This is a genomic window from Nocardiopsis potens DSM 45234 (genome assembly GCF_000341105.1).
Lineage (GTDB): Bacteria > Actinomycetota > Actinomycetes > Streptosporangiales > Streptosporangiaceae > Nocardiopsis_A > Nocardiopsis_A potens.
In genome coordinates this window covers 114,991-170,455 of the sequence record NZ_ANBB01000045.1, presented here as the reverse complement: position 1 = coordinate 170,455, position 55,465 = coordinate 114,991, and the positions used below count along the sequence as shown (strand labels likewise).

Here is a 55,465-nt window from a genome sequence, read left to right as displayed (position 1 = left end):
GAGCCAGCACACCGACCAGCACCCCCAGCCCCATCACATAACCGAGGACCTCTTCACTGCGCCGGATGAATTCACCGTTCACGACCCGCACTCCGCCGTTTCCGTCACGCGCTCACACCGGACTCGTACTCCCAGTGCCAGGGCTCTTCATTGGATCCGCCCTCGCGCATCTGCTCCGGCTGGAACCAGCCGTAGTTCGCACTGTTCGCGTTGACCCAGTTGTACCGCTCGCCGCCGAAATGCATTCCGTCGATATCGACGGCCAGGCCCCAGCCGTGATTGCTCGTTCCCGGCCGCGCCGCCGCCGGATAGCCGAGGCGGGAGTGGAGCTCCACCTGCTTGGCGTAGTCCCGGTAGGCGGCGTTGAGCGGCATCGGATGGCCGAACTCCTCCTCGAAGGCGTCGTCCATCCGCAGGAAGGCCACCGCGGCGTCGGCCCGGAGGTACATTCCGGCCTGGTCCAGCTCGCACAGCACCTCGGTGGGGATGCGGCCGTTGTCGTAGCCCGCGGTCCGGTCGGCGCCGGTCGCATCGCACCCCCCGTACTGCTGCGGCCCGCTGTATCCGGTCTGCTCGACGGCGGCGCCCTCCGCGGCCCCGGGGCCCGCCATGCCGGTGGTCGCGGAGATGAGCACCGTTCCCGCGATCCCCGAGAGGGTGAGCATCCCGGCCGAGGCGGCGTACTCGGTCCGCGCCTCGCCGCGGTCGCCGCGGCGGCGCAGCCGGCGCCTCCATCCGCGCCCGATCCCGAGCATCATGCGGCGGCACCGCTCTCCGGCGCGGAGGAGGCCACGGTCCACTCTTCACCGCCTTCGAGGATGACGAGCACCTCGTGCACGCCGAGGTCGACCTCGGCGCCGCCGTCCACCGGGACTCCGGTCAGGGCGATGCTGAAGTGGACCGAGTCGGCGAGGAGGGAGGAGACGGCGCGGATCTCCGCGGCCCCCTCGGTCTCCCGGCCCTCCCGGTCCAGGCGCTCGGCGCACGCGCCGATCGACTCCAGCACCGGCCCGTCCGGCACGTCGGCGAGCGCGGCGGCCGACCGGACCCGCTCGGCGTAGCGGCCCTCCGCCTCGCCGGGGCGGAACGTGCCGTAGGCGTCCGCGTGCAGCAGGGCCGCCTCCGCGGCCTCCCGGTAGTCCTCCTCGCCGAGGGGGAGCACCTCGTCCAGGGAGGGGACGCGCTCGGCTCCCACCGCCTCCGCGGCGCCCTCCGGGGAGGCCCGGTCCAGCGCCGGCCGGCCGAAGCCGACGGCGCCGAGTACCAGCAGGCCGAAGACCGCGGCCACGATGGCGGTCGTACGCATGCGCTCTCCTTCCGGACGGGGCCGCACCCCGCGCGGGGTGCGGCCGGGGCGGGGCGGGCCTTCGCGGCGGTGCCGCGGCGCCGCCGCGGTCAGCCCGGTGTCGGCATCGCCTTCTTCCCGCGCCCGCGCAGCCCCACGGATTCGGCGCCGTACGCCTGGGCCGAGCCCTCGCCCGAGACCGCGCCGGCGATCGCGCCGAGCAGCCCGAGGGGCTGGACCGCGCCGATCGCGGAGAGTGCGCTTCCGATGCCCGAGGCGGCGAGCCCGAGCCCGCCCATGGCGACCCTCCCCAGGGCCCCGGGGGCCGCCCTGAGCAGCCCCATCGCCGCGCCTCCGAGGAACTTCAGCGCCTTTCCGCCGGCCCGCATGGCGAACCGCCCGGCGGAGCGCAGCAGCGCCCGTCCGCCGGCGCGCAGGGCGATGCCCCCGCCTATGCGCAGCACCGCCCCCGCTCCGGCCGCGATCAGAGGAGCCGCCATCGCCGATCACCGTCCTTTCTCGTTCTGCTCTTCTTCGGAGACCGCCCCCGCGTCCGCCGCCGGTGGCCGTTCACGCCTGCGTCGCCTCGGGGTACACGCGGACCGCCCCGACGAACGTGAGGGGGTACTCGGCCACCGAGACGATGGAGACGGGGGTGCTCGGGTTCGGGGCGTGGATCATCTCCCCGTTTCCGAGGTAGAGGGTGACGTGCCCCGGGTAGATGCTGCTCCCGTTGTCGTAGAAGAGGAGGTCGCCCGGCTGCAGTTCCTCGATGACGAGTCCGTCGGTCTGGAACTTGCGGGCGGGGACGCTCCACCCTCCGTGGTCCGGGTCGAACTGGCCGGTGGTGACGCGCGGAATGGTGATCCCGGCCGCCGCGTACGCCTGCATGGTGAGGCCGGAGCAGTCGAAGGAGTCCGGTCCCGTCGCGCCCCAGACGTAGGGCTTCCCCAGCTGCTCGCGGGAGTAGGTGAGCACCGCCTCCTGGTGGTCGCCGAGGCCCGGCGGCAGCCACGGCATGCCCGCCGGGGTCGCACCGGGCTCGCACTCGCGGCCGGTGGCGGCGTTGGAGACGTTCGACGCCGTCCGGATGTTCAGCGCCGGCGCCGTCTCCCAGCTGCCGTCCTCCGCGTAGACCGACGCGATGGCCTTGACCTGCTCGACGTACCAGTGCGCGAGGTTGTGCCGGTAGATCGCGCAGTCCAGCGGGTCGGTGACCGCCGGTGAGGCGTTCGCGCACGAGTCCGACGGCGAGGAGCCGTAGTCCGCCTCCGCCCGGCGCTCGATGTAGGCGAGCTTGAACGTCGCCGACATGATGTTGTCCCACGGGTCCCAGGCGTTGACGATCCCGTCGCCGTTGCCGTCGATACCGAAGTGGCTCGTGCCGAAGACGGAGGGGTCGCTAGGGACCTCCCCCACCTCGTAGGTGTGGGCGCGGTCCTCGACCCTCTCGATCGGCCGGCCGCCCCAGCCGTTGGAGGCGGCCCCGCCGGCCAGGTCCGAGGGGTCGTCCGGGTCCGCCACGCCCATCTGCATGATGCCGGCGGCGCCCCAGGCGTTCCGGGTGCCCTCCTGGACCCCCGAGGGGCTGCCGTCGCCGTGCGCCAGGAACCGGCCGTGGTGCGTCTCCTTCGCGCCGATCGCGGCGATGATCTCGAACGGGACGCCGTACGCCTCCGCCGCCTCCTGGTAGACGGGGAGCAGGTCGGAGGGGATGTCGATCGGGATCCGGACCTCCGTGCCGAAGTTCCCGTTCTCGCCGTAGGCGTCGATGACCGCCTGGTTGCCGTCCCGGTGCGGGGCGATCGACTGCTCCACGTACGACGCGTTCGACACCCCTCCGGCGGAGACCTCCGCGGCGCCCGCACCGCAGCCGTAGGTCGCGGCATAGCCCACCGACCCGGCGAGGATCAGCGCCGACGCCGCCGAGGAGGCCCGCAGCGCGGCGGCGCCGCGGTCGCCGCGCCGGGCCCGCCCCGCCTCCGCCGGCGCCCTCACGGCGCCCTGCCGTCGCCGAAGTCGCCCGCGTCCGCGAACTGGACGTCGTAGACCAGCCAGCGGTCCTCTTCGCGCGCGACCGTGGCCGCGTACTCCTGGAAGGGCTCCCCGCCGCCCGCCTCCGCCGCGGAGACCAGGAAGACCACGGACGTCTCGCCCACGCTGCGGATGCCGTGCACGGAGGCCTCCGCCCGCACCGCCCCCTCCGGTCCGCGCTCCGCGACCGGGGCGGCGAGCGTCTGCTCAAGCCTCGCCGCGAAGCCGTCGGAGAGGCCGGTCCCCAGGCGCTCCATCCGCTCCGCCGGGGACTCCTCCGGGTCGGTGGTCGCGTAGGCGGCGACGAACTCGGCGGCGACCTCCGCGCCGGCCTGGAGCTCCTCTGCCCCGTGCGGCAGGAGGGCGAGGACGTCGTCGGGGACCTCGGTGCCGCCGCCCGGGGCCGAGGGCGCGGGCGCCGGCCCCTCCGCGGACGGGTCCCGCGATCCCTGGCGCAGGGCGAGGACGGCGAAGGCCGCCAGCAGCGCCACGAGGACCGCCAGCACGCCGACGACGAAGGGCTCGGTGCGCATCGGCCCCCGGGCCGGAGCGAGAGGAGAGCGTCGCACGCTGCCTCCGATCGGCATGGGCACACGGGAAAAGGGGAACGGGGAGCCCGCGGGGGCGGGCGAATGGGAACAGGGATATCCCGGACGGCCCGCGGATCGCAATCTCCTCCGATGGCCGGCTGGACACCGAGCGTGCCGGTGGATAACGATTCGCTCAACCGCCGGATAAAACCCGGGGAACCGCACCCCGCACCCCGCCTGTCCGGGCGGAACGGGAGGTCGGCGACTGAACTCCGGCGGCCCGGCGGGGCACCACCGGAAAGTGTGGCGAGGCACCACCTTTTCCCGGGATCAATGGACCGGAAAGGCGCCCGAATTCATTCACTCTGCGCGACCGGTTTCGATTCCATAACTTGCGCGGAACCGCCGCACAGGCTAGTAATTGTGCCCCGCGGCCGCCCGGACTCCCCGGCCCCCGCGGAGCGCACCGCGGGCATTTCGCCCCGAAGACGCCCCCAGGCCCTGACCCCTGCCCGGGCGGCGCCGCGGCCCCAGCTCCACGCCCCACTCACAGAGACGAAGAGAAGCCATGCTGCAGCAACAGACGGCACCTTCCGAGGCCGTCGGGGTGCTCGATGGTCTCACCGCCGACGCGCTGCCGGACTGGACCAGTGAACCCGTCCTCCTCGGCTGCCACGGCGGCGCCGGAGCCACGACCCTCCGGGTCCTGCTGGACGCGCCCTGGGATCTGGGCGCGTTCGCCGCCGAGCGGAAGCGCATCGGCACCTACGGCCGCCCCCTGGTCCTGGTGACCCGGAACACCTCGGCGGCCTCGGCGCACACCGGGCCGGTGCTCGGCGTCCTCGAATCCAACGGGATCCGGCCGGCCGCGCTGGTCATCGTCGCCGACGGGGCCGGACCGGAGCCGGCCGAGGCCACGGCGCGGTTCCGCCTCGCCGAGGAGCGGGTGCTGCGGACCGTCCGCTTCCCCTTCGTCGCCGGCCTGCGCTTCGTCGACACCGCCGACGCCGGCCGGGTTCGGCTGCCCCGCAAGGCGCAGCAGGCCCTGGACGAGATCACCGCGGCCTGCCTCGACCACGCCGCAGCCCTGTTCCTGAACGCTGGAGACGACTGACCCATGGACGGGATCCTTCACCTGGCCGCGGACGCCCTGGCGGCGGCCGCCGCGCTCCCCGCCGACTTCGGTTGGACGAGCAACCCCGACCTCCCCGACTTCGAGGGCGAGCACGACCCCATCCAGAGCGTCATCAACTGGGGCCAGGGCATCATCGTCGTCATCGGGATCATCGGGATCCTGTTCGCGGCGGGGAAGATGGCCGTCGGCAAGTTCGGCCGCTCCGACCTCGCCGCCGACGGCGTCGGCGGCCTGGTCTGGACCGTCATGGGGATCTCGCTGATGCTCGTGGCCATCCCGATCATCAACGCCGTCGCGAACACGGCCTGACGATGTCCGGCGATCACCGCGGCCCCGGCCGCACCGCGCCCGCCGCCCCGCGAAGGGGGCGGTTCCGATGACGGTCGCACCGGCCGACGTGCTCGCCGCGGCGGAGGTCCTGCTCCAGGTGGAGACGACCTACGCGCCCGTGCCGCGGATCCCCGACTTCGGGTTCGGCGACACGCAGTCCGGCGGCGAAGGGGCGATCCAGCGCTTCCTCGGCTACGCGCAGGGGGTGGTGGTCGTCCTCGGCGTCATCGGGGTGCTCTACTCCGCCGGGAAGATGGCGGCCGGCCGGCTGGGCCGGTCGGAGGTCGCCGCCGAAGGGGTCGGCGGCCTGGTCTGGACCATCATGGGCGTCTCCCTGATGCTCCTCGCCATCCCCATCGCCACCACCCTGACCGGCGCCGAATGAGGCGCCCCCGGGCGGCCTGAAGCGCCTCGCGCGCAGTGCCGCCGAGGAGGGCGCACCGAACCGTACGCACCGCCGGGCCGGAGAGGAGGAACCGTGAACAACGGCAGCGGGGAGGGCCTCGGCTGGATCGCAGGGTCGCTCCAAGAGGTCACCGAGACGCTCTTCGACCTGATGCGGGCCAACCCGTTCTACCTGAACACGGAGACCGAGCCCTACTCCCCGGGCGACGCGGTCGGGCTCATCACGCCCCAGGTGGACCAGGGCTGGCTGCACATCCAGAACATCCTCAACCCGTTCGTCCTCTTCCTCGCGACGCTGGGCATCCTGCTGGCCGCGCTCCGGCTGCTCTGGCAGCGGCGCCTCGACCCGATGATGGACCTCATCCGCGGCCTGCTGACGGTGATCGTCACGACGTTCGCCGGCATCTTCATCGTCACCGTGCTGGTCGCCCTCAGCCGGGCGCTCACCGACATGGTGCTCCACTTCAACCTCGATCCGGACGAAGTGGACCAGGACCTCCTCGACCGCGCCGCGGAGGTCTACCCGAGCGTGCTGCGCACGGCGATGAACGAGGAGGCCGAGAGCGTCGGCTTCGCCGGGCCGGCGGCGCAGGGCGCCATCACCGAGATGGTGGGCCTGGCCGTCATCGTCGGCCTGACCGTGCAGGTCGTGGTGCTGGCGCTGCTCCAGGCCATCATCTACCTCATCGTGTGCGTGCTGCCGCTCGCCGCGGCCAGCACCATGGTGCCCAACCTGCGGATCTTCACCAAGCTCGTCGGCTGGCTGCTCGCCTGCCTGCTGTACAAGCCGCTGATCATGCTGATGTACCTGGCCGGGCTGGTCCTGCTGGGCATCAACACCGGCGACAACGCGCTCTTCCGCTACCTGCTCGGCGCGGCGGTCATGCTGCTCGCGACCGGCGCGCTCCCCGTGCTGATGAAGCTGATGAGCTCCCCCGGCGTGTGGGCGCTCGCGCTGGGGTCGACGTTCCTCGGCGGAGGGAGCGGCGGCGGCTCCGGCGCCGCGACCGGCGGTGCCTCCGGTGAGGGCGCCTCCGGCGACGCGTCGGGGGCCGGCGTGCAGAACACGTCCGCCGGCGGATCCGCCCCGGGAACGGGGGGCGGCGACGGGTCCGCCTCGGGCGCCGAGGCGGCCAACGACCGGGCGGGCAGCGTCGAGGCGGGCCTGGGCAACGCCGACTTCGGCTCCGGAGCCGCGGTGCAGACCGCCGGGTTCGCGGGCGACGGGGGCTCCCTCGCCGCGGCCGGCGACGCGGGGGGCGAGCTCGGCGGGTCCGGTGGCGCCCTGCTCACCGGGGCGACGGGCGGCACCGACGGCGGCTCGGCGGTCACCGGGGCCGCGGCCGCCGGAGGCGCGGCCGGGGCCGCGTCCACCGGCGGCACCGCCGGGGGCGCGGGCGCGCCGCAGGCCGGCTCCGCCACCGCCCTGGAGTCCGACGGCGCCGTCTCCTCCGCGGCGGAGTCCGCGGTCGCCTCCGAGGTGTCGCTCGACGGGGGCGGCGACGCCGCCTCCGGAGCCGCCGACGCCGGTTCCGCCGGCGATCCCGGCTCCGCCCTCGCCGCTCCCGGCGCCGCGGACGCCGGGTCCTTCGGCGACCCCGGCACCGCCCTCTCGGACGGGGTCGAGGCCGCCGCCCCCGGCACCGTTCCCGCCGTCCCCACCGCATCGCACGACGCGCCCACGGGCGCTACGGAGGCGTGATCATGGCCCGCACCTATGGCGGCTGGCGCCGCAGACGCAGCATCGGCCTGTTCGGCCTGGGCTTCGGCGGCACCCTGGCGCTGCTGGGGTGCCTGGTGTTCCTCATGCTGTCGGGCCTCTACGCGCCGGCGCTCGCGGTCTACGTGCTCCCGGTGATGGTGGTGGTGTTCGCGCTCGCCGCGGTCCCGGTCCAGGGTGCGTCGCTGCTGGGGTTCCTGATGACGCGGCTGCGGTGGCGCTGGGCCGCGCTGCTCGGGCACACCCGGTACCGGGCCGGGGTCATGGTGGAGCACCCGCGGGCGCTGCAGCTGCCCGGCATCCTCGCCCCGGTGACCCTGCTCTCCTGCGAGGACGGGCGCGGCGGCCGGTTCGGCATCGCCTGGAACCGCCGGCTGGGGCACATGACCGCCACCATCCGGGTCTCCTCCAACTCGGTGTGGCTCGCCGAGCCGTCCGAGGTGGACGGCTGGGTGGCGAACTGGCACCGCTGGCTCGCCTCGCTCGGCTACATGCAGTGGATCCGCTGGGTGGCGGTCACCGTCGAGTCGCGCCCCGACCCGGGCACGGCGCTCCGCGACGGGGTGCGCGCCGAGATCGACCCGAGCGCGCCGGGCGCCGCCCGCAAGATCGTCGACGACCTGGTGCGGCTGGCGCCGGCGGTGAGCGCGCAGATCGAGACGCGCGTCGCGATCACCTTCGACCCGCGCCGGTTCCCCGTCCCGCCGAAGAACCGCCTGGAGGCGGCCGCGGAGGTCGGCAGCTACCTCGGCACGCTGGAGAGCAGCCTGTCCGGCACGGGGGTGACGGTGCTCGGGCGGGCCACGCCGCAGCAGCTCGTCGGCTGCGTCCGGTCGGCCTTCGACCCGGCCGCGCTCAAGGACGTGAACACCATGGTGCAGAGCAGCCCGGACGACATCGAGACCGGCGATTGGAGCGACGCCACCCCCATCGAGGCCGAGGCGCGGCACGACCACTACACCCACGACAGCGGCACCAGCGTCGCGTGGGTCTGGCAGGAGGCGCCGCGCACGCACGTGACCAGCACCGTCCTGGCCGAGCTGCTCGCGCCGACGCGGTGGACCAAGCGGACCACGCTGCTCTTCCGCCCCTGGCCGGCGGCGGCCGCCGCGCGCGCCCTGGAGGCGCAGAACTCGGCCGCCCAGTACAAGAGCGAGCTGTCCTGGCGGATGCGCCACCGGGTGAGCGCCCGCGACAGCCAGGACCTCGCCTACGCCCGGCAGGCGGCGCGGGAGGAGACCCGCGGCGCGGGGCTGGTGCAGATGAGCCTGTACACCTGCGCCACCGTCGACGCCCCCGAGCAGCTCAAGCAGGCGGTGGCGCACACCGAGGCGGCGGCCGAGACCTCCCGGATCCGGCTGCGCCGCGCCTGGGGCAGCCAGGACGTCGTCTTCGCCACCACCCTGCCGCTGGGCGTCTGCCCGCCCTTCCTCATCCAGCGCGGGATGGGGTGAGGGCGCCGTGACGACCACCGAGTACCCGGGCCCCGGGCACCCCGCGGCCGGCGGAGGCGCGGACGGCGCGCCGCGGCGGGGGGCGGAGCGCGACCGCGAGGTCATCGCGCCGCTCTTCGGCTGGCGCCACCGCGGCGGCGGCCTCGCCCCCAACATCCCCGACGCCGTCGAGTACCAGGCCACCACGGCGCAGGCGTGCGGCCTGTTCCCCTTCGTGACCAGCAGCAAGCCGCCCGCCGTCGGCACGCCGATCGGGCGCGACCTGCTCTCCGGCGAGGTCGTGTGCATGGACCCGATGGCGTGGCTGCGCGCCGGGCTGGTCACCAACCCCGGCTGCTTCGTGCTGGGCCAGCCGGGCACGGGCAAGTCGACGTTCGTGAAGCGCCTCGTCACCGGCGCGATCGCGTTCGGCTCCCAGGCGATCATCCTCGGCGACACCAAGCCCGACTACACGGCGCTCATCGCCCACCTGGGCGGCCAGGTGGTGAAGATCGGCCGCGGCCTGGAGCGGATCAACCCCCTCGACGCCGGCCCGCTGGGCGGGGTCATGGACCGCCTCGACCGGGTGGACCGGGAGAAGCTCCGCTGGGAGGTGCGGTCGCGGCGGATCTCCCTGCTGATGGCGCTCTGCACGCTGATCCGGGAGGGGCGGATCGACAACTCCGAGGAGGTGGTGCTCGGCGCGGCGGTCGACCTGCTGGACGAGCGGCTGGCCGGAAGGCGCCAGCCGACCGTGGTCGACGTGCTGCGCGTCGTCGAGGAGGGGCCCGAGGCGCTGCGCTCGTTCGCCCGCGCCGACGGCCGGGACCGGTACGCCGAGCGCGTCGACGCGCTCGTCTTCACGCTCCGCCTGCTGTGCACGGGGTCGCTGGCCGGCGTGTTCGACGGGGAGACCACCTCCCCGCTGGACATGGAGGCGCCGGCGGTCAGCGTGGACATCTCCCGGGTCGGCGCGGCCGGCGACAAGCTGCTCACCGCGGCCATGCTGTGCACCTGGAGCTACGGGTTCGGCATGGTGGACGCGACCTCGGTCCTCGCCGAGCAGGGCCTGGCCCGGCGCCGCTCCTACATCGGCGTGATGGACGAGCTGTGGCGGGCGCTGCGCGGGGCCCCCGGGCTGGTCGAGTTCGCCGACTCCCTCACCCGGCTCAACCGGTCCAAGGGCATGGCGTCGGTGATGGTGACGCACTCCCTCAGCGACCTGGAGGCGCTGGCGACCGAGGAGGACCGGGCCAAGGCGCGCGGGTTCGTCGACCGGTCGGCGATCACCGTGCTGGCCGGCCTGCCCCCGCGCGAGCTGGCCTGGGTCAACCGGATCACGCCGATGACCGGGCCGGAGCGCGGCCTGGTCTCCTCCTGGTCCTCGCCGGACTCCTGGCAGCCCGGCGCGCGCCACCCGGGCCGCGGCAAGTACCTCATCAAGACCGGTGCGGAGCGGCTCGGCATCCCCGTGCAGATGTCGCTCACCGCCGACGAGCGCGTGCTCTACGACACCGACCAGGCGATCCGGAGGCAGTGACGATGGCGCGCCCCAAACGCCCCACCTACCAGGTCCGCGGCGGCTCGGCCGCCGCGGGCGCCCCTCCGCTGCTCGTGCTGCTCGCCCTGTGGGGCGCGGTCGGACTGTTCTACCTGGTCTGGCTCTCGGCCCGGAGCGTCGCCCGGTTCACCGGGGGCGAGGTGGCGCCGTTCGGCGCGGCCTGGGCGCTCGCGCTGGTCACCGGCGACACCGGGGCGGCGTGGCCCGGTGTCCCGTCGGCCCCGGTGTTCGCGCTCTCGGCGGTGCTCTGCCTGGGCGCCGTGCTGTCGGCGTGGTGGACGCTGGGCCGGCTGCGCGACCGGCTGTACGGTCAGCCCGACGCGGTGACCGCCCTGAACAGGAAGAACGCGGCCATCGGCGAGCTGGCCCGGCCGGAGGCCGCGGAGAAGGCGGTCCGGCTGCGCCGGCGGTCGCTGCGCCGCGCGAAGGCGAAGGCGCTCAAGGAGGCCGACGTCGGGCTGGCGATCGGCGACGTGAAGCGGCCCGGCGGGGGGCGGCCCGGGCCGCGGCTCTTCGCGTCCTGGGAGGACACGGTCCTCGCCTACATGGCGCCGCGGGCCGGCAAGACGACGGCGATGGCGATCCCCTACGTGCTCGACGCCCCCGGCCCGGCGCTCGCGACCAGCAACAAGGCCGACGTGTGGGCGGCCACCGCCGAGCTGCGCCGCCGCGCGACCGGCGAGCGGGTGTGGCTGTTCGACCCGCAGTCCATCACCCACCAGGAGCAGCGGTTCTGGTGGAACCCGCTGGCCGGGGTGCGCACCGTGGAGGACTCCTACCGGCTGGCGGGCCACTTCGTGCTCACCATCGACGACGACTCGAAGAAGGACATGTGGGGGCCGGCGGCGCGCGCCCTCATCTCGCAGCTGACGCTGGCGGCGGCGCTGTCCGGGGAGTCCCTGGCCAAGGTCGGCGAGTGGCTGCACGACACGAAGCTGCCGCAACCGGTGGACGTGCTCTTCGAGCACGGCTTCACCGCCTACGCCGAAGCGCTGCGGGAGACGCAGAACATCGTCGCCGAGACCCGGGACGGCATCTACACCACGGCCCGCACCGCGGCCCGCTGCCTCGACGACCCGCAGATCATGGCGTGGGTGACCCGGCCGGACGACCCGCTCATGGACGAGTTCGACCCGAGGTCCTTCGTGACGTCGCGCCAGACCCTCCACCTGCTCAGCAAGTCGCGGGCGGCCGCGGCCCCGCTGATCGCGGCGATGACCGACGCGGTCTTCCTCGCCGGGGAGGAGGCGTCGGAGGGGCAGGGCGGCCGGCTCGACCCGCCGCTCACCGCCGTCCTCGACGAGGCCGCGAACATCTGCAAGATCGCCGACCTGCCGGACATGTACTCCCACCTGGGGTCCCGGGGCATCGTGCCGGTCACCATCCTGCAGAGCTACAAGCAGGGCGTGCGGGTGTGGACCGAGAACGGCATGGAGGCCATGTGGTCGGCCGCGACGGTGAAGGTGTTCGGCGCGGGCCTGGACGACCACAAGATCGTCGACGCCCTGTCCAAGCTGATCGGCCAGCACGACATCTCCACCACGTCGTTCAGCTACGGCGAGGGCAAGGGCAACCACTCCGTCCAGCTGCGGCGCCAGGAGATCATGCAGGGCTCCGACATCCGCAAGATCGGCAAGGGCGAGTGCCTCATGTTCGCCACCGCGGCCCAGCCGACCCTGCTGAAGATGCTGCCCTGGTACGCGACGAAGCGGGCCGGGGCCGTCTCGGCGGCGATCAAGGACGCGGAGCGGCGCATCACCGAGGGGGCGCAGGCCCGCCATGCCGGATCGGAGCCGTAGCCGCGGCCGACGGCACCGCACCGCCGACCGCTCGTTGGAGGAGCCATGGCAGATTCCCGGAGGACCCTCAGCCCGTCGGCCGGCGGGCCCGAAGCCGAGATGGCGGAGGGCGCGGCCGACGTGGCGTCGGCGACCCTGTCCGGCCTCGGCGGTGTCCTGCGCTTCGCCTCCGGCCTCATCAGGTGGGTCGCCGGGCTCCTCCTCGGGGCCCTGTCGGCCCTCTGGAGACTGGCCCGGGGCGCGCTCCGGGTGGGGCTCAAAGGCCTGGGGGCCGCCCGGAGGTTCATGCGCAACACCCAGAGGCGGCGCATCGACCGGGCGCAACGCCTCCTGGACTGGCGCCTCCGTGGGGCGGAGCGCTGGGCCCGCGGCATGGTCCGCACCGCAGACCGGGCCGTCGCCGACGCCGAAGTGCGCGCCGCCGACCGCGTCGAGGCCGTGCGCGTGGCCGAGCAGTGGAAACTCGAAAGGGTCAAGGCCCGGGAGGACCGCGCGGTCGCCGCGGCGGAGAAGGGGCAGGGCCCCCTGGCGGAGGCGGTGCGCGAGCGGATGAGGAAGGCCGGGATCACCGAGGGCACCACGCCCGAGCTGATGGCTGCGGTCTTCATGGACGTCTCCGATGCGAAGGAGAGGCGGGAGACCGAGGTGACCGTCGCGTCGGCCTCCGGAGATGTGGCGCTGGAGGATGCACGGCAGGCCGCGGCCTCCTACGTCGCGAACGTCCGGCAGGAGGCGGAACGGTTGAAGGGGGAGGTGGGATCCTCTTTCAGCGAATACCGCGAGGCGACCGAGCAGAACGCGGCCCGGCTCGACGACCTCGGCGCGAAACGGCGCAACCCGCTCCGCTTCCGCCGCGAGATGAAGGCGGTCACCGCGGACCAGGAGAGCCTCCGCGGCGAGTTCTCCGCGTCGGTCGCGTCCGCCGGCGGGCGCCTGCAGGAGGCGTGGCGGAACGCTTCGCACGACCCGAACCGGACGTCCGCCCCCGCGCCGCAGCGGGACCGCGCCGACGGGCAGGCGCTGCGGGACCAGCCGGCCAATCGCACTTTCCGGGGACGGCTGGCGGGAGCGGTGAAGCGGACCCGGAGGGCGTCCGTCCGCCGGAGTCTGGACCGCACCGCACGCGGGCGTACCCGGTGACCCGGGCCCATGACGGCCGCCCCGCCCCCGCAGAAGGAGAACCGATGACCCGGCAGACCGGCGGACCCCCGCAGCGGTCCGGCCTCACCGGAGACGAGGCCGACGCCCGCCGCCGCACCCGCGGCGGGCTTCCCGAGGAGTACCTCACCGGGCGGGACGGCGACCGCGGCGGGGGCGGCGACGGCGCCGTCGTCGAGGCCCTCATGCACTCGGCGCTGCGCGGCGGCATCCGGAGGGGCGGACTGCAGAACTCCGGGCTGCTCGCCGCGGCGGCCCTGCGCGGGGCGCTGTACCGCCGCAGGTGGACCCCGCCCGCCCCGGACCGCCCCGGCCTCGCCCCGAAGGCCGTCCAGGCCGGCGTCCCGCTGGTGCGGCAGGGCGACGCCGGCGAGGTGGCCCGCCGGCTGGACCTGGGGCGGGACGAGGTGCAGCGGGTCCAGCGGACCGCCGGCCACGCCGAGGTGTCCGCGGTGCTCCACGACGACGCGGCCGCGTGGCGGGTGGAGCGGCAGGCCCACCGCACGCTCAAGGACGCCGGCCCGGAGCCCGGGACGCCGCTGTCGGGGCTGTGGCGCAGCGCCGCCGACGACGCCGCCCTGCTGGAGCGTGCGGCGCCCCGCGAGGCGGCGCTCATCTGGTTCAGCGCGTCCCTCTCCCACGACCCCGCGTCCTCGGCGGTGGAGAGCGCCGCGATCGACCGGATCGCCGAGCGCCATCCGGCCCTGTGGTACTCGATCGAGCGCGGCATCGCCCAGGACCCCGGGTTCGACGGCGACCTGCTCTCCGGCCGCGCCGACAAGGCCACCGCCCTCGCCGGCGCCGTGTGGAACGCCGACGGGCGCCCGCTGGAGACGATGGAGGAGTACTTCGCCAAGGCGCTCCCCTGGTTCCGCGACAAGAGGGCCGACCTCAACCTGCTGCGCGACACGGCGGAGGCGGTCGCGGCCGCGGAGGCGGACGGCCTCCTGCCCGCCGGCTCGTCCAGGGCCGTGATCGACGAGGCCCGCCGTTCCGTCCCGGGGTTCTCCGAGGCGCTCGACCGCGCCCGGGAGCGCCCCGAGGCCCGCGCCGGCGGAGCGCAGGACGACCGGCGCGCGGCGCTGTCCGCCTTCGACGAGCTGCGCGGCATGCCGCAGCAGGAGCGCGCGGAGGCCGCCGCGCCGCGCGCCGCCGGGGCCGCCGACGCCCGCACGCTGAACACGACCCGCATGGTCCAGCAGGACCACCGGCCGGTCCGGGAGGCGGTGGACGCCGCCCGCAGGCCGGCGCAGGACACCCGGGACCGGCAGGCGGCGCAGGGCGCCCGGGGGCAGCGGGCGGCGCAGGACACCCGGGAGCGCCGGTCGGCGGGCCGGCCCTCCGGCCGCCGGGCCGCGGCGGCCCCGCGGCCCGGAGAGCGCTCCGCCGCGCGCGGCGGCACCGGGCGCACCCGGCAGGCGGACTCGCACCGGTCCCGGCTGGAATCGCCGCGGGGCCTCGGCGCCGCGGCGCGGACGGGGGCGAGCCGCCGGGCCGCGGCCGAGCGCCTGACCCGGCAGACGAGGGTCCGCAACCGGACGGCCCAGATCCACAAGCGGCGCAGGGCCGCGGCCGCCGTGTGACGGCCGCCGCCCCTCCCCGACCGGACACGCACGAACCGAAGGTGAACGCCATGGACAGCGGTACCCATCCTGCAGCGGCGGAGCGCGGCGGAGCGCTCCTCGACCCGTCCGAAGACCCGTCCGCGCGCACCGCCCTGCCGGGCGGGCTCCTCGCCGAGTCGGCCGGCGTCGGCGGCGCCGTGGCGGCCGCGGGCGCGGAGGGCGGCCCCGAGCAGGACGCGCAGGCCGGCGGGGCGGACGCGGAGGACCCGCCGCCGGAGCCGGTGTTCAAGAACGTCGAGGAGTTCGTCCGGCTCCGCTTCCTCCCGGTCTACGTCCGGGCCGAGGGCGGCCAGTTCCGCTGGTGCAAGGAGTGGTGGCGGCACGCCGAGGCGGTCTCCCGCTTCCAGGCCCTCTGGCACGCCTGGGAGGTGCTGCGCTGGGAGCCCGGCACCGGCATGGCCATCTGGTACCGGGACCACCTCGACTTCCAGATGAGCATCCTGCTCGGCGACACCGGCCCGTTCCGCGAGTGCACGTCCCGCCGCCACCAGGACCCCCGCCCGCTGCCCGCCGAGCCGTCCCCGGAGGGCTGGTTCGAGGACGAGTGGTAGCGCGGGGCGCACCTCCCGCGCCACGGCGCCGCGGGCCGGGGCGGCCGGGCGCCCCGGCCCGCGGAGCGCACCTCCCGTTCACCCGGCCGCCATGCGGCGGGCCACCGCCGTGCGGGATCCGTCCTCGTTCCCCCGGTGGAATCCTCGGGGACCCGAGAGGAGCGCCGGCGGAGGAGAGGGCGGATCCGGTGACACTCGCAACGCTGCTCGCCGTCACCGGCGCGTTCGTGAGCGCGTTCGGCATCGTGATCGGGGCGACCGCGCTCGGCGCCCGCTGGCTGGGCCGCGCCGACGCCGAGCGGGAGCTCGCCGAGGCGAAGAAGTACGCGAGCGCCGTCGACCGCGATCCGCGCGTCGTCGAGTACCGGACGCTGCGCGCGACCACCGCCGCCTACCGCGGCGCGGACCGCCCGGTCGCCGAGGCGGCACGGCGCAGCTCCGAACTGGTCGACGGCGCGGCGGACGCCGCGGCGGCCCGGGCCCGGTCCGTCCAGGTCTACGGCGAGCGCCTGGACGACGCCGAGCGCGTCGCCGCCCGCCTCCCCGACCGCCTGGACCGCCCGCGCTCCCCGTTCGAAGCGGCCGCCCCGCTCCCGGCGTCGATCGGGGCGGCGGTGGAGCGCGCGCGGCGCACTCCCCCGGCCCGGCGCTCCGGACCGGAGCCGCACTCGGCCGCACCGCGGCGGCGGGAGCGGCCGGAGCCCCCCTCCGGCCCCCGGCCGCGACCGGGAGCGGCCTGATGATGGTGGCGTTCGGGGCGCTGCTCGGCGCCGTCGTCGCCGGGGGCGTCCTCCTCTTCGCCGCGGGGGTGCGGCTGGCGCGCCGGGGCGGCCGGGCCACCACGGACCACGGGCGCGCCGGTGCGGAGCGGATCCGCAAGGCCGCCGGCGACCGGCTCATCGAGGCGGTGACCGGGCTCGACGGCGCACGGGAGGAGCTGGAGCGGGCCCGCTCGGCCGGGACCGTGCGCCGCTCGGCGGCCCGCTCGCTCGCCCGGTGGGAGGGTGCGCGCTCCGGTGCGCTGCGCTCGGCCCAGTCGTTCGAGGCGTTCGCGCAGGACCGGCACGACCCGCTGCTCCGGCGGCTCCACGGCGCCGGGGTGCTGGTCTGGGATTCCGAGGGCGTGCCGCAGGTCGACCCGTCCTGGTATCCGCGGTCGGCCACCGGCGACGTGGCACGGCTGAACCGGCACCTCCGCGGCCTGGAGGAGATCCGCAGGGCGGCACTGGCCGACGGGATCGCCGGCCCGCCCGTGGGGCCGGCGCCGGTGGAGCGGGAGGCCGTCGCCGAGTGGAACGCCCGGCTGGACGCGCGGCGGGTGGACGAGTCGGCCGTCGCGCGGCTGGTCCGCGAGGGCGCGTTCGGCCGCGACCTCCTCGCGGCGCATCCGGCGCGGCGCGCGCCGCGGCCGGACCGGGAGCATCCGCCCGGACCCGGGAAGCGGCGGGATCCGGGGCCGGACTGGCTCCGCGACGCGGCGCGCCGGGCCTCGCCCGGGTGACGCGCCCCGGGCCGGTGACACGGAGTCGGGGCGGGCCGCCCGGGCGCGTACGGGCGGCCCGCCCCGCGCTTCACCGCCGGCGCCCGCCGGCGCGGGAGGCGGCGGTCAGGCCGACGGGGCCGACTCCTTCCGGAAGTGCTCCACGTCGGACTCCTCCCAGCAGTGCACGTTGGCCAGGCCGGGGATGCGGTCCCGGGTGAACACCGGGTCCCTGCCCTCCTTGCGCTGCTCCGTGTAGTCCTTGAGCACGCGGAAGGCGAGCGGTGCCAGCGGCGCCAGCGCGACGAGGTTCACCACCGCCATGACGCCCATCGCGACGTCGGCCATGCTCCAGACGAGGGTGGCGGAGCCGACGGCGCCGAGGAAGGTCATCAGGACGTTGGCCGCGCGGAACCCGTTGACGGCGACCGGGCTCGGGGAGAGGTAGCCGACGTTGGCCTCGCCGTAGAAGGCGTTGCCGAGCACCGAGGTGTAGGCGACGAGGAGGATGACCGCGGTGAGCAGGTGGACCGCCCACGGCCCGAGGGTCGCGGCGAGGGCGTCCTGGGTCAGCGTCGGGCCGGCCTCGGCGTCCAGGCCGACGCCGGAGAGCAGGATGATGAAGGCCGTGGTCGAGCAGACGATGAGGGTGTCGAAGTAGACCCCGAGCGTCTGCACCAGGCCCTGCTTGGCGGGGTGGCTCACCGCGGCGCTGGCCGCCGCGTTGGGCGCGGAGCCGAGGCCGGCCTCGTTGGAGAACATGCCGCGGCGGATGCCCTGGACGACCGCGGTGCCGACCGCGCCGGCGGCGGCCTCGCGCAGGCCGAAGGCCTGCGCGACGATGTCGGCGACCATGGCCGGAACGGCCGTGATGTTCATGGCGACCACGACGAGGCCCATGAGGATGTACAGCGCCGCCATGAACGGCACGACCAGGGACGCCACGTGCGCGATCCGGCGCGCGCCGCCGAAGGTGACGGCGGCGGTGGTGCCGGCCAGCAGGACGCCGAGGGCGAGCGGGAGCCAGCCGCCGGCCGCGATGCCGGCGGCCTCCGCGGAGTTGCCGATCGCGCCGGCGATGGTGTTGCTCTGCACCATGGTGAAGACCAGGCCGAACGTGACGGTGATGATCACCGCGAAGAGGACGCCCAGCCACGGCGCGCGCAGCCCGTACTTCATGTAGTAGGCGGGGCCGCCCCGGAAGCCGGTCTTGTCGCGCACCTTGTACAGCTGGGCGAGCGTCGACTCGATGAAGCTCGCGGCGCTGACCAGGAGCGCCATCACCCACATCCAGAAGACCGCGCCGGCGCCGCCCAGGGCGATCGCGGTCGCCACGCCGGCGATGTTGCCGGTGCCGATGCGCGCCGCGGCGGACACCGCGAAGGCCTCGAAGGCCGAGATGGGCTTCCCGCCGTCTTCGGCGGTGTGCCCGGGGCGCTCCTTGATGGCGCGGAACATCTCCGGGATCAGCCGGAACTGCACCAGTCCGGAGCCGAAGGTGAAGTACAGGCTGAGGAGGATGAGGAGGGGGATCAGGAAATAGGCCCAGAAGCCGTCGTTGAAGGCGACGACCCCTGTTTCGAAGGCGTCCACGGGGAGGGTTCCCTTTCGTCGTCGGCGGAGACCGCGTTGTCTCGCTCCGCGACCGTGCGTGCAGGATTCGGGGGAGGGCGTGCTCGGCACGCCGGGGGATTTCTGATGACGTTCCGGATGCGCGGGGCGACGGTCCGTCGAGTTCTCCGGCGGAGGCGCCCGGAAGGGGCGCGTCGGGGTGTGAGCGCCGCCACCCAGAGAACGACAGCGCGGCGCATCCGCGCAAACCGCCCGCGCCGGATCCGCGGCGAATTCCGGGCCGCCCGGAGACCGATTCCCCGGGCACCCGGCAGGCACCCCCGCAAACCCTCCGTGACCACTGCGAACGAGAGTCCTGGCCACGCCTCTCCGGCGCCGGCGGAGAACTGTTCGGACGCCCTAGGTGTTCTCTTCCGAGAACACCGAGCATTGGTGTGCGCCGCCACTCGTCCCATCTCTGCGCAACGCTTTTCGGACATCTTCTCCCCGCATTCGGCGCGACACCTCCACCGAAAGATGGAACCGTATTGCCGAACCACGGGGGTGCGGGGCCCTTGTGTTTCTCGGTTACGATTCCCCCGTGCTGAGAATCCGAATAGCTCTGGCCCAGATGAACCCCACCGTGGGCGATCTGGAGGGAAACTGCGACAGCGTCGTCGCCTTCGCCCGGTCGGCGAACGAAGCTGGAGCCCATATGGCCGTGTTCCCGGAAATGGTGGTGACCGGCTACTCCGTCGAGGACCTGGCCCTGCGGAACGACTTCGTCTCCGCTTCGATCACCGCCACGCACCGGCTCGCGGCGCGGCTGGCCGCGGAGGGGCTCGGCGAGATGCCGTCCGTGGTGGGCTTCCTCAGCCGGCGCGCCGGCGGGCGCCCGGGTCCGGGCGCACCGGCCGGCGCGCCGCAGAACTCGCTGGCCGTGCTCCACCGCGGCGCGGTGCGGCTGGTCGCGGCCAAGCACCACCTCCCGAACTACGGCGTGTTCGACGAGTTCCGCTACTTCGTCCCCGGCGACGCGCTCCCGGTGCTGCGCCTGCACGGGGCCGACATCGCCTTCGCCATCTGCGAGGACCTATGGCAGGACGGGGGGCCGGTGTCGGCCGTGCGGGAGGCCGGGGCCGGCATGCTCATCACCCTGAACGGCTCTCCGTACGAGCGGCACAAGGACGACGTCCGCCTGGAGCTGTGCGGGCGCCGGGCCCGCGAGACCGGCGCGGCGGTCGGCTACGTCAACATGACCGGAGGCCAGGACGAGCTGGTCTTCGAGGGGGACTCCCTCATCGTCGACGCCAACGGCGAGCTGCTCGCGCGCGCCCCGCAGTTCGAGGAGGCGCTGCTGGTCACCGACGTCGAGCTGCCGGAGGGGCCGCCGGTGGCCGAGCTGCCCGGCACCGCCGCCGGGCGGCCCGTGGTGCGCCACGTCATCCCCACCGCTCCCCCGGCCCGCTACGAGGCGGGCGCCCCGGTCCTCACGCCGCGCCCGGACCCGGTGGACGACACCGGGGAGGTGTACCAGGCCCTGGTCACCGGGGTCCGCGACCATGTGCGGAAGAACGGGTTCTCCTCGGTCCTGGTGGACGTCTCGGGCGGCGTGGACTCGGCGCTGACCGCCGCGATCGCCGCGGACGCGGTGGGCGCGGAGAACGTGCACGCCCTGCTGACACCGGGGGAGACCACCACGCTGGAGGAGACCGCGGACGCGGAGGACGCGGTGAAGCGCGGCGGCCTGGTGCGCCGGCTGCAGCCGGTCGCCGCCCTCGCGGACGCCTTCCGGACCGAGATCGACGCCGCGCCGGGCGCGCTGCCCGCCCTGGAGGACCGGGTCCGGGGCGGGATCGCGGCCGCGATCGCCGCCGAGGAGGGGCACCTGATGCTGGCCACGGCGGACAAGAGCCAGCTCGCGATGGGCCTGTGCGGCCACTACGGCGACCCGAACGGGGCCTTCGCCCCGCTGAAGGACTGCTGGGCGTCGCTGGTGCGGGAGCTGGCCCGGTGGAGGAACGCCGCCGCGGCCCGGGACGGCGAGCCCGCGCCGGTCCCGGAGGGCTGCATCGACCGCCCGCCGCGCCGGAGCGCCCCGGACGGCCCGCCGCTGCCGGAGCAGCGGCTGCTCGACGCGCTGCTGGAGTCCTACATCGGCACGGACAAGGGGGTCCGGGCGCTGATCGCGGACGGCTTCCCGCCGGACCTGGTCCGCCGGGTGGTGCGCCTGGTCGACCGGGCCGAGCACATCCGCCGCGCCTACCCGCCCGGCCCCAAGATCACCCGCCGCAACCTCGGCCGCGACCGCCGGCTCCCCATCACCAGCCGCTGGAGCTGACCGCCCCACCGGGCCGGCCGCCCTCCCCGGGCCGGCCGGCCCGGCTCAGACCAGCCCGACCCCCAGCAGCACGGCCCCCGCCACGGCGCACACCAGCGTCGCGCACCGCCACAGGTTCATGGTGCGCGCGGCCGCCCGCCGCTCCTCGATCAGCCCGGCGTACTCCCGCTCGATCTCCTCCCGCCGCGCCTCCACCCGCGCCCGGACCTCCTCGGCCTCCCGGTCGATCGCGTCGATCCGCTCGAGGGCGCGCTCCACCTTCGCGGCGCTCTGCTCGTCGGGGCCGCCCGCACGCACCGTCCGCACGACCTCGGCGACGAGGGCCTCCTTGCTCCGGAGCAGCTCGGCCTGCTTGGGCAGCGCCTCTCCGGTCGCCAGGGCCGACTCCGCGTCCCGGCGGTTCTCCAGGTCCCGTCCGGCCCGGACGGCCCCGTCCTTGAACAGGCCCGCCCAGGCGGCCAGGCCCACCCCGGCCGCCGCGGCCATGAGCACCATGGCGATCACGTCAGTCGGCGGCATCGGCGCACTCCCCCCTCGCGGGCCCTGGGAAACGGCTGCGCCCGTGCCCTGTCCGGGCCGCTTGCGGCTCCATCATCGCGCACTCTTCCTTCCCGCTCCTCGCCGGGAGGCGAACCACCGATTCCGGCCGTTCGGTTTGACCGAGCCCAGGGGCTTCTTCTGGAATTCCTCCTTGCCCGGGCTCTTTCCCGGAAGCGACCGAGGATCGGCGCTCTGGATCCGCGACCTGCGGGGAAGCCTGCGACCCCCCAAGTGCTCCCTTTCCCTCAGCACGCCGAGGAACACGTCCCAGCCTTTCTTCTCCGCCAATTGATCGACGGTCTTGGAGTATCCGCGCATGAGAGAGCTCAACCAATCGCGGAACCCCGGCAGCCCTTCCCTCTGAACCTGCTCAAGGGTGACCTGCGGCATTTCGAGCCCAGGAAGGGAGAGCGATCCGAGCGCCCGCCTCAATTCCCTTCGGCCGGCGCTGATGCTCCGAAGATACTTCTGGAACTTCTTCGCCTCCCTCCGAGTGAGGCGCCCCCTCACCGGGCGCACTTCGATCTGCTCGGGGTCCCGGTCTTTGAGCTGGTGCCATCCGGTTTCGAGAGCCCCTCGCCGCTGAAGGTCGTCGCAGATGAACTTCGCCGTCATCTCGATTCCGGCCTGATGTTCGAAATCGGCCCCGGCGGCTTTGAAATACGCCTCCCCTTCGGTGGCGGCGGCATCGACGACCGCCGGGTTCTCGGTTTCCCGCTCCCAATCTGCGGTATTGGCGACGAACAGCTGCTCCTCGGCTCCCACCGGGTTGTCCGCCCTGGTGTCCGAGAGCTGCTTGCGCTTCGAGGCCAGTTCGACGAGGTACGGGAGCGCGGACAGCGCGACCCCCGCGCCGCCCACCGCGATCGCGAGTCCCCACACCGCCATGGCGGCGAGAAAAGGCGTCACGTGCCCCTCCGAGCCGTACCCGGGAATCCGGCCAGGTGACCGGAGGGCCTGTCAGCGCGGACCGAACCGTCATCCATGCGCGCTCGCCCTCCCCTCCATCCTGGAGAGCAGGGCTCTCACGGACTCCAGATCCTCGTCGAGTCCTCGAACGCCCCCGTCGGAACCGGTCCCGGGGTGTTCGACCCGGCCGTGCGGCGCCGTGCGCTCCGCTCCCGGCCCGTCGGCGGACCGGGCGCCCTCCTCGGCACCGGCACGCTCGAACTCCTCTGCCAAGGCCCGGTTCAGCTCCCGCCGCCTCTCCTCCACATCGAGGTCGCGGTGGGCCACGCGGCCGGCCAGGTCGGCCACGCCCGCGGCGTCCGCGAACAACCGGGCCGGCCGGGCCGCACGCCCTCTCGGACACCCCCGGCGCACGGCGGATCCGATCCAGAGCACATGCGAGACCACCGCCACCGCGGTGAACAGAGCCCCCGCGAAAAAGATCATCACACCCAGATACCTCTCACTCTCACTGCCTTCCCGGACGGTTCAGCGTCGGCCGGTGAGGGCTGAGTCCGGCACCGTCCAGCATTCGCCGGCGGTTATCCGGGACCAGCAGATCCGAACGGCTCATCCCGGTGGCCTTGCGCGCCGCCTTCATCGCGATCCGGCGCGTCCTGCGCGTTCCCAGCAGGAGCGAGGCGCCGAAGCGCGTCTCGTTCGCCAGGACCCCCTGGGTCGCCTGGTAAACGGAATGGGCGATCTTCCCGTACAGGTCCCTCGCGTCCAGGGCCATGAGCCGGCTCGGCATGGCGGCGATTTTCCTCTTCCTGGCCACGATCTCGCCTTCCAATGCGTAGGAATGCTCGGTGACCTTCCGGTTCAGGGCCTTCGCGATCGCGTTGCGGGCCGGGAACGCGAGCGCAGCGGTGACGGCCAGCGCCCCCATGATGTTCGCGAAGACCACCTGCGGCCCCAGCAGGTTGAAGACCTCCATGACGAAGCCCACGGTCCAGCGCCCTCCTCTCTCTGCTTCCCGGCCCGCCAGGGCCGGGTTCCGGTCTCCTCCTCGCTCACGCGCCCCGGTCCGTGCACACCTCCTCCGAGCGGCCGAGTTCTTCGGCGGTGTAGACCGCGACGACGCGGAAGCAGTAGTCGACCTCGGGGTTGAGGCCGGTGACCTCGGCCGTGGAGGCGCCGGGCGGGGCGTGGGCCATGGTCTGGGGGTCCCGGCCGTCGGGGCCGCCGACGATGTAGTGCGGGGCGTCGGCTCCGGGGGCGGGGGTCCAGCTGAGGGCGGCGCTGATGGTCCCGTCGCGGATCTCCACCTCGGCCGGCGCGCCCGGTGCCGCCGAGGGCTCCGCGGAGCGGTCGGCCTCGTCCGCGAGCGCACGCGCCACCTCCTCCTCCGCGGCGCGCTCGTCGTCCGCCCGCTCCTCCTCGGCCGCGCGCTCCTCGGCCGCCCTCCCGTCCTCCTGGGCGGCCGCGCTCGCGCCGCCGCCGGGTTCGCCGCCCCCGGTGAAGAGCACCGCGGCGCCCGCCAGCGCCACCACGGCGGCGGCCGCGGCCAGTGCGACCAGCGGCAGCACCCTGCGCGGCGGGCGGGCCGCGGACTCCGCCGCGTCCATCCGGCGGACGGGGCCGTCGCCCCGGTCGCGCCCGGCGGTGGAGAAGTCCGCCTCCCCCTCCTCCGCGTCCCGCCCGGGGCCCGGTCCGGCGGCGGGCCCGCCGGGCTCCGGCGCGGGACCGGCGACCGGGACCGCGACCGCCTGCGCCGCGGTCTCCCGCCCGGCCGGGTCCGCGCCCGATCCGATCTCGGCGGAGCCGTCCTCGGCGCGGGCCCGGGTTCCGGTTCCGGTGCCGGTGTCGGCCCAATGCGCGAGCGACACCGGCCGCGGCCGCGGCTCCTCCTCCCCCCGCAGGATGCGGGCGAACCGCGCCGCGCTCTCCGGCCGCGCCGCCGGGTCGGGGTCCAGCGCGTGCGCCAGCGCGCCGGCCAGCCGGTCCGGCACGTCGCCGCGCGGCACCCGCGGCGCGGGGAGGCGCAGCACCCGGTCGGCGTAGGCGTCGGGGGCGACCGGGCCCCCGTCGTCGGCGAAGGGAAGGCGGCCGGCGAGCAGGCACCACAGGGTGGACGCCAGCCGGTAGACGTCCGACGCCGGCGCGGGCGCGCCGCCGCGGAACTCCTCCGGCGGCACGTGGCCGACGGTGGACGGCCCGTAGGCGGCGGGCGGGAACGGCCGATCGGCGGGGAGGGCGGAGCCGAAGTCGATCAGCGCCGCACCGAACCGGGTCCACAGCAGGTTCTCCGGCGTCACCGCGTGGTGGAGCAGGCCGTGCCGGTGGACGGCCTCCAGCGCCTCGGCCGCGCGGGCGCCCGCCTCGGCCGCCTCCTCCGGGGCGAGCGGCCCCGAGGAGGCGAGCACGTCGGCGTAGCTGCCCCGGGGGCTCTCCTCCATCACCGCGTACGGGGTCCCGGCCGACGTGACCCCCTGCTGCAGCAGGGACAGGATCCCCTTCTGCGAGGAGAGCATCCGCCACCGCTCGATCTCGTCGCGCCCGCGGGCCGGCGCGGTCAGGAGTTTGACCACGACGGGGGCGTCGTTCGCCTCGCCCTTCGCCCGGTACAGCTCCGCCTCGCGGCCGTGGTGCAGGAGCACCGGGGAGTGCAGCCCGAGTTCCTTCCACGGATCCTTGCGGGCGGCCCGCCTGCGCAGGGGCATGGACCGGCTCCTTCCGATCGGACGTGCGGCTTGGTGGTGGTCGCGGGCCCCGCCTCCGGTGCCCGGTGGCGGAGCGGCGGTCGGGGCGCGCCGCCGGGGCGGCGCGGCGCGGTCACGGCGGGCGGCGCAGCAGCGGCCGCGGGTCGGCCCACCAGAGCAGGCGCCGGCGGAGCGGGAGGCTCCGCCGCAGCGCACGCGTGTACTCCCGGACCTCGTCCGCCGCGCGCCGGGCGGCGTCCGCACCGATGCCCCGGTCGGCCTCGGGCGCGAAGGCCAGCGCGGTGACCGCGGCGCCGACGCTCCACTCGCGCTCCCCGCCCGGCTCCGGCGGCAGCCTGCGGTCGGCCGCCGCCACGACCTCCGCGGCCGTGGCCGCCGCGCCGGGAGGGGCGCCGGAGAGCCGCAGGGCGTCCCGCAGCTCCCGCCATGCCCCGGCGACCAGCTCCGGGCCCGGCCGGCGGTGGAACCGCCGGTGCCGGTGGAGCGCCCGGGCGGCGGCGATGAGCGCCCCGATCACCAGGACCGACGCGGGGACGGCCGCGACCGCGAGGGCGGCCGCGCGCCAGGCGAAGCCGACGTCGAGGTAGGCGCCGGTGGTCCGGAAGAAGGAGTCGTCCGGCTCCTCGCGGCCGGCGGAGGCCCCGCCGTCCTCCCCGCCCTCGCCCCCGGGCATCTCGCCGACGGGGGAGGCACCGCCGTGCTCCGGCTCGCCCGGCGTGGCGTCGAACGGCGTCCAGCCGACCCCGTCGAGGTAGACCTCGCCCCAGGCCACCGCGTCGCCGGTGCGGACCAGCCGGACGCCGTCGCCGTCCGGCGCGCCGGCGCCGAACCCGACCACCACCCGGCTGGGCAGCCCGGCCGCCCGCGCGAGCAGGGCGAAGGCGCTGGCGAACTGCTCGGAGGTGCCCCCGCCGCCGTCCTCGCCCGGTTCGACGAGCAGCCGGTCGAGGGTGGCGTAGCCGTGCCCGCCGGGGGCCTCGGGGTCGTAGCCGTAGCGGGACCGCAGGTGGCCGGCGAGGCGGTTCGCCCGCTGGTACGGGGTGGCGTCCTCGACCAGCGCCGCGATGGAGCGGAGCTGCCCGGGGGCGCCCTCGGGCAGCCGGAGGTGGCGTTCGAACCGGTCCGGGTCGGGCGCTTCGGCGGCGGCCAGCGCCTCCTCGTCGTAGGAGGGCACGGTCCCGGTCGCGGTGTAGCCGAGCCCCTCCAGGCCGTCGTCGGCCCCGGCGGCGCGCACGGTGAAGGACGCGGGGTCGTAGGCGACCGGCGCCCCCTCGACCCGGTGCGGCACCCCGGCGACGGGCAGCCACCCGCCGGGGAGCCCGTGCACCTCGACCTCGACCGAGCGCTCCTCGCCCGGGGGGACGAGCGCCTCCGGCTCGGGCAGGACCTCCGAGGACGCCCGGTAGGCGCGGTCGGGCCGCCAGGTGATGCCGTCGAACTCCGACAGGGTGACCCAGCGCAGCTCGGTGGGCTCGTCCGCCGCGACGCTCAGCAGCGGCCGGTCCGGCTCGGCCGCCCACTGCGGCAGGTGGCTCAGCGGGCTGACGCCCTCGGTGTCCTCCTCCTCGGGTTCGGCCGCGTCCCGGAGGTCGGCGGGCGCCACGGAGCTGCCGTAGAGCGCCAGCGGGCCGATGTAGGTGGTGGCCGCCGCGCCCACCGCCACCACGGCGGAGACCGCGGCCGACCGCCGGAGGCGGTCCGCCCCGCCGCCGCGGGAGGCCCGGCGGGCGTCCGCCGCGGAGGCCCCGGAGCGGGACGGCCCGGCGGAGGCGAGGACGAGGACGGCGATGGAGGCGAGCGCGTACAGCGCCACCGGCCCATAGGCGTGCGGCGCGTCCGGCCCCTTGAGGACGGTCGCCCCGGCGAGCACCGGCAGGGGGGCGGAGACCGCGAGCAGCGGCCGCCCGCCGCGCAGCGCGGGGACCGCCGCCGCCGCGCAGAGCCATCCGGCCAGCGCGGGCAGGGCGAGCAGGTCCACCGTGGCGGCGGACGGCACCGCGGTGGTGACGATGCGCGCACCGGAGTTGGCCACCGCGTCGAGCGTCGCCGCCGCGACCGGGGCGACCGGCCCCGGGGCCGCGTACGCCAGCGCGGCCACCCCCGCGACCGGCAGCGGCAGCAGGAGCAGCAGCGCGGCGGGCGCGGCGAAGCCGCGCAGGGCCAGCGCGGTCAGCGGGACGGCCGCCGCGGGCCACAGCGCGAGGATCGCCGCGGCCCGCAGCGGATCGGTGTAGATCGGCGCGAGGGCGAGCGCGGGGGCGGCCGCGGCGGCGGTCAGCGCCGCGTACGCGGCGGCGGTCCTCACCCGTCCCATCCCCGCCCCCAGCGCGCGGCGAGGTCGTCGGCGTCGAACGCGCTGACGACGGTCGCTCCGGGCAGCCCGGCGAGCGGCGCGCCGAACTTGCGCAGCGCGACCACGACGAGCCGCGGGTAGCGGTCCCGCAGGCCGCAGAAGCGGTGCGCCTCGGCCGTGGTGAGGGAGGCGCTGACCAGCACCGCGGTGTCGGCGGAGGGGCGCTCCCACAGCCGGCGGAACTCCGCCGACGGGTCGGTGCGCGGCTGCGGCTCGGCTTCGGCGAGCAGGTCGAGCAGCGGCCCCAGGTGCCCCCCGCTCTCCCGGGAGGCGCCGCTGACCAGGCGCAGCTCGCACGCCCAGCGCTCGTGGACGGCGGCCGCGCAGATCGCGGCCGCGGCGCCGGCCACCTCGTCGAGGGCGTCCCGGTCGTCGCCCGCCGCGCCGGAGCGGTCGTCGACGACGACGGTGAGCCGCGTGTGCACGGTGTCGACGTGCTCGCGCACCATGAGCCGCCCGTGGCGGGCCGTGCTGCGCCAGTGGACGTGCCGGACGTCGTCGCCGGGGACGTACTCCCGCAGCGCGTGGAACGCGGCGCCGCCGATGCGCCCGCCGTCCTGGCCGCCCTGCGGATCCGCGACGGCGCCGGCCGGCATCGCCTGCGGCATGCTCCACCGCGGGTGGATCCGGACGCGGTCCCGGCCGCCGCCCGTGCGGACCGCCTCGACCAGGCCCAGCGGGTCGCGCCGCAGCAGCGCGACCGGCCCGAGTTCGAGGACCCCGCGCCGCTCGGCGGGGACGCGGTAGACGCCGGCCGCGGTCTCGGCGCCCCCGTCCAGGGACACCCCGAACCACTCCGTCCCACCGGGGCCGCGCACCGGGTCGGCGACGGTGTGGGCGCGCCGGCCGGGGCCTCCGCCGGACACGGTGAGGCGCACCTCCACCTCGTCGCCGGGCGCGACCCGGTCCAGCGGCACCGAGCGGGTCACCTCCATCGGGCGGAGCCGGCCCACGAGGGCCGCGGCGAGCAGGAGGAGCACGAGGCCGGTGCCGCCCAGCACGATGAACTCCCGGTGCCCGAACCCGAACCCGGCCGCGGTGAGCAGCGCGGACGCCGCCAGTACGGCCCGGCCGCGCCGGGTCGGGCGCGCCCGGCCGCCGCCCGGCCCCGCCGTCGGCGCACGCACGTCACGCCCCTGCCGCGGCGGCGGGGTCGGGGGCCGGGACGTCGCCGAGGAGGTCGGCGAGCAGGGCCTCGGCCGAGCGCCCTCCGACGGCCGCGCCGGGCGCGAGGACCAGGCGGTGCGCCCAGACCGGGCCGACCAGGCTCTTGACGTCCTCCGGTGTCGCGTAGCCGCGGCCGTCGGCGGCGGCGAACGCACGGAGCGCGCCGATGAACGCCCGTGTCGCCCGCGGCGAGACGCCGACGCGGACCTCCCCGTGGGCGCGCGTCGCCTGGGCGATGCGCAGGACGTAGTCGAACAGGGCGTCGTGCACGAACACGCGGTCCGCTGCGGCGCGCAGCGCCTCCAGCTCACCGGCGGCGGCGACCGGGGCCAGGTCCTCGGGCCGGCGCAGCGCGCCGCCGCGCATGACCGCCAGTTCGGCGTCGGTGTCGGGGTAGCCGAGGGACAGCCGGATGAGGAACCGGTCCAGCTGCGCCTCGGGCAGCCGGTAGGTGCCGTCCATCTCCACCGGGTTCTGCGTGGCCACGACCAGGAACGGCCGGGGCACCTCCCGCGCGGTGCCGTCGACGGTGACCCTGCGCTCCTCCATGACCTCCAGCAGCGCCGACTGGGTCTTCGGCGAGGCGCGGTTGATCTCGTCGGCGATGACCACGTTGCCGAAGACCGGGCCCGGGTGGAACCCGAAGGTGCGGGTGTCCTGGTCGTAGACGGGCACGCCGGTCACGTCGGAGGGCAGCAGGTCGGGGGTGAACTGGATCCTCCGGCAGGTCCCGCCGGTGACCGCGGCGACGGCGCGCGCCAGCGTCGTCTTGCCGACGCCGGGCACGTCCTCCAGCAGGATGTGCCCTTCGCAGAGCAGCGCCACCAGTGCGAGGCGGACCGCGCCGGCCTTGCCGACGACGGCTTCGCCGATCGCGTCGGCGAGCGCGCCGATGCGGGCGGCCGCCTCCTCGGGCGGCGGCGCCCCGGTCGATGGCGCTTCGGACGACGGCGCCTCCTGCGCCGCGCGTCCGCTCTCCAGCAGTGTCGATTCGGTCATGTTCCCCACTGGTCCCCGCTCTGCCCCGACGCCGGCGCGGCCGCCCCGTCCGCGGGCGGCTGCTCGGGGGCGGGCTCCTCCACCGGGGGCTGCTCCACCGGCGGCGGCTCCGGTGCGGGCTCCACCGGAGGCTCCTCGACCGGCGGTTCCTCCACCGGGGGCGGCTCGGGCGCGGGCTGCTCCACCGGGGGCTCTTCCACCGGCGGTTCCTCCACGGGGGGCTCGGGCGCGGGCTCCTCCATTGGAGGCTCCTCAGGCGCGGGCTCCTCCACCGGCGGCTCTTCGGGGGCGGGCTCCTCGACCGGGGGCTCCTCCTCCGCGGGCGGCTCCTCCACCGGAGGCTCCTCGGGCTCGGGCTCGGGCGCGGGGCCCGGCCACCCGGGCAGCTCCGGGGTCTCCTCGTCCGGGGGCCCGGGCGGCTCCTCCCCCGGCTGCTCAGGCTGCTCGGGCTGCCCCGGGCCGGGGAGCCCGGGGAGTCCGGGCTCCTCCGGGCCGGGAAGTCCGGGGAGTTCGGGCAGCTCCGGACCGGGGTCCTCCTGTCCGGGGCCCTCCTGGCCGGGGGTCCCGGGGCCGAGCGGCCCGCCCGGCTGCTGCGGCGGTGCGGGGGGCGCGCCCTCCTCGGGCGCCTCCTCCTCTTCGGGGCGCGCGGGCGGCGCGCCGGAGCCCGCCTCGGCGTCCTCCCCCTCGCCCCGGCCGGCGTCCCGCTCTTCGTCCTCCGGCCGCGCGGGCGGTTCCTCCGCGAGGAGTCCGCCCTCCTCGTCGGGGGTGCTCGCGTCGCCGAGTCCGGGCCGCTCGGGGGCCTCCGCGTCGGGGCCCTCGGCGTAGTGGTCGCTCTGCCCGTCCGGCGTCCCGGAGCCTTCTCCGCCGCCCTCCCCCTCTTCGGGCTCGGGCTCGTACTTGCTGACTTCGCGCACGCTGCCGTCGGCGGCGACGATCAGGGCGAGCTCGGAGGAGGGCGCGTTGATGAAGAGGTGCCCGTCGCGCAGTTCGAGGTGGAGCTCGCCGGTGTCTCCGCCGGGCACGTCGATCCGGCCGTTCTGGGTGCCGTCGGCCGCGAACTCGCGGACCGCGCCGTCCTCGGGCTGGGGAACGTAGATGCGGCCGGCGAAGGCGAGGGCCGGTTCGGGCCGCGACCCGTGCACGGCCACCTCCGTGGCGCCGAGGTCGGCGTCGAGTCCGCCGACGGCGACGACCCGCCCCGCATCGGGGACGGTGATCGGCGCCAGTCCGCCCCGGGTGCGCTCGGGCATCTCGGCGCCCGCCAGCGGCACCGGGGAGTCGACGGAGCGCGGGCGGCCGTCGCCGACGCGGGTGACGGTCCCGGTGTCCCGGTCGGCGACCAGGGCGCCGGTGTCGAGCACGGTCGCCACCAGGTCGGCGCCGGGCTCGCCCACGGCGACGCTGTCGACCGCCTCCGGCCGGTCCTTCCCGGCGGTGTCGACGGCGACCGCCGTCCCCTGCGACGGGACCGCGAACCACAGCAGGCCGTCGCCGTCGAACGCGCCTCCCGCGATCGGGCCGGACACCCGCAGCGGTTCGCCGATCGGCCGCAGCGTCTCCGGGTCGACGCGGCGGACCTCGCCGGCCTCCCGGTCGACCACCACCGCGCCCTTCGGGCCGAAGACCAGGTGGTGGCCCGCCCCGGCCCGGGTGGTGCCGGAGTTCTCCAGGCGGACGAGGTCGATGGAGGTCATCGTCCCGGTGGCGAGGTCGTGCACGACCACGTGCTCGCCGTTCTGCGCGAGGCGCACCGGGTGGCCGGACGCCTCCTCCACGCCCTGGGCCAGTTCCACCCGCCCGCTGTGGGCGTTGACCCGGGCGACCTCGCCGGTGGTGCTCCACAGCCAGGTGGACCCGTCCGACAGCTCGTCCCAGTGGCTCACCGCGCCCACCCCGAAGAAGGCGGTGCCGACGAGGCCGGCGGCGATGGTGGACACGGCGCCGACGGTCGCGACCCTCGCGGGCGACGACCGCCGTGCGGCGGTTTCGTCGTGCACAGCGTCCTCCTGCTCATGGGGACGGATCCGGCCGCCGGGCCCGCTCTCCGGCCGGACTCCCGGCACCGGTCCCGGAAGGGGGAACCCGGCCCCGGCGTCGGTGACACCGGTTCCGGCCGGGACCGGCAGAAACGGACCATACACACGGACCGCCCGGAGGAAGGGAAAGGCGGCCGCACAGGTGGGCAACCGCAACAATCGGAATGGCAGGGCGCCACCGGCCGGTGTCCCGGAGCGCCACCGCCGCGCCGGCGGCCCGTCCTCCCGGTTCACGGAATCCCGCCGCCGATCGGACCGGAACCCGCCGGCCGCGCACCGGTCCGGTGCCGCCCGGTGCGGCCCGCTCCGGGTCAGCGCAGTGCTCTCCGCCCGGGGTAGTCGTTCCACCGCGGCAGTACCCGCTCCGCCCGTTTCGCCCGCTCCGCCTGTTCCGCCCGGTCCCGGCGGCCCGGCCGGGCCGCCGCACCGCGCCGCTCCCGCCGCGGCCGCTCGCCCGGCGCCGGTTCCGCGACCCGCCAGAGGTCGCCGTGCTCGCCCTGCATGGTGTGGCGGCCCGCAGCGGCGCGCGTCCCGGGCATCCGCGGCGGGAGCGCGCCGACCGCCTCCACCAGCGCCCGGGCGCCGTGGGCGTAGGTGAACCCCGCGAGGTAGCGGGCGAGCCCCTCGGCCGTGCGCCGCCGCTCCGCGCGGGTGCGCGCGGCGTCGATCAGCGCCCGGGCCCAGATGTCCTGGCGGCCGTGCACGGCGCCGCTCCAGCTCCACGGATCGGGGCCGGCGCCCGCCTCGGCGTGCCAGCGCGGCGAGGCCGACGCGAAGAACCCCGCGTCGTCCACGACGCTCGCGCCGAACTCGGCGGCCCGGCCGCGCCGCGGGTCCCGCAGGAACCAGGCGAACCCGGACTCCGACGTGGCCAGCACGGGGCGGCCCATCATCGCCGCCTCCGCCGCGACCAGGCCGAACCCCTCGTTCCAGGACGGGAGGATGAGGAGGTCGCAGCCGCGGATGTCGGCGTCGATCACGCGGTCGTCGGTGGTGAGCGGGCGCACGTCCAGGATTCCCGGGCGGCCGGCGATCGCGTTCGCGGCGCGGCGCCTCCCCTCCACCTCGTCCTCGGCGTACCCGCGCATGACCAGGCGCACGTCGTGGCCCATCCGGCGCGCCGCGACGACCGCGCGCATCGCCGTATCGGCGCCCTTGAGCGGGCTGGCCAGGCCGCCGAGCAGCAGGACCCGGAGCGGCGCCCCGGGCGGTGCCGGGCGCGGCGGCCCCGCACCGGCGGCGGTGTCGGCGCCGGGGATGAGCTCGTGCGTGTTGACGGCGTATCCGCGCAGCTCCTGGTCGACGGTGTGGCGGAGCTCCTCGGTGAGCAGCGGCCCCACGCCGACCGCGAGGTCCACCCGCTTCCAGGTGTCGACCTCCGCGCGGCGGGTCGGGGCGATGAATTCGGGCCTCCCGATGACCTCGGGCAGCCGCTCCATCGCCGCGTGCGAGAACGCCACCGCGCGCGCCCGGGGGTAGAAGCGGTCGCGGAGGTCGGCCGCGGCCCGCCCGGTCAGTTGGGTGTGGCCGATGACGATGTCGAAGCCGGCGCCCTCCGGTGCGAGCCCCATCCGGTCGAGTCCGGCGCCGGCGGCGAGGCGGCGGATCTCCCGGGCCACCGCCATCGGGTCGCCGGCGTCGGCCGGCGCGACCGGGACCTCGACGATGCGCACCCCCGGGTGGTCGGCCACCGGGGGAGCCGTGAGCAGGGTGACCCGGTGGCCGAGCTCGGCGAGGGCGATCGTGATCCGCCGGTTGAACTCGAAGAGCCCGCCGTCGCGGGCGCTGCGGTGGCACAGCACGAGGATGCGCTTGGAGTCCATCGCCCTCCGATCACACGGGGCGCAGGGGCGCCGCAGGGCCCGGGCGGCAGGGGGCGCCGCAGGCGGCCGGAGGCGCGGTCCCGCGCCCGCCCGCCGCGCGAAAACGCTACGATCCTGGCGATCACCGCGGCGCCGGGGAGAGAAACCCCCTCATTCTGGCACCGGATTTCAACGGGGGGAACGGCGGCTCCGCGAGGATCGGCGCCGCCGGCGGAATGCGATCGGGAATCGGGATTCATGGCCACCACCGTCCGAAGCGGCAGGTCCGACGCACACCGGGGGGACGGCGGCGCGGCGCCCTACCTCGTCTTCATCAACCGGTCCGGGTGGCTGCGCCTGGAGCAGAACGGGATGCGCGTCCAGGGCTCACCGGAGCAGGCGTGCCTGGCCACCGCCGCGCAGCCGTTCTCCGTGGAGCTGGCGGAGGCCACCCGGCCGCTGGTGGTCTTCCTTCCCTACGACCGGGTGGCCGCGCGGATCGGCGCGCACGCCCGCATGCCGGCCCTGCTCGACCTCTCCTCGGGACTGGGCGCCGTCGTCGGGACGGTGGCGGAGGCCCTGATCGAGCAGTGCTCCGAGGTGACCGCCGGCGAGTTCGACGCGGTGGTGCGGCACATCGCCGAGATCACCTGCCTCTCCCTGGGCGGCGGCTCCGGCCGCCGGTACCCCGCCGGGGAGCGGGGCGCCCCTCCCGGGGCGGGGGCTCCGCGGCTCCCCTCCGCGCCCCGGCCGGGCCGGCCCTCCCCTCCCGCTCCCACCGCCTGACCGGCCGGCCCGGACCGGCCCCCCGCCGACGGGCGGGCCGCCGCCCGCGGGGGCGGCGGCCCTGTGCGGAACCGGCCGGGCGGGGCGGTCCGCTACGGTTCCTCGACCACCTCGAACTCCAGGGCGTCGGTGAACTCGCGGCCGTAGGAGTCGGTCGCGGTCACCTCGGCGGTGTGCTCGCCGGCCGGGAGGTCGGCGGGGAGGTCGAACCGCCACAGGTGCATCGTCCGGTCGGCGAGGCTGCCGCCGTGGACCAGCTGCCGGGAGACGGCGTAGGGGTCGGAGTACTCGGGGCCGGTGCCGACCGCCTCGCCCTCCATCGGCTGGGTGCGCTCGGCCTCCTCCGCGGGTCCGCCGTCGATGCTCACCTCGACCTCCGATCCGGTGGAGCCGAGGAAGAAGTTGGTGGTCAGCCAGGTTCCGCCGGCCAGGTCGCCCCGGTCGACGGCGAGCGGGTCGGGCAGTTCGGGCGCCTCGCCGGCGGGGTTCTCGTTCCACTCCTTGCGCTCTTCGTACCACCGGCGGTAGGTGGGGCTGTTGACGCCCAGCCGCGTCTGCACGCCGTCGGGCTCGCCGGTGACGGTGTAGCGCTCCTGGAACGCGCTGCCCTCGATGTCCAGGGTCAGCACGCCGGGGCGGCCGCCGTCCCGGCCGACCGCCTCGGGGTAGCCCTCCTCGCCGACCTCGCCCGAGTACCAGTCGCCGGAGATCGCGCCCGCGGTGATGTGCGGGAACGGCAGGCCCTCGATGCCGAAGACGTCGCGCCAGCCCTCGGCGTCGTCACCGGTCTTGAGGTTCTCGATGCTGTGGCTGTGGCCGGCCACCGCCACGGCGGGGCGGCCGCGCAGCAGCTCGTGCACGCGCTTCACCTGGTCGACCTGGTGCACCGGGGAGCTCTGGTCGGCGTAGTTGAGCAGGCCGATGTGGCCGGCGACGACGACGAGCCGGTCCCGGTCGACGTTGGCGAGGTCGCGCTCGAGCCAGGTGAGCTGGTCCTCGTCCATCCGCCCGTTGTAGGACGGGTCGCCCTCCGGGTCGGCGCAGTGCTCCCCGATGCCCTCGGGGGCGTCCTCGGCCGCGGTGCACGGGTACTCGACCGTGTTCAGCGCCACGACGTGCACGTCGCCGACGTCGTAGGAGTAGTACTCCGGCGCCAGCCGCGCGCGGAAGGTGTCGAAGGCGTGCTCGGCGCTCGGGGCGTCGAAGTCGATGTCGTGGTTGCCGGGCAGCAGCCGGACCGGGCCGTTGACCTCGGTGAACAGCTCCTTCTTGATGTCGGGGTAGAGCGACAGGTCGTCGTTGGCGATGTCGCCGACGAACAGCGCGCCGCAGCCGGCGTAGTCGTCCCGCTCGGCCAGGTCCCCGATCGCGCCGGCCCGGGCGTAGGCGATCTCCTGCCGGTCGGTGGTCTGCAGGTCGCCGGCGATGACGCAGCTCTGCGCCTCGGCGGCGGTCTCCTCGCTCTCCACGACCGGGAAGTTGACCGCGGAGGGCAGCGGGCCGGTCGGCTCGATGCCCCCGTGGCGCAGCTCCGGGGAGCCCTCGGGCAGGTGGTTGTAGTGGAACTGCGGGATGTTGTGCTCGTCCAGCGGCACCTGGTAGCCGGACGGCTGGGTGATCGAGACCGTCATGTTGTCGAACGCGGGCAGCCGGTACCGGCCCTTCCCGTCGGTCCGCACCACGTCGCGGCCGTTGGTGACCATGACGCCGGCCAGGCCCTCGTCGCCGTCGCTGCCGCCGTTCCGGTCGGCGTCGACGAACACCTTGCCGGTGAGCACCGAGTCCTTCCCGGGACCCTGCGGGGTGCGGACGACCTCCACCTCGCCGCGGTAGACGCCGTCACCGCGCCCCTCCGCGGGCTCCGCGGAGGCCGGAGCGGCCACCAGGGCCAGGGAGGCGGCGACGGCGGCGGCCGTCGCGGCCGCCGGCACGGCGCGGAAGGAACGGCGCGCCCGCGGGGCGCGACGCGTCTGCGCATGTCGCGGATTCGTCTTTAACATGCAGCGCTCTCCGATACATCGGGGGACGAAACCGGCCAGGGGGGACCGGCGGAGAGCAACCTTTCTTGAGACGGCTGAACGGCACCCCAGCCGTCGGCCAACGGTCGACCACCGTCCGATGACGAACGGCGAATGGAGCCGGCCCCGATACGAATGCCGCACCCTCGGCCCACCGCGACGAAGAGGAGGCCATAAGCCCAGGTCTCCACGTCTTCCGTGACCGAACGAGCGCCGCTTGAAGGACGTTATCGGCCCCCTGGCGGATCACTCGGCATGAACACGCAGACCCGTGGAAACCGTACGTTTTCTCCAGCCATATCCCCTTTCAGGGGAAAATGCGCGGATCATGAATTCCGGCCACCCGGAAAAGGGGCGGCAAGGCGGGCGGAGGCCGGTCCGGAGATTCGGAGAACAGAGCGCACCGGCCGGCTCCCCGCCCCGGGGCCGCCTTTCCGCACCGGACCCGGGGTCCCGGCCGCTCTGCGCACGGCCGCCGCGGAGCCGGTCCGATACCGCCGGACCGGCTCCGCGGGGACGCAGGCACCGGGCACCCGGGAGCGGTGGTCCGGGGCCCGGCGGGTTTCAGCTCTCGACTGCGGCCAGGGCCTTGGTGCAGGCCGTGCGGAGTTCCTCGTCGGAGCGGACGGCGCCGAAGTCGGGGGTGCGGTCGCCGACGCGGATTCCGACGCCCCGGCGCAGGCCGATGCGGCGCACGCGGGCGAGTTCCCGGCGCAGGTGCGGGGCGGCCTGGGCGGCGGCCGGGCCCATCTCCGCGAAGGCGTGCGCGGTCTCCGGCTCGGGCTGGTTCTCCCAGGCGGCGATGAAGGCGGGAAGGGCGGCCTCGGCGTCGCCGGTCGCCCTCCACAGCGCCTCGGCCGCCACGTTCCGGAAGGCGCCGTACTCGGGGTCGTCGAGGTAGCGGCGGATCAGGTCCGCCAGCGGTGCGGCCTCCGGGCCCATCAGCACGGCCGCTTCGAGGGCGTCGGCCGGCACCGGGCCGCCCTCCTCCAGGGCCCGGGCGAGGACCGGCAGCGCCGCCCCGGCGTCCCCGGTGATCCGCCAGTGGTTGCGGGCCGCGACGGCGGGGACCCAGCCCGGGACGTCCTCGCCGGTCGCCCAGGCCGCCAGGGCGGGGGCGGCCTCGGCGGCGTCCGGGCCGAGGAAGCCCAGGACGTCGAGGGCGGTCCGGTCGGCTCCCAGGGCGAGGAGGGCCGGCACCGCCTCGCCCGCGTCGGCGCCGACCGCTTTCAGGGCCCGGGCCGCATCGGTGGCGGCCCTGCCGTCGGGCTGCTCCTGCTCCTGCAGGCCGCGGAGGAACCCCGACAGGGCGGGGGCCAGGTCGGCCGCGGCCGGCCCCATGTTCTGCGCGTGCGCCACGGCGACCGCGGCCCAGTGCGGGTGTTCCAGCATCTCCTCGAGGATGGGGACGGCCCGCGGGTCGCCGAGGTTCGCCCAGAGGTCGGTGGCGGCTTCGAGCACGGAGCCGTCCGAGGACTCCTCCAGCACCTGCTCGATCTCGTCGGCGACCGGGGCGGCCAGCGGGCCGGCCGTCACCAGCAGCCGGGCCGCCTCCTCGGTGACCTTTTCGTCCTCGCTCCGCAGGGCGTCGAGGGCGGCGGCGACCAGTCCCCCGTGGTCGCCGCGCCACCCCTCCACCAGGTCCCCGGCCATCGCGAGCACCTTCCGCGGGCCCCGCTCCCCGGGGCGGTCCAGGAGCCGCTCCAGCAGGGCGGCCCGGTCGGCGACCCGGTCGCCCAGCGCGTACCCGACCAGCTCGTCGAGCACCTTGTGGTAGTACTCCGCGTCGTACCAGTCGGAGATGTCGGCGTCCTCCTCGCGCACCTCGCCGGCGAGGCGCAGCACCGCGCCGGCGTCGAGCGGGACGGGGCCCGGGAAGCGCCGGGCCAGCTCGGTGAAGGCCCGCATCCGCACCGCGGGGCTCGGGTGGCCGGTCGCCGCGGCGGCCAGCCCCTCCCTGATCGGCCCGCTCCCCTCGGCCCCGGTGCGGACGGCGGCGATCCCGAGCAGGGTGGCGACCAGTTCCGCGATCCCGGTGTCGGGCTCGTCGCGGAGGCGGTCCAAGAGCGCCTGCGCGGTCTCTGCGTCCGGGGGGCCGGCCAGCACGGCCAGGCAGGCCGCCTCCCGCACCTCCGAGTCGGGGTCGGAGAGCAGCCCCAGGTAGTGCGGGCGGCCCTGCGCGACGGCGGTCTCCGCGAGGGCGCGGGGGTCGTCCTTCGCCGCGTACGCTTCGAGCCGCTCCGCGTAGCCGGGCCGGCCGTCGGCCGGGCCGACCACCCCGTCGGCATCGCCCCTCGGGGCGTCCTCCGGGTCGGTGCCTTCGACGACCTTCTCGTAGTAGGCGACGTCGTCGTAGGGGAGCATCAGGTCGAACGGGTCGATGCCGCCGATGCTCGCCAGGAGCTTCAGGATGCTCGCCCGGTCCGGTGTCCCGGGGTCGCGCACCGCGTGGACGAGGAAGGGCGCTGCGGCGGCGGTGGAGTGGTACACGTCGCCCTGGTGGTGGACGGCGCCGTAGAAGTCGGACTCGGCGGCGCGGCGGGCGCCGGCGTCGTCGGAGACGAGCCGGCGCAGCATGTCCGGCACGTCCTCGGCGGACCCGTAGGCGTGGCCCATCGATGCCCAGTCGACCTCGTCCAGGCCCGGGAGATCGGTCACGGCGGCCTCTGCTTCCTGGTAGTGGCGGGTGCCCCGGCGCCGGGGGCCGGCGCCGGGAGACCACTACGACGGAGGCCGCACCGGACGGGTTCCCCCTCGGGCTCCGGGGCCGCGCCCCGGTTCCGGGCGCCCTCCCGCCGCTACCGGTGGGGCCAGAAGGGCGGCAGCCCCTTGAACGCGGGGTCCAGGCGGAGGGATTGGGCCAGTGCGCCGAGGAGGCGGCGGGCGCGGGAGAGCGGGTGGTCGGGGAAGTAGGGGTCCCAGGCCGGGTCGTCGGCGTGGTTGCGGGGGAAGCCGCCGGTGATCCCGTAGGCGTAGGGGTGCTGGGCCCAGGCCGCCATCGCCTCGTCCGGAGAGGCGGCGCCGCCCTTGTACTGCTGGAGGAACTGCGGGAACACGGCGGCCTCGCGCGTCCCGGTGGGCTGGCCCTCCAGGCACTGCACCTTCACCGTGACGCTGCAGGTGGCCCGGGGGATCGTGTAGGAGCCCAGGTAGACGGTGCCGCGCTCCTGGTGCGGGTGCTGCCCCTTGACCATCTGGCGGACGGCGGGCAACCCGTCCAGGCCGACCACGTCGAGGTCGACCAGGCCCATCCCGGCCTGCGCCGTGTGGGCGCTGATCCGGGCCTGCAGGTTCGCGGGGTCCTCCAGCGGGGCCGGCAGGTCCGGCGCGAGGTTGAAGAAGTCGAGGACCACCGCGTCACCGGCGGCGTCGGCCCAGACGTTCTCCCTGACCTGCTGGAACGGGCGGACGTCGAACATCACCGGGGTCCCGGCGAGCCCGGTCGGCGGGGGCGGCCCCTGGGGCCCCTGGTGGTACGGGTACTGGTACTGGGGCTGTTCGGGCCACTGCTGCATGCCCGCACCCTACCCGCGCCCCGCCCCTCCCCGATGATCTTGACGTTGCGGGGGTATCGGAGCGCTCCGTTACCCCCGCAACGTCAAGATCATCGGGATCTAGGGCCGGGCCACCCCGTTCCGGTAGGCCCAGACGACGGTCTGCAGCCGGTCCCGGGTGCCGATCTTGGTCATGGCCCGGCCGAGGTGGGACTTGACCGTGCTGGTCTCGATGAACAGCCGCGCGCCGATCTCGGCGTTGGACATGCCCTGGGCGAGCAGCCGGACGATCTCCGCCTCGCGGGCGGTGAGCAGCTCCAGGACCCCCTCACCGGGGCGGGGGGCGGGCCGGCGGCGGGCGAACTCGGCCATCACCCGCCGGGTCACCGCCTGGTCCATCAGGCCGTGGCCGGCGGCGAGCCGGCGGACCGCGTCGATCAGGTCGTCCGGCTCGGTGTCCTTGAGGATGAAGCCGGCCGCCCCGGCCTCCAGCGCACCGAAGACGTACTCGTCGAGGTCGAAGGTGGTGACGATGAGGATCTCCGGCGGGTCCGCCGGGGCGTCGGCGAGGATCCGGCGGGTGGCGGCGAGGCCGTCGCCGCCCGGCATCCGCACGTCCATGCAGACGACGTCGGGGCGCAGCCGCCCGGCCAGTTCCACCGCGGCGGGCCCGTCGCCGCACTCGCCGACCACCTCGATGCCGTCCGCCGAGCCGAGGATGACGCGGAAGCCCGCCCGGACCACGGTCTGGTCGTCCACCAGGAGCACCCTGATCACCGGGTCCCCTCCCTGTCCTCGTCCCTGTCCTCGTCGCCGTCCGTGTCCGGGTCCGGGCGGATGCCCGCGGGCCGGTCCTCCCGGTCGAGCGGGACGTCCAGCCGGACCCGCCACCCGCCGCCGGGGGCCGGGCCGGCCTCCAGCCCGGCGCCGATCAGCTGGGCCCGCTCCGCCATGCCGATCAGCCCCATGCCCCGGAGGGCGGACGGCTCCGGGCCGCCGCCGCGCCCCGGGGCGGCCCCGTTGTCGACCTGCAGCACGGCCCGGGACGCGCCGTGGCGGAGCAGGATCCGCACGGGGGCGCCCGGGGCGTGGTCGCGGGCGTTGGAGAGCGCCTCCCGGGCCACCCGGTAGACGGTGACGTCGGCGACCGGCGGCAGGTCGCAGGGGTCGCCCTCGCGCACCAGCTCGACGTCGGCCCCCAGGTCGCGCTCGGAGCGGACCAGCCGGTCGAGGGCGGCGGCGCCGGGCACCGGGGCCCCGGAGTCCGGGAGCCCGGCCCCGTCCGGCTCCCCCGGATCGCGCAGCGCGCCGACGACCAGGCGCAGGCCGTCCAGGGTCTCCCGGCCCTGGGAGCGGATCCACGCGGTCGCCTCCCGGGCCGCCGCATCGTCCCGGCCGATCAGCCGCTCCGCGGCGCCCGCCTGGACGACCATGCCGGACAGGTGGTGGGCGGCGATGTCGTGCAGCTCGCGGGCCATCCGCGCGCGCTCGGCCATGACCGCGCCCGCGGCCCGCTCCCGCTGCCGCTCGACCGCCTCCGCGGCGCGGAGCCGGACCAGCCCGGTGTAGCGGCGGCGGGTCGCCACGTGCTCGCCCACCAGCGCCGACCCCGCGTAGACGGCCAGCGCCACGGCGAGCTGCCCGCCGGCCGCCACCAGGTGGCCCTGGAGGGTCCAGGGTCCGAGGACGCCGGGGGCGCCCTCCGCGCGCAGCAGCGCGTCGAGCAGGGTCCCGGCGGCCAGTGCCCCGCCGGCGCCGACCACCGCGGCGGCCGCCGCGGCGCAGCGCAGCAGCCGGCGCGGCGGCAGCAGCGTGCCGCAGGTGTAGGCGGCGATGAACGGGGCGAGGGTCTGCGCCGTCACGTGCGGCGGCAGCAGGGCCATGGCACCGGCGTGTGCCAGGGCCACCGCGGCCAGGCAGAGCACCGGGCGGCTGCGCCGCACGCACAGCGCCAGCGCCTGGGCGTACACCAGGATCGCGAGCGCCGCCACGGCCGCGGAGGGCAGCCGGACGCCCTCGTTGGCGGCCAGCATCCGGACGAACGCCCAGAGCATGCCGGTGGAGACCAGCGCCATCAGCGCGGCCAGGGCGCGGTCCCGGGCGGCCGGGGTGCGCAGGCCGATGCGGTCGAGCCCGGCGTCCAGCCGCGCCGTCATCCGCAGCCCGTGCTCCTCCCGCAGGCCGTCCTCGCCGGGCCCGCCGAGGGGGTCGGGCACGCGGGGGTCCGTGTCGGTCATCGTCATCACCGGTCTCGTCGGGGGGTGGTCGACATGATGCCGTGTCCGCGGCGCGGGGCCGCCCGGGAAGGTCCCCCTCCCGGGCGGCCCCGCGGTTCCGCCGCGGGCCGGAGCGGAGGTCAGTACGTCATGTCGAAGGAGAGGAGGTTGAACAGGACCGCGAAGCAGGCCGTCCCGGCCAGCGCCAGCAGGACCAGGGCGCCGCCCAGGCACCGCTTCCATCCGGCCCGGCGGCGGAGGTCGCCGATGAGGACCGCGGCCGCGGGGACCACCGCGGTGACCCCGATCAGCTGCGCCACCAGGAACGCGTGCAGCGTCTCCTCCGCGACCGGCTGGAACCGGGCGACCTGGAGGAAGGCGCCGGTCCAGCCGGCCAGCCCGACCAGGGCGCCGACCGCGCCCGCCCGGGTCAGCACGCGGGCGGTCCGCCCGGCGCGGTCCCGGCGCGGCCGCCCGGCGCGGCGCCGCAGCACTTCGCCGACCGGCCACGACACCGCCGCGGTGAGCAGCACCAGCACCGAGGCGGCGGCCATCGGGAGCGCGACGGCGGCGTCCCGCGCCGGGCCGATCGGCAGCAGGGAGAAGGCCGCGTCGTAGCCGATCGCCTGGACCCGCCCGTCCTCGACCCGCATGGCCAGCAGCCGCTGCCCGCCGACCTCGCGCCACACCCAGGGCTCGACCTCCTCGTAGACGGCGGGGCGCATGGTCGCCGGGTCCGGGGTGAGGGCGATCGTGCCGTCCTCCTGCGCGGTGATCCGGGTCTGCCCGCCGACCAGGCCGAGGAGGTTCATGAAGGTGGTGCGGCTGGACCGGGAGGTCTCGTAGACGCCCTCGGCGGCGGCCGCGTGCTCGGCGGCGGTGGGCTCCGCTTCGGCCTCCCCGCCGTCCCGGGCGGGGAAGTAGCGGTCGGCGAAGCCGTCCATGATCTCGGCGCGCAGGTCGAGGTGGTCGGTGGGGGCGTCGCCGCCGCCGTTGAGGGTGACGAAGATCCCGGCGCCCTCGTCGGGGTAGATCTGCAGGTGGGAGTGGAAGTACCGGGTGTCGCCGCCGTGGCCGAGGATGCGGCGGCCGTTCCGGTCCTGCTCGAAGAAGCCCAGGGTCATCCGCGGGCCGGCGGCGAGGGCGCCCAGGGTCTCCTCGCCCAGCGCCGGGGCGTGCATGAGTTCGAGCGTCCCGGGGGCCAGCAGCGGCTCTCCGGCGGGCTCGCCCAGCTGGGCCAGCATGAACCGGGCCATGTCGGTGGCCGAGGAGGTCATCCCGCCGGCCGGAACCGCCGGGACGATCTCGAAGGGCGGGGCCGGGGCGGCGCCGTCGGCGTAGCCCTCCGCGACCCGGTCCTCCAGTTCTGCGGGGAGCGGCTGGGCGAAGGTGGAGGAGTCCATCCCGGCCGGTTCCAGCACGTTGCGCCGGACGTACTCCTCGAACGGCACCCCGGCGATCCGCTCGACGATGTACCCGGCGAGGGCGTTGCCGTAGTTGGAGTAGGCGGGGACGGTGCCCGGCGCGTACACCTGCTCCGGCGGGTCGGCCAGGTAGGCGCGGAGGTCGGGTTCGGTGCCCGCGGGGAGCGACATCTTCGCGATCCGCTCCTCGAAGCCCGCGGTGTGGGTGAGCAGGTGGCGCAGGGTGATGGGCTCGCCGTAGGCGGCGGGGACCTCGAAGTCGAGGTAGTCCGCGATGTCGGCGTCCAGGTCCGCCTTCCCGTCCTCCACCAGCCGCATGACCGCGGTGGCGGTGAACAGCTTCGACACCGACCCGGGGCGGAACAGCGTCTCCTCGGCGTCGACCGGGACCGCCTCGCCGCCGCCAGCCCCGGTGTCGGCGTCGCCGAAGCCGCGCGCGGTGACGATCTCGCCGCCGTGCACGACGCTGACCGCGGCCCCCGGGATGCCGGTCCGCTCCAGGGCCTCCGGGACCAGCCCGTCCAGCCAGGCGTCGACGTCCTCCCCGGTGAGGTCCGCGGCGGCGGAGGCCTGGGCGGGCGGGGCCGGCGGGGCGGCGGCCGCACCGGCGCCTCCGGCGCAGACGCCGGCCGCGAGGACGGCGGCCGCCTTCAGGGCGGTCCGGCGCCCGCCCCGCCGCCGGGCGCGGCCGGTCCGCGGGGAGTCCTGGGTCGTCTCAGGGGGGTTCACGAATCGCTCCTGCTCCGTGGGCTGCACCAAGGCGACCGGGGCCGGGGGTGTCCGCGCGGTCCGTCGCCGGTCTCAACCGTCCCGGAGCGGTCCCCTCCGGCACATCCGGTGCAGGTGCCCACCGGGTTTGCGACCTTTGGCGGAGGCGGTTGCGGCCCGAGGCGCAACCGCGCCCCGGGCCCTCCGGCCCGCCCCTGGTCAGCGCCGCGGGGGCGGCTCCGCTCCGGCCGGGCGGGCGTCCCGGCGGACCGCGATCGCGACCGCGGCGAGGACGGTCAGCAGCACGGCCAGCCCGGCCCAGACCATCGGCTGCGTGACCGCCATGTCGCCGCTCTCCGCGCCGGGGGTGCGGCCGCCGTCCCGGCCGGTCGCCGCCACCAGCAGCAGGGCCGGGACGGCGAGCGCGGCGGCGGCGCGGCCGGCCAGCCGGGCCAGGGCCCGCCACCGGCCGGGGCCGCGCAGGTCGGCGGCGCCGAGGCGCTCCGCCGGGCGCAGCGGGGCCAGCAGCCGGGCCAGCAGGAGCAGGGCGACGGGCAGCTGCAGCAGCCACACCGCGGTGCGGAACCACCCGTCGAACCACACGTTGGTGCCGTAGAGCAGGGTGTGCCAGACGCTGAGCGCGTAGACCGCGATGGCGAAGCGGTGCAGCGCCCGCCACATCCGCGTCCCGATCCGGCGGCGGAGGTAGAACGAGAAGCCGAGCGGGACGGCCAGGTAGAAGGCGATCAGGCCGAGCAGGATCGCGACCTGCCCGGTCCCGGAGCCGTACCAGCCGGGGACGAACACGTCGGCGAAGGCGGTGAGCGCGCCGCCTTCACCGGTCTCCGCGCTCTCCCGGAGGAGTTCGAAGAAGAACGCCAGCATGTGGCCGAGCATCAGGCCGACGGTGGTGATGCCGGTGACCCGGTGCCAGTGCTCGATGCCGGCGTGCGAGAGCACGGTCCACCGGCCGGGGGCGGTGGCGCGCAGCAGCCCGAGCAGCACGCTGAGCCAGGCCCAGAGCAGCCCGGACCAGCCGAACGCCTGGCAGGCCCAGTAGAACCGGTACCGGTGCGCGTCGTCGAGGAACGGCATCACCATGAGGGTCTGCGAGGCCCCCGTCTCGATCCGGTGGTGCAGCAGGGCGTAGATCCCGGCGGTCAGCACCAGGGCGATCGAGGCGTCGAGCAGCAGGGCCCTCAGGTCCGCGCGGAGGGTGCGGGTGTCCGTGCGGGCGCGCTCCGGCCGGGGCCGGGCCTCCCGTCCGGGGGGATGTGCGGGCATGAGCGGGGTCCCGTCGTGTCGCGGAGGGGCCCTCAGGCTAGCCCCCGCCGCCCCCGCCCGCCTGAGCCCCCCGAAGACCCCGGAAACCCGTCTTGACCTGGTCTTCCATACCGGTTCCGCCCCTCCGCACGGAGGGCGCGGGGCGGGGTCCGTACCGGTCCGGCCGGCCGGGGGGGCGTGCCGTGCACCACCGACGATCGGACGCGGGGCGGGGCCGATCACCGACTTCCGTCGTAAGGCGAGGATGGCTCCGCGGAGTGACGCGCGGAGGGGGCCCGGATTCCTAGCGTTGGATCAACGCCGAAACACCTACTGATCGGAGTCCGCAGCATGCTCGCCCACAGCGCCGCCCTGTTCGCCGACGGCCAGTTCCTGAGCGTGGCCGCTCTGCTGCTGGCCGGCCTGTTCCTGCTGGCCTACGCAGCCTTCATCGTCGCCGCCTTCATCGGCAGCCTGACCTCGCGTCTGGACGCCGGGATGAAGCTGGTCTGGGCGGTGTTCATCGTCTGCGCGCCGTTCCTGGGGGCGCTGTGCTGGTTCCTGATCGGCAGGAGGAGCGCGGCCGCCGCCGCACTGCGCTGAGCCCGCCGGGGCCGCCCGGCCCCACCCGGTGATCGCGGCGTTCCGGCCCTGCCGACACGGTTCGCCAGGGCCGGAACGCCGAGGTCGTCGAAGGCGGAGCTAGCCGGCGTCCGCCGCCGCCGGGGCCGCCCGGTCGGGCGCGGAGGGGAACCGCCGCACCGACGCGGCCATCACCCCCAGCGTCACCGCGGCGATCGCCGCCGCGGCCACCGCCGCGCCGGTGCCCCCGTACAGCGCGACCGCGCCGCCGCCGACCGCGCCGGCCACCGAGACGCCGACGTAGAGGGCGCTGGTGTTCAGCGCCACCGCCTCGGTGCCGGCGTCGCCGGCCAGCAGGAGCACCCGGGCGTTCATCGGCGGACTGAACCCCCACCCGGCGAACCCGTACACCGCCAGCGCCGCGGCGACCAGCCAGACCGGCGCCGCCCCCTGCCCGGCCAGGCCGATCACGGCCAGGGCGGCGATGGCCGCGGCCAGCAGGGCGAAGGCGCCCAGCAGCGCCCGGTCGGCGCCCCACCGGTCGGTCAGCCGCCCGCCGGCGAAGGTGCCCACCGCGCCGGCCGCGCCGACCACCCCGATGAACACCGCGAGCATCCACCCGCCCCGGCCGCTCAGGTCGTGGCTGATCGGGCCGATGTAGGTGTAGGTCAGCAGCCCGCCGGAGGCGCCCATCGCGGTGCCGAGCACGCAGGTCAGCAGCGCCGGGCGGGTCAGGGCCCGCAGTCGGCCGCGCACCCCGGTCTGCGGGGCCCCGGGCAGGCCCGGCAGCAGCGCCGCGCTCGCCGCCGCCACCAGCGCGGTCAGCAGCGCCACCGCGACGAAGGTCGAGCGCCACCCGAACCAGGTGCCCAGCAGGGAGCCGATCGGGACGCCCAGGAACAGCGAGACGGTCAGGCCCGCGGAGACCACGCCCATGGCCCATCCGACCCTGCCGGGCGCGGCCAGCCGCCCGGCCATGCCGAAGACCGCCGGGGTGATCGAGGCGGCCACCAGCGCGGCCGCCACCCGCAGCGCCATCAGCGCCGGATAGGAGGGGGCCGCCGCGGTCACCACGTTGATCAGCGCGAACACCGAGAGGCCGCCTACGATGAGGGTCTTGCGCGGCCACCGCGCGGTGGCCACCGCGATCACCGGCGCGGCCAGTGCATAGGTGATCGAGAAGACGGTGACCAGCTGCCCGGCCGCCGCTTCGCCGACGCCCTGCTCCGCGGCGATCTCCGGGAGCACTCCCGCGATGACGAAGTCGTCCGTGCCGATGACGAAGGCGGCCAGCAGCAGGCACACCGGCCATCCGGTGCCCGCGGCACCGCTCTGTCGAGTGAACATGCCGGGACCGTAGGGGCTTGACACCGGCGTCAAGGTCAAGCCGCGGCCCCGTCCCGCGGTTGCGGTCGGGAGCGTTCCGGGGGCCGCCCCGACCGGAAAACCGGGCCGGGAACTCTGCCCCGAAGAGCCCCGTTCCGCCTGTGGCGCAGGGGTTCCCGCTCCCGGCACCCGCGATGCGCCGCGGATTCTCTTCGGAAGGACGCAATGGTCTTCAAACGCTTCCTCGCCGCCTTCGGAGTGGGCGGCCCCAGCATCGACACCGTGCTGGCCAACCCGCACACCCAGCCGGGCGGGGTGCTCGAAGGGCACGTCGAGCTGCACGGCGGCGACGTCGACGCCGACATCGGCGAGATCGCCGTGGCCCTGGCCACCCGGGCCGAGGTGGAGATGGGGGACGGTGAAGCGGCGGCCGGCGTCGAGTTCGCCCGGATCCCGGTCTCCGGCCCGCTCCGGCTGGAGGCCGGCGAGCGCCGCTCGCTGCCGTTCCGCTACCCGGTGCCGTGGCAGGCGCCGCTGACCGAGGCCGGCGGCGCTCCGCTGCCCGGCGCCGTGCTGGGGCTGCGCACCGAGGTGGTGATCGACGGCGCCCCGGACAAGGGCGACCTGGACCAGGTGCACGTGCACCCGCTGCCGGTCCAGGACGGCGTGCTGGAGGCGCTGGCCCGGCTCGGGTTCGGCCTCAAGCACACCGACGTCGAGCACGGGCACCTGGCCGGCACCCGCCAGGAGTTCCCGCTCTTCCAGGAGATCGAGTACTACGCCTCGCCGGAGTACGCGCACGAGGTGAACGAGCTGGAGCTGTCGTTCGTCGCCGACCCGCACGGCATGGACGTGGTGATCGAGTTCGACCGGCGCGGCGGCATGTTCACCGAGGGCGGCGACCTCTACGGCCTGTTCCGAGTGGAGCACGCCCAGGCGCACGGCACCGACTGGACCGCGGTGGTCGCCGACTGGATCGGCCGGGCGCTGGAGCGGCACCGCGGCCTGTTCGGCGGCTACGGCCACCAGCCCTACGGCCACCACGGCGAGGGCTACGGGGAGGACCGCGGCGGCGGCATGATGGGCGCGGTCGCCGGAGCCGCCCTGGGCGCGGCCGGGGGCCTGGCCGCCGGCTACGTCGCCGCCGAGGTCATCGACGAGGTCTTCGACGACGAAGGGGAAGAGGAGCCGGAGGAGGAAGAGGAGGAGTAGCCGCTCGCGCCGGTAAACCGGTCGACCGGGGGCGGGACGGGATGGCAGCATGCCGCCCATGCCCCGTTCCCCCGCCTCCGCCCCCGGACCGGCCGATCCGCTTCCCGTGCTGTGGCTGTGCGGGCCGCCGGGGGTCGGCAAGACGACGGCGGCGTGGGAGGTCCGCTCCCGGCTGGCCCGGGAGGGGGCCGCGGTCGCCTTCGTCGACATCGACCAGCTCGGCGGCCTGGTCCCCGACCCCGCCGCCGACCCGGGGCGGCACCTGCTGCAGGCGGACAACCTGGGCGCGGTGCTGGCGGGGTTCCGGGCCGCGGGCGCGCGGTGCGCGGTGGTCTCCGGCGTGCTGGACCCGGCCCGCGGCGCGCCGGTCGAGCGGCTCGGCCCGGTGGCGCTGACGGTCTGCCTGCTCCGCGCCGGCCGAGACACGCTGGAGCGGCGCTTCCTCGGCCGCGGCGGCGCCGCCGCGCTCCTGCCGCGCGTCCTGCACGAGGCCGACGCCCTGGACGCCGCCGGCATCGCCGATGCGCACGTCGACACCGACGACCTGCCACCATCCGAGGTCGCCCGGCTGGTCCTGGAACACACCGACCGGCCTGCCTCGGTGGCCCAGCCGGCCCTGGAGAACTCCGACCGCCCCGCCTCAGCGACCCGGCCGACCCCGGAACACACCGACCGCCCCGCCCCCGCTCCCCCTCGCCCGGGCCTTCCCTCCGCCGCCCCTTCCCCGCACGCCTCGCCGGGCGGCCCTCCGGTGCTCTGGCTGTGCGGGGCGACCGGCACCGGGAAGTCGACCGTCGGCTTCGCGCTGCACCTGCGCGCCTGGCAGGCCGGGCGGGTCTCCGGCTACGTCGACCTCGACCAGATCGGCATGGTGCACCCGGCGCCGGCGGACGACCCGGGCGGCCACCGGCTGAAGGCCGGCAACCTGGCCCGGGTGTACCGGAACCTCCGCGCGGCCGGCGCCGAACTGGTCACCGTGACCGGCCCGGCCGAGGACCGGGCCGCGATCGAGGCGTACACCTCCGCACTGCCCGGGGTGGAGATCACGGTCTGCCGGCTGCACGCCGGCCCCGGCGCACTGGCGGAGCGCATCCTGCTCCGCGGCCGCGGCGGCGGCTGGCCCCAACCGGGCGACCCGCTCCGCAGCCGCCCCGACGACGAGCTGCTCCACACCGCCGCCGAAGCCTCCGCCCAGGCCGAGGCCTTGGACCGCGCCGCCCTCGGCGACCTCCGCACGACCACCGACGGCCGCACCCCGGAGCAGATCGCAGAAGAGATCGCCACCCGCACCGGCCGGCCGTAGCCCTCGGCCGGCCGGACACGAACGGCCGCCGAAGCGGAGACGACGGCGAAGAAAGGAACAGGCCCGGCACCCCAGCCGAGTGCGGCGCCCCACAAGGTGACGGTTCAAGCAGGCAGCGAAGGCAGAAGGGGGCGACCGGCCGGTCGGTCCGGCGCGGCGCCCCACGGAGCGAAGGTCCAGACCAGCGGCGACGGCATCGGTAGGGGCAGGGTGCAGGCGTCGCCCGAGTGTTGGGCCCCACGGGGCAAGGGTTCAAACGGGCAGCGAAGGCAGGAGAGGGCACCGGCTGGTCGGTCCGGCGCGGCGCCCCGCAGAGCGAAGGTCCAGACCAGCGGCGACGGCATCGGTAGGGGCAGGGTGCAGGCGTCGCCCGAGTGTTGGGCCCCACGGGGTGAGGGTTCAAGCAGGCAGCGAAGGCGGGCGGGGCACCGGCCGGTCGGTCGGGCGCGGCAGAGCAGGGCGAGAGTGGTCGGGGCGGGCCGGGGTGGCGGGGCGCCATTCCCGCGTCGCCCGGGCACCGGGGTCGGCCGCCTCTGAAACCGCCCCCCTCTCTGACCTGGGTGAATACCCACGGTGACGGCGGGGTGGGACGCCCTGCGCACCGCGAGAGCACCCCGGTGATTCCTGAGCGCGCATCCCGGGCCGGGTCGGCCCCCGAGGGGCCCGAATGGCCCTGATCGGGCCGGTGATCAGGGGCTCGAGCCGCCCGGAAGACCGCAGAGCAGGGGGCCGGAACCCGGGCAGGGGCAGCGTGGGGGCGGGATGTCGCTTTTGTTCTCCCGAGAGGCCCCGCTTTGGCCACTCTGGGTAATCGACGAGGGGGCAATGGGAGCTTCGGGGCTTACTACTCGCCGGTAGATGCAATCGGGGCGCCGCCGGGCTGCGCAGGGCGCCCCCACCTCTGCCCGATCCCCGCCGCAAACCCGACACAAGAGATAAAACCACCCTGGCGAGCGCGGGTGGGCGGCCCGCCCCCTCGCCGGAGCACCGCCTCCCGCCGGGAGCACGCGCCGGGCCGGGCCGGTGAACGCGGCGCCCGCCCCCCTCCCGCCCTCGCCGCCCACTTGAACCCCCGCCCCGTGAGGCGCCGCACTCGGGCGACCACCCGCACCCCGCCCCTATCGCTGCCGTCGCCGCCGGTTTGAGCCGTCGCTCCGTGGGGCGCCGCGCCGGGCCGACCGGCCGGTGCCCCTCCCGCCTTCGCCGCCCGCCTGAACCCCCGCCCCGTGAGGCGCCGCACCCGACCGACCAGCCGGTCCCCCTCCCGCCCTCGCCGCCCGCTTGAAGCCCGGCCCCGCGAGACGCCGCACCCGGCCGGGACGCCCGGCCCCGTCCCTTCCTCCGCCGTCGCCGTCCGTCTTGACCTTCGCTCTGCGAGGCGCCGCGCCCGGCCGAGAGCCGGGTCCTTGAGGGCTTCGGCCTGGAGGCCCCCTGACCGGGGAGGCCGGAAGCGGCCCCGGTGTGTTCCGTGGCAGGTGGCGACCGTCGGTGACATTCCCATCACCGCAGCGCCACATCACTTCGGGCCGGATAGCGCTGACAATTCCCCGGTGGCCGGGGTGCGGTCCGGAGTCCGAGCGGGTCCAGGCGGATCCGAGCGGGTCCGGGTAGGTCCGGGTGGTCTGGGCGGCCGAGGAGCGCGGTGGGCGGAGAGGAGGCCGGGTGGGGCGGAGTCGTTCGGGTGCGGTTCCCCGGCCGCGGGGGCAGGGCGAGGGGGCCTGGGTGAGCGGCGGGCCGCTCCGGGTCGAGGCGCTGCGCAAGGCCTTCCCCGGCACGGTGGCGCTGGACTCGGTCGACTTCGAGGTGCGCGCCGGAGAGGTGCACGTCCTGCTGGGGGAGAACGGCGCCGGGAAGAGCACCCTGGTCAAGGTGGTCTGCGGGGTGGTCCGCCCGGACGGCGGGCGGGTGCTGGTCGGCGGGCGCGAGGTGCGGATCCGCGGGGCGCGGGACGCCGAGCGGCTCGGCATCGCCGCCGTGCACCAGGAGTTCGCCCTGGTCCCCGACCTCACCGTGGCGGAGAACGTCCTCCTGGGGCGGCAGCCGACCCGGTTCGGCCTCATCGACCGGAAGCGGATGGAGGCCCGCGCCGAGGAGCTGCTGCACCGGGTCGGCGCGCCGGTCTCCCCCCGGGACCGGGTGCGCGGGCTGGGCGTGGCCCGGCTCCAGCTGGTGGAGATCGCCCGGGCGCTGGCCGCCGACGCCCGCGTGCTGGTCCTGGACGAGCCGACCGCCGCGCTCACCGGGGAGGAGGCCGAACGGCTGTTCGGCGTGGTGCGGCGGCTGCGCGGGGAGGGCGCCGGGATCGTCTTCATCACCCACCACCTGGAGGAGATCCCGGTCATCGGCGACCGGGTCACCGTGCTGCGGGACGGCCGCTCCGTCGCCGAGGTGCCCGCCACCGCCCCCGAGGACGAGCTGGTCCGGCTGATGGTGGGGCGCGGCGTCGGCCGGCCGCGACCGCGCGCCCGCCCGGAGACCGGGGAGCCGCTGCTCGCGGTGCGCGGCCTGACCCGCCGCGGCGCCTTCCGCGGCGTCGGCTTCGAGGTGCGCGCCGGCGAGGTGGTCGGCCTGGCCGGCCTGGTCGGCGCGGGCCGCACCGAGGTGGTCCGGGCCGTGTTCGGCGCCGACCGCTACGACGCGGGGACCGTGGAGGCCTGCGGCCGGCCGCTGCCCGGGAACGACGTGGCCGCGGCGGTGCGCGCCGGGCTCGGCCTGGTGCCCGAGGACCGCGCCGCCCAGGGGCTGCTCCCCGACGCGTCGGTGGCGGACAACCTGGTCCTGGCCGCGCTCGGTTCGGCGTCCCGGGGCGGGTTCGTCGACCGCGCCCGGCTGCGCGCCGCCGCCGCGCGCACCGCCGCGCGGCTGGACGTCCGGATGGCCGGGCCGGACCAGCCGGTCCGCACGCTCTCCGGCGGCAACCAGCAGAAGGTCGTGATCGGCCGGTGGCTGCTGGCCGACACCCGGGTGCTCATCCTGGACGAGCCGACGCGCGGCGTGGACGTCGGCGCCAAGGCCGAGATCCACCGGATCATCGCCGAGCTGGCCGCGTCCGGCCGCGCGGTGCTGCTGGTCTCCAGCGACCTGCCCGAGGTGCTCGCGGTGAGCGACCGGGTCCTCGTCATGGCGCGGGGCCGGGTCGCCGGCGAGCTCGCCGCCGCCGAGGCCACCCGGGACGCGGTGCTGGCCCTCGCCGTGGCGGCGGACCCGGGCGCCCCGCCGGGCGGCGGAGCCGACGACGAAGGGGAGGACGCCCATGGCCGCTGACCAGCCCGGAGGGGGCGCGGGGCGCGCCTGGCGCTCCGCCGGCCGGCTGCTGCTGGACAACGGCGCGCTGAGCGCCCTGGTGGTGCTGGCGGCCGGGCTTTCGCTGCTCTCCGGGGACTTCCTGACCCCGCAGAACCTGCTCAACGTCGGCGTCCAGGCGGCGGTCACCGCGGTCCTGGCGTTCGGCGTCACCTTCGTCATCGTCTCGGCCGGCATCGACCTGTCGGTGGGCTCGGTGGCCGCGCTCTCCGCGGTGGTGCTGGCCTGGACCGCGACCACCGCCGGGCTCCCGGTCTGGCTGGCGGTGCCGGCCGCCGCGGCCACCGGCACCGGCTGCGGCCTGGTCAGCGGCGCGCTCATCGGCTACGGCCGGCTGCCGCCGTTCGTCGCCACGCTCGCCATGCTCTCGGTCGCCCGCGGGCTGGCGCTGGTCGTCTCGGACGGCGGCCCGGCCGCGCTGCCCGACCCCGTCTCGGCGCTGGGCGACACGATCGGCGGGGTGCTGCCCGCCCCCGTCCTGGTGATGGCGGTGATGGGGCTGGCCGCCGCCGTGGTGCTGAACCGCACCCGCCTGGGCCGGGCGATGTACGCGATCGGCGGGAACGAGGAGGCCGCCCGGCTGGCCGGCATCCGGGTGGAGCGCCGCAAGCTCGCCCTCTACGCGCTGTCCGGGCTGTTCGCCGCGGTCGCCGGGGTGCTCTTCGCGTCCCGGCTGGCCTCGGCCCAGCCGCAGGCGATGCAGGGCTACGAGCTGGACGCGATCGCCGCCGTGGTGATCGGCGGCGCCAGCCTGTCCGGCGGGGTGGGCACCGCGGCGGGCACCCTGGTCGGCGCGCTGATCCTGGCGGTGCTCCGGAACGGCCTCAACCTGCTGTCGGTCTCCCCGTTCTGGCAGCAGGTGGTGATCGGCGCGGTCATCGCGCTGGCGGTGCTCTTCGACACGGTGCGGCGGCGGTCCGGTGCGGTGCCCGGCGGGTCCGGCGGGCCGGGCGGGCGGCGCTCGGCGGCGGTGCGGCTGGGCGTCGCCGCGGTCTGCGTCGCGGTCGCGGCCGGCTCGGTGTCGCTGCTGTCCCCCGGGCCGACCGCCCCCGCGGTGCGGGTGGGCATGTCGCTGTCCAGCCTGGAGAACCCGTTCTTCGTGCAGATGCGGGACGGCGCGCAGGCCGAGGCGGACGCGGCCGGGGTCGAGCTGGTGGTGGCCGACGCCCAGGACGACGCGTCCCGCCAGGCCGACCAGGTGCAGGACTTCATCGGCACGGGGGTGGGGGCGGTGGTGGTCAACCCGGTGGACTCGGCGGCGCTGGGGCCGGCGGTGCGCGGCGCGAACGAGGCGGGGGTGCCGGTGGTCGCCGCGGACCGGGCGGTGGACGGCGCGGAGACCGCGGCGTTCGTCGCCTCGGACAACGTGGAGGGCGGCCGGCTCGCGGCGCGGGCGCTGGCCGAGCGGCTCGGCGGCGAGGGGCGGATCGCGGTGCTCAACGGCACCCCGGGCACCTCGGCGAGCCGGGAGCGCGGCGAGGGGTTCCGCGAGGGCATCGCCGCCTACCCGGGCATCGAGGTGGTCGCCGAGCAGCCCGCCGGCTTCGAGCGGGGCGAGGGCCTGGACGTGATGACCGACATCCTGCAGGCCCACGGCGACCTGGACGGGGTGTTCGCGGAGAACGACGAGATGGCGCTGGGCGCCGCCAAGGCCCTGGAGGACCGGGGCGGCGCCGAGGTGCCGGTGGTCGGCTTCGACGGCTCGCCGGAGGCGCTGGAGGCGGTCCGGGACGGGACGCTGTACGCCTCGGTGGCCCAGCGCCCGGAGGAGATCGGCCGGGCCGCGGTGCGCGCCGCGGTGCGGGCCGCCCGCGGCGAGGAGGCCGGCACCGAGCCGGTGCCGGTGGCGGTGGTCACCGCGGAGGACGTCGGCGAGTTCTCCTGAGCGCCTCCGAGCGCCTCCCGCGCCGGGGATCCCCGATGGCCTCGACGCTGAGGGGGCAGAGCGCTCCGGCCCCCTCCAGCGCCGAGGCCGTCGCAGGGTGGCGGCGGGGGTCAGCCGTCCGAGGCCGGGCCCCCGGCGGCCAGCGCCCCGTCGGCCAGGTCGCGGACCACGCCGGTGAGCACCGCCAGGCCGGCGAGCAGGTCCTCGTCGGTGGTGTACTCGCCGACGTTGTGCGAGACGCCCTCGACCGAGGGGACGAAGAGCATCACGGTCGGCACGATGCCCTTCATGTTGGTCGAGTCGTGCCCGGCGACGGTCATGATCTCGTCCGCGGGCAGGCCGAGGCGGGCCGCGGTCCGGCGGGCCAGCTCCACGCCCTCCGGCTGGTAGGGGTCGATGCCCCAGGCGTGCGAGAGGGTCCGCTCGATGGAGACGTCCGCGGTCCGCTCGATCTCCGCGAAACGCTCGTTGAGCAGCCCGTCGGCCGCGGCGAGCACCT

44 protein-coding genes (1 of these 44 cut by a window edge) are annotated in these 55,465 nt (G+C 76.0%); 19 read left to right on the top strand and 25 right to left on the bottom strand.

The window, feature by feature from the left end; genetic code table 11:
- Positions 1-104: 104 nt before the first annotated feature.
- The 5 genes from D459_RS32140 to D459_RS32130 all read right to left on the bottom strand — a co-directional run bounded on the left by D459_RS32140 (position 105) and on the right by D459_RS32130 (position 3,888).
- Entirely contained in the window at positions 105-758 is a 654-nt protein-coding gene (locus D459_RS32140) for a M15 family metallopeptidase (protein WP_017594533.1), read from the bottom strand.
- On the bottom strand, positions 755-1,306 hold the full coding sequence (locus tag D459_RS0118700) for a hypothetical protein (RefSeq protein ID WP_017594532.1): 552 nt from the start codon (positions 1,304-1,306) through the stop codon (positions 755-757). The genes D459_RS32140 and D459_RS0118700 overlap by 4 nt, the downstream gene beginning before the upstream one ends.
- A gap of 89 nt (positions 1,307-1,395) precedes the next feature.
- Positions 1,396-1,785 carry a hypothetical protein gene (locus D459_RS0118695; protein WP_017594531.1) on the bottom strand — a complete coding sequence of 130 codons (390 nt, stop codon included), beginning with the start codon at positions 1,783-1,785 and terminating at the stop codon, positions 1,396-1,398.
- A gap of 70 nt (positions 1,786-1,855) precedes the next feature.
- The gene (locus D459_RS34520; RefSeq protein ID WP_051065477.1) at positions 1,856-3,283 is read right to left on the bottom strand and encodes a C40 family peptidase; all 1,428 of its coding nucleotides are present in this window, start codon (positions 3,281-3,283) and stop codon (positions 1,856-1,858) included.
- The gene (locus tag D459_RS32130) at positions 3,280-3,888 is read right to left on the bottom strand and encodes a hypothetical protein (protein ID WP_152523039.1); all 609 of its coding nucleotides are present in this window, start codon (positions 3,886-3,888) and stop codon (positions 3,280-3,282) included. Before D459_RS32130 ends, D459_RS34520 begins: the two co-directional genes overlap by 4 nt.
- Positions 3,889-4,417: 529 nt before the next feature.
- Between D459_RS32130 and D459_RS0118680 the strand changes: the two genes are divergently transcribed.
- The 12 genes from D459_RS0118680 (at position 4,418) to D459_RS32110 (ending at position 17,067) form a co-directional block, all read left to right on the top strand.
- Positions 4,418-4,963, top strand: a complete 546-nt coding sequence (locus D459_RS0118680) for a hypothetical protein (protein ID WP_017594529.1) — start codon at positions 4,418-4,420, stop codon at positions 4,961-4,963.
- A 3-nt stretch (positions 4,964-4,966) separates the two neighbouring features.
- Positions 4,967-5,293, top strand: a complete 327-nt coding sequence (locus D459_RS0118675) for a hypothetical protein (RefSeq protein WP_017594528.1) — start codon at positions 4,967-4,969, stop codon at positions 5,291-5,293.
- 67 nt (positions 5,294-5,360) lie between these two features.
- On the top strand, positions 5,361-5,699 hold the full coding sequence (locus tag D459_RS0118670) for a hypothetical protein (protein WP_017594527.1): 339 nt from the start codon (positions 5,361-5,363) through the stop codon (positions 5,697-5,699).
- 93 nt (positions 5,700-5,792) lie between these two features.
- Positions 5,793-7,421, top strand: coding sequence for a hypothetical protein (locus D459_RS33775; RefSeq protein ID WP_017594526.1), 1,629 nt, complete (start codon positions 5,793-5,795; stop codon positions 7,419-7,421).
- 2 nt (positions 7,422-7,423) lie between these two features.
- Positions 7,424-8,893, top strand: a complete 1,470-nt coding sequence (locus tag D459_RS0118660; RefSeq protein ID WP_026120529.1) for an SCO6880 family protein — start codon at positions 7,424-7,426, stop codon at positions 8,891-8,893.
- A gap of 7 nt (positions 8,894-8,900) precedes the next feature.
- Entirely contained in the window at positions 8,901-10,412 is a 1,512-nt protein-coding gene (locus D459_RS0118655) for a hypothetical protein (RefSeq protein WP_017594524.1), read from the top strand.
- A gap of 2 nt (positions 10,413-10,414) precedes the next feature.
- The gene (locus tag D459_RS0118650; RefSeq protein ID WP_017594523.1) at positions 10,415-12,232 is read left to right on the top strand and encodes a type IV secretory system conjugative DNA transfer family protein; all 1,818 of its coding nucleotides are present in this window, start codon (positions 10,415-10,417) and stop codon (positions 12,230-12,232) included.
- 45 nt (positions 12,233-12,277) lie between these two features.
- Positions 12,278-13,372 carry a hypothetical protein gene (locus tag D459_RS0118645; RefSeq protein WP_017594522.1) on the top strand — a complete coding sequence of 365 codons (1,095 nt, stop codon included), beginning with the start codon at positions 12,278-12,280 and terminating at the stop codon, positions 13,370-13,372.
- Positions 13,373-13,416: 44 nt separating this feature from the next.
- Positions 13,417-14,973 (top strand): hypothetical protein, encoded by a 1,557-nt coding sequence (locus tag D459_RS32120; protein ID WP_051065476.1) that lies wholly within the window; start codon positions 13,417-13,419, stop codon positions 14,971-14,973.
- Between the two features lie 50 nt (positions 14,974-15,023).
- Positions 15,024-15,566, top strand: coding sequence for a DUF4913 domain-containing protein (locus D459_RS0118635; protein WP_017594521.1), 543 nt, complete (start codon positions 15,024-15,026; stop codon positions 15,564-15,566).
- 188 nt (positions 15,567-15,754) lie between these two features.
- Positions 15,755-16,306 carry a hypothetical protein gene (locus tag D459_RS32115; protein WP_017594520.1) on the top strand — a complete coding sequence of 184 codons (552 nt, stop codon included), beginning with the start codon at positions 15,755-15,757 and terminating at the stop codon, positions 16,304-16,306.
- Complete coding sequence (locus tag D459_RS32110) at positions 16,306-17,067, top strand: hypothetical protein (protein WP_017594519.1); 762 nt, start codon at positions 16,306-16,308, stop codon at positions 17,065-17,067. Before D459_RS32115 ends, D459_RS32110 begins: the two co-directional genes overlap by 1 nt.
- 105 nt (positions 17,068-17,172) lie before the next feature.
- Here the strand turns inward: D459_RS32110 and D459_RS0118620 are convergent, their stop codons facing one another.
- Positions 17,173-18,639: an alanine/glycine:cation symporter family protein gene (locus tag D459_RS0118620; RefSeq protein ID WP_017594518.1), complete on the bottom strand. Its 1,467-nt coding sequence runs from the start codon at positions 18,637-18,639 to the stop codon at positions 17,173-17,175.
- A 559-nt stretch (positions 18,640-19,198) separates the two neighbouring features.
- Here D459_RS0118620 and nadE point away from each other — a divergent pair.
- Positions 19,199-20,938, top strand: coding sequence for an NAD(+) synthase (gene nadE, locus D459_RS0118615; protein ID WP_193790265.1), 1,740 nt, complete (start codon positions 19,199-19,201; stop codon positions 20,936-20,938).
- Positions 20,939-20,983: 45 nt separating this feature from the next.
- Here the strand turns inward: nadE and D459_RS0118610 are convergent, their stop codons facing one another.
- The 10 genes from D459_RS0118610 to D459_RS0118565 all read right to left on the bottom strand — a co-directional run bounded on the left by D459_RS0118610 (position 20,984) and on the right by D459_RS0118565 (position 33,467).
- Positions 20,984-21,457, bottom strand: a complete 474-nt coding sequence (locus D459_RS0118610; protein WP_020380249.1) for a hypothetical protein — start codon at positions 21,455-21,457, stop codon at positions 20,984-20,986.
- Positions 21,458-21,529: 72 nt separating this feature from the next.
- Entirely contained in the window at positions 21,530-22,387 is an 858-nt protein-coding gene (locus D459_RS0118605) for a hypothetical protein (RefSeq protein WP_017594515.1), read from the bottom strand.
- 69 nt (positions 22,388-22,456) lie between these two features.
- On the bottom strand, positions 22,457-22,735 hold the full coding sequence (locus D459_RS35065; protein ID WP_152523038.1) for a hypothetical protein: 279 nt from the start codon (positions 22,733-22,735) through the stop codon (positions 22,457-22,459).
- Between the two features lie 160 nt (positions 22,736-22,895).
- Positions 22,896-23,375, bottom strand: coding sequence for a hypothetical protein (locus tag D459_RS0118595; protein WP_017594513.1), 480 nt, complete (start codon positions 23,373-23,375; stop codon positions 22,896-22,898).
- Positions 23,376-23,439: 64 nt separating this feature from the next.
- Positions 23,440-25,089, bottom strand: coding sequence for a protein kinase domain-containing protein (locus tag D459_RS0118590; protein ID WP_017594512.1), 1,650 nt, complete (start codon positions 25,087-25,089; stop codon positions 23,440-23,442).
- Positions 25,090-25,201: 112 nt separating this feature from the next.
- Positions 25,202-27,394 carry a DUF3488 and transglutaminase-like domain-containing protein gene (locus D459_RS32105; protein ID WP_017594511.1) on the bottom strand — a complete coding sequence of 731 codons (2,193 nt, stop codon included), beginning with the start codon at positions 27,392-27,394 and terminating at the stop codon, positions 25,202-25,204.
- Positions 27,391-28,569, bottom strand: a complete 1,179-nt coding sequence (locus tag D459_RS0118580; protein ID WP_017594510.1) for a DUF58 domain-containing protein — start codon at positions 28,567-28,569, stop codon at positions 27,391-27,393. The genes D459_RS32105 and D459_RS0118580 overlap by 4 nt, the downstream gene beginning before the upstream one ends.
- Position 28,570: 1 nt before the next feature.
- Positions 28,571-29,608, bottom strand: a complete 1,038-nt coding sequence (locus D459_RS0118575; RefSeq protein WP_017594509.1) for an AAA family ATPase — start codon at positions 29,606-29,608, stop codon at positions 28,571-28,573.
- The gene (locus tag D459_RS33770) at positions 29,605-31,605 is read right to left on the bottom strand and encodes a hypothetical protein (protein ID WP_051065475.1); all 2,001 of its coding nucleotides are present in this window, start codon (positions 31,603-31,605) and stop codon (positions 29,605-29,607) included. The genes D459_RS0118575 and D459_RS33770 overlap by 4 nt, the downstream gene beginning before the upstream one ends.
- 350 nt (positions 31,606-31,955) lie before the next feature.
- Positions 31,956-33,467, bottom strand: a complete 1,512-nt coding sequence (locus D459_RS0118565) for a glycosyltransferase family 4 protein (RefSeq protein ID WP_017594508.1) — start codon at positions 33,465-33,467, stop codon at positions 31,956-31,958.
- A gap of 237 nt (positions 33,468-33,704) precedes the next feature.
- Between D459_RS0118565 and D459_RS0118560 the strand changes: the two genes are divergently transcribed.
- The gene (locus D459_RS0118560; protein WP_017594507.1) at positions 33,705-34,232 is read left to right on the top strand and encodes an AraC-like ligand-binding domain-containing protein; all 528 of its coding nucleotides are present in this window, start codon (positions 33,705-33,707) and stop codon (positions 34,230-34,232) included.
- A gap of 92 nt (positions 34,233-34,324) precedes the next feature.
- Here the strand turns inward: D459_RS0118560 and D459_RS0118555 are convergent, their stop codons facing one another.
- From D459_RS0118555 to D459_RS0118525, 7 genes are all read right to left on the bottom strand, one after another.
- On the bottom strand, positions 34,325-36,163 hold the full coding sequence (locus tag D459_RS0118555; protein WP_017594506.1) for a calcineurin-like phosphoesterase C-terminal domain-containing protein: 1,839 nt from the start codon (positions 36,161-36,163) through the stop codon (positions 34,325-34,327).
- A 651-nt stretch (positions 36,164-36,814) separates the two neighbouring features.
- Complete coding sequence (locus D459_RS0118550) at positions 36,815-38,908, bottom strand: hypothetical protein (RefSeq protein ID WP_017594505.1); 2,094 nt, start codon at positions 38,906-38,908, stop codon at positions 36,815-36,817.
- Positions 38,909-39,048: 140 nt separating this feature from the next.
- Positions 39,049-39,765, bottom strand: coding sequence for a hypothetical protein (locus tag D459_RS0118545; protein WP_017594504.1), 717 nt, complete (start codon positions 39,763-39,765; stop codon positions 39,049-39,051).
- Positions 39,766-39,864: 99 nt separating this feature from the next.
- Positions 39,865-40,521 carry a response regulator gene (locus D459_RS0118540; RefSeq protein WP_017594503.1) on the bottom strand — a complete coding sequence of 219 codons (657 nt, stop codon included), beginning with the start codon at positions 40,519-40,521 and terminating at the stop codon, positions 39,865-39,867.
- Positions 40,518-41,987, bottom strand: coding sequence for a sensor histidine kinase (locus tag D459_RS32090; protein WP_017594502.1), 1,470 nt, complete (start codon positions 41,985-41,987; stop codon positions 40,518-40,520). The genes D459_RS0118540 and D459_RS32090 overlap by 4 nt, the downstream gene beginning before the upstream one ends.
- A 113-nt stretch (positions 41,988-42,100) precedes the next feature.
- On the bottom strand, positions 42,101-44,113 hold the full coding sequence (locus D459_RS0118530; RefSeq protein ID WP_017594501.1) for a serine hydrolase domain-containing protein: 2,013 nt from the start codon (positions 44,111-44,113) through the stop codon (positions 42,101-42,103).
- A 198-nt stretch (positions 44,114-44,311) separates the two neighbouring features.
- Positions 44,312-45,376 (bottom strand): ferric reductase-like transmembrane domain-containing protein, encoded by a 1,065-nt coding sequence (locus D459_RS0118525; RefSeq protein ID WP_017594500.1) that lies wholly within the window; start codon positions 45,374-45,376, stop codon positions 44,312-44,314.
- A gap of 330 nt (positions 45,377-45,706) precedes the next feature.
- Between D459_RS0118525 and D459_RS0118520 the strand changes: the two genes are divergently transcribed.
- Positions 45,707-45,958 (top strand): PLD nuclease N-terminal domain-containing protein, encoded by a 252-nt coding sequence (locus D459_RS0118520; protein WP_017594499.1) that lies wholly within the window; start codon positions 45,707-45,709, stop codon positions 45,956-45,958.
- Positions 45,959-46,057: 99 nt separating this feature from the next.
- Here D459_RS0118520 and D459_RS0118515 read toward each other — a convergent pair whose 3' ends face one another.
- Entirely contained in the window at positions 46,058-47,284 is a 1,227-nt protein-coding gene (locus tag D459_RS0118515; RefSeq protein ID WP_040710408.1) for an MFS transporter, read from the bottom strand.
- Between the two features lie 204 nt (positions 47,285-47,488).
- Here D459_RS0118515 and D459_RS0118510 point away from each other — a divergent pair, with 204 nt between their 5' ends.
- The 4 genes from D459_RS0118510 to D459_RS0118495 all read left to right on the top strand — a co-directional run bounded on the left by D459_RS0118510 (position 47,489) and on the right by D459_RS0118495 (position 54,966).
- On the top strand, positions 47,489-48,475 hold the full coding sequence (locus D459_RS0118510) for a sporulation protein (protein WP_017594497.1): 987 nt from the start codon (positions 47,489-47,491) through the stop codon (positions 48,473-48,475).
- 58 nt (positions 48,476-48,533) lie between these two features.
- Positions 48,534-49,778: an AAA family ATPase gene (locus D459_RS0118505; RefSeq protein ID WP_081620618.1), complete on the top strand. Its 1,245-nt coding sequence runs from the start codon at positions 48,534-48,536 to the stop codon at positions 49,776-49,778.
- A gap of 1,722 nt (positions 49,779-51,500) precedes the next feature.
- The gene (locus tag D459_RS0118500) at positions 51,501-53,042 is read left to right on the top strand and encodes a sugar ABC transporter ATP-binding protein (protein WP_017594495.1); all 1,542 of its coding nucleotides are present in this window, start codon (positions 51,501-51,503) and stop codon (positions 53,040-53,042) included.
- Complete coding sequence (locus D459_RS0118495; RefSeq protein WP_017594494.1) at positions 53,032-54,966, top strand: ABC transporter permease/substrate-binding protein; 1,935 nt, start codon at positions 53,032-53,034, stop codon at positions 54,964-54,966. The genes D459_RS0118500 and D459_RS0118495 overlap by 11 nt, the downstream gene beginning before the upstream one ends.
- A 110-nt stretch (positions 54,967-55,076) precedes the next feature.
- Here D459_RS0118495 and D459_RS0118490 read toward each other — a convergent pair whose 3' ends face one another.
- Positions 55,077-55,465: the final stretch of a M20 family metallo-hydrolase gene (locus D459_RS0118490; RefSeq protein ID WP_017594493.1), read on the bottom strand. It continues 886 nt past the right edge of the window; 389 of the gene's 1,275 nt are visible here — the last part of the coding sequence; its start codon lies beyond the right edge, outside the window; the stop codon is at positions 55,077-55,079.

What these genes read in the sequence shown, in the direction of transcription:
- D459_RS0118610 (WP_020380249.1), bottom strand. Translation starts at nt 21,457, where the DNA reads ATGCCGCCGACTGACGTGATCGCCATGGTGCTCATGGCCGCGGCGGCC.
- D459_RS0118565 (WP_017594508.1), bottom strand. Translation starts at nt 33,467, where the DNA reads ATGGACTCCAAGCGCATCCTCGTGCTGTGCCACCGCAGCGCCCGCGAC.
- D459_RS32110 (WP_017594519.1), top strand. Translation starts at nt 16,306, where the DNA reads ATGATGGTGGCGTTCGGGGCGCTGCTCGGCGCCGTCGTCGCCGGGGGC.
- D459_RS0118520 (WP_017594499.1), top strand. Translation starts at nt 45,707, where the DNA reads ATGCTCGCCCACAGCGCCGCCCTGTTCGCCGACGGCCAGTTCCTGAGC.
- D459_RS0118525 (WP_017594500.1), bottom strand. Translation starts at nt 45,376, where the DNA reads ATGCCCGCACATCCCCCCGGACGGGAGGCCCGGCCCCGGCCGGAGCGC.
- D459_RS0118660 (WP_026120529.1), top strand. Translation starts at nt 7,424, where the DNA reads ATGGCCCGCACCTATGGCGGCTGGCGCCGCAGACGCAGCATCGGCCTG.
- D459_RS0118670 (WP_017594527.1), top strand. Translation starts at nt 5,361, where the DNA reads ATGACGGTCGCACCGGCCGACGTGCTCGCCGCGGCGGAGGTCCTGCTC.
- D459_RS0118575 (WP_017594509.1), bottom strand. Translation starts at nt 29,608, where the DNA reads ATGACCGAATCGACACTGCTGGAGAGCGGACGCGCGGCGCAGGAGGCG.
- D459_RS0118495 (WP_017594494.1), top strand. Translation starts at nt 53,032, where the DNA reads ATGGCCGCTGACCAGCCCGGAGGGGGCGCGGGGCGCGCCTGGCGCTCC.
- D459_RS0118700 (WP_017594532.1), bottom strand. Translation starts at nt 1,306, where the DNA reads ATGCGTACGACCGCCATCGTGGCCGCGGTCTTCGGCCTGCTGGTACTC.
- D459_RS0118590 (WP_017594512.1), bottom strand. Translation starts at nt 25,089, where the DNA reads ATGCCCCTGCGCAGGCGGGCCGCCCGCAAGGATCCGTGGAAGGAACTC.
- D459_RS32090 (WP_017594502.1), bottom strand. Translation starts at nt 41,987, where the DNA reads ATGACGATGACCGACACGGACCCCCGCGTGCCCGACCCCCTCGGCGGG.
- D459_RS0118560 (WP_017594507.1), top strand. Translation starts at nt 33,705, where the DNA reads ATGGCCACCACCGTCCGAAGCGGCAGGTCCGACGCACACCGGGGGGAC.
- D459_RS0118515 (WP_040710408.1), bottom strand. Translation starts at nt 47,284, where the DNA reads ATGTTCACTCGACAGAGCGGTGCCGCGGGCACCGGATGGCCGGTGTGC.
- D459_RS0118545 (WP_017594504.1), bottom strand. Translation starts at nt 39,765, where the DNA reads ATGCAGCAGTGGCCCGAACAGCCCCAGTACCAGTACCCGTACCACCAG.
- D459_RS0118675 (WP_017594528.1), top strand. Translation starts at nt 4,967, where the DNA reads ATGGACGGGATCCTTCACCTGGCCGCGGACGCCCTGGCGGCGGCCGCC.
- D459_RS0118635 (WP_017594521.1), top strand. Translation starts at nt 15,024, where the DNA reads ATGGACAGCGGTACCCATCCTGCAGCGGCGGAGCGCGGCGGAGCGCTC.
- D459_RS0118510 (WP_017594497.1), top strand. Translation starts at nt 47,489, where the DNA reads ATGGTCTTCAAACGCTTCCTCGCCGCCTTCGGAGTGGGCGGCCCCAGC.
- D459_RS0118650 (WP_017594523.1), top strand. Translation starts at nt 10,415, where the DNA reads ATGGCGCGCCCCAAACGCCCCACCTACCAGGTCCGCGGCGGCTCGGCC.
- D459_RS0118680 (WP_017594529.1), top strand. Translation starts at nt 4,418, where the DNA reads ATGCTGCAGCAACAGACGGCACCTTCCGAGGCCGTCGGGGTGCTCGAT.
- D459_RS0118645 (WP_017594522.1), top strand. Translation starts at nt 12,278, where the DNA reads ATGGCAGATTCCCGGAGGACCCTCAGCCCGTCGGCCGGCGGGCCCGAA.
- D459_RS0118695 (WP_017594531.1), bottom strand. Translation starts at nt 1,785, where the DNA reads ATGGCGGCTCCTCTGATCGCGGCCGGAGCGGGGGCGGTGCTGCGCATA.
- D459_RS32140 (WP_017594533.1), bottom strand. Translation starts at nt 758, where the DNA reads ATGATGCTCGGGATCGGGCGCGGATGGAGGCGCCGGCTGCGCCGCCGC.
- D459_RS0118505 (WP_081620618.1), top strand. Translation starts at nt 48,534, where the DNA reads ATGCCCCGTTCCCCCGCCTCCGCCCCCGGACCGGCCGATCCGCTTCCC.
- D459_RS32120 (WP_051065476.1), top strand. Translation starts at nt 13,417, where the DNA reads ATGACCCGGCAGACCGGCGGACCCCCGCAGCGGTCCGGCCTCACCGGA.